This is a genomic window from Campylobacter concisus, assembly GCF_003049065.1.
Lineage (GTDB): Bacteria > Campylobacterota > Campylobacteria > Campylobacterales > Campylobacteraceae > Campylobacter_A > Campylobacter_A concisus_BE.
Genome location: NZ_PISC01000006.1, coordinates 57,672 through 115,201 on the forward strand (window position 1 = coordinate 57,672; position 57,530 = coordinate 115,201).

A 57,530-nucleotide genomic window follows, 5' to 3' on the forward strand; every position below is an offset into this window, starting at 1 on the left:
TGTCTCTATGTATGCTGGCTCAAACGACGCTTTGGTTCAGTGGTGGTACGGCCACAACGCAGTTGCATTCGTCTTTACAGTGGCGATCATCGCTCAAATTTATTATTTCTTACCAAAAGAGAGCGGTCAGCCGATATTTTCATATAAACTATCTCTATTTTCATTTTGGGGTCTGATGTTTATCTACCTTTGGGCTGGCGGACACCACCTCATTTACTCTGCTACGCCTGATTGGATGCAGACTATGGGTTCAGTCTTTTCTATTGTTTTGATCCTGCCTTCATGGGGTTCAGCGATAAACATCCTTCTTACGATGAAGGGCGAGTGGGCGCAGCTTAGAGAGAGTCCGCTTATTAAATTTATGGTTCTAGCTTCGACATTTTATATGTTTTCGACACTTGAAGGCCCGATACTTTCTATCAAGTCTGTAAATGCCCTAGCGCACTTTACTGACTGGGTACCAGGACACGTTCACGACGGCGCTCTTGGATGGGTTGGCTTTATGATCATGGCGGCACTTTATCACATGACACCGCGCGTGTTTAAGCGTGAAATTTACTCAAAGTCGCTAATGGAAGCTCAGTTTTGGATACAAACAACAGGTATCGTCTTATACTTTGCATCTATGTGGATCGCTGGTATCACACAAGGCATGATGTGGAGAGCGACTGATAGCTATGGAAATTTACTCTACTCGTTTATAGATACGGTAGTTGTGCTTATCCCATACTACTATATAAGGGCTATTGGCGGACTTCTTTATCTAGTTGGCTTCTTGATGTTTGCTTATAACATCTACAAATCAACTTCTGCTAAAGCTATCTTAGCAGAGCCAAAAAGCGCTTCGCCTATGGGTGGCGGAGCAAAAGCTAGCGCGGAGGTGATGTGATGTTTGCTTGGTTAGAAAAAAATCCATTCTTTTTTGCAGTTTGCGTCTTTATAGTCATAGCTTACGCTGGCATAGTTGAAATTTTACCAGACTTTGCAAACAGAGCTAGACCGCTTGAGGGCACAAAGCCTTACACTGTTTTAGAGCTAGCTGGTAAAAACATCTATATGCAAAATGGCTGCAACACCTGCCACTCTCAAATGATCCGTCCGTTTAAGGCTGAGACTGATAGATACGGCATGTACTCGCTAAGCGGCGAATTTGCCTATGATCGTCCGCATCTTTGGGGCTCAAAAAGAACAGGTCCAGATCTTATGCGTGTGGGCAACTATAGAACGACTGACTGGCATGAAAATCACATGCTAAATCCAGCCTCAGTAGTGCCAGGCTCGATCATGCCAGCATATCCATTTTTATTTAAGAAAAATGCTGACATAGAGACTGCCTACGCTGAAGCGCTAACGGTTAAAAAGGTCTTTAACACGCCTTATGACGAAAAAGATATGCCAGCTCTTGGCACGCTAGAGCAGACAAATGCTAACGTCAAGGCTGAGGCTGCAGCTATCGTTGAAAATATGAAAGATGAGCAGGTAAAAAGTGCTTTTGCAAAAGGTGAAATTCGCCAGATCGTAGCACTGATCGCTTATCTAAATAGCCTAAAGTAGGAGCGTAAGATGGAGAACATTAGAGAGTTTCAAGCTTATGGCTATTTTTTCTTGACAGCATTTTTGGCGATCACTTTGTATGCTTACTTTTTTCATCTTTATAAGAGCGAAAAAACTGGCAGAAGAAACTACGAAAAGTACTCAAAACTAGCGCTTAACGATGAGATCGGTGGCGAAATTTTAGAGCGTAAGGCTACAAAGGAGAGCGTATGCAATGGCTAAATTTAGAAGATAATGTAAATTTACTAGCTCTTATAGGAGCGGCTCTAATCATCGTGCTTACCATCGTTGTAGCTGGCAGGTACGTGGGGCAGATGAAGGTTAAAAAAGATGAGAGCGTTGAGCTTAGCGAGCACAACTGGGACGGCATAGGAGAATACAAAAACCCTGTCCCACTTGGCTGGGCGGTTGTTTTTTTGCTAGCGCTAGTTTGGGCGATCTGGTACTATTTGCTAGGCTACCCACTAAATTCTTACTCACAAATCGGCGAGTATAACAAAGAGGTTAAAGAGGCAAACGCTAAATTTGAAAAAGAGTATGCAAACCCAAGCAAAGAGACGCTTCACGCTATGGGCGAGAGCATCTATCTCGTGCAGTGCTCAGCATGTCACGGCATCACAGGCGATGGCATAGGCGGCAAGGCTGCAAATTTACAAATTTGGGGCAGCGAAAAAGGTATAGTCGAGACTATACTAAATGGCTCAAAAGGGCTTGATTATCCAATGGGTGAGATGCCAGCAGGCTTAGCTGACGCTGATGGCGCAAAGGCGATCGCAGCATACGTAGCTAAAGAGATAAGCGCGATAAAAAGCACTAAAAATGAAAATTTAGTAGCAACTGGCAAAGAGCTTTATGCTGCATGTGCGTCGTGCCACGGCGAAGATGGCAAGGGCATGGATGGCATGTCGGTTGATCTTAGCAAGTATGGCTCGGCTAGTTTTGTAGCTGACGTGCTAAATCGCGGCAAAAAAGGAGCGATCGGCACTATGCCTAAATTTAATGATGGCAGGCTAAATGAGATCCAGCAAAGCGCAGTTGGCGAGTACGTCATATCGCTATCAAAGGGCGAATAATGGAAAATAAAAATAGAAACATCTTTGCCTTAAATGGCATTAGCGGGTTTTTAATAGCGGTGGTGCTTTTGCTCTCTATCCTAGCGGTGCTTACATACGTTGGCATCGGCTTGCAAAAAGAGGTCGCAACTAAGCCTTACTCACTAAAAGATGCAGCTAGCATCGAGATGAAGAGCGTAGATAACGCTAAACACGTCATTGTAAAGGAGTAGCGATGCTAGGCATAATAGAAAAAGCCATTATCCTGCTAATAGTCGTCGCAGGCGCCATTTGTGCCTGGTCAGTACTTACGCCAAATCACCTATTTGTAGGCTGAGTTTGAAGAAATTTGCACTCATTTTTATCATTTTGCTCTGGCAAAATTTGGCTTGGGGTGCAAATTTTGTTATCAATGATGATGGAATTTTAAGCCAAAAAGTGAGCCAAAAACTAAATGAGATCGGCAGTGAGCTTTATCAAAAAAGCGGCATAAATTTAGTAGTTGGTGTGTATAAAGATGGCGAGCTGGACACGCTTTTTAAAGAGCAAAATTTAAGCTCGCCTTTTGTCTTCTTAGCGCTCATAAAAGATAAACAAAAGGTTGAAATTTTTAGCGATACAAACACTTCAAAGCTCTTTAATAAAGAGCAAATTCTAAGTGTAAATCCAGAATCAGGCACCATTATCCCCATTTTAGTCTCAAAAAACGGCAAAGATGTCTATAACGCCGCTATCTTAAACGGCTACGCTGATATCGCCGAGCAGATCGCAGAGAGCCTAAATTTAAAGCTAGAAAGTGGCATCGGTAGCTCAAACAAAACGACTTTAAATTTCTTGCGAATTTTTATCTACGGCTTGATAGCATTTTTTGTGCTCATCATCTTTTATAAAAAGGTAAAAAATGGCTAAAAAGAGCTTTTGGCCTTATGGTATCGTGCTTAGTATAGTTGCTATCATCTTGGCTTGTGCCGCAACCATCGTTGTTGCGATCAACAACCCAGTCGAGATGGATAGCGCTTATATGCAAAGTCATCAAAGCGTCGATGAAAATATCACATTTATAAAAGAGAGCGAGGCGAGATTTGATGAGAAATTTGACCTTAAATTTGAGCCAGAATTTAAAGGCCTGCAGGGTAAGTTTAAATTTCTCCTAACGCCAAAAAATGGCGAAATTTCAAGCCTTAGCTATGAAATTTTACTAACCCGCCCACAAACAAATAAAGACAACAAAACATTAAGCGCCTCATGGCAAGAAAACGAGCTTGTAAGCGAGAGTGTTGGACTAAAAGAGGGCAGGTGGCAGCTACTTTTAAGGCTAAGCGACAAGCAAGATACGAGATATTATAAATTTGATTTTAACGCTACAAAGTAAGTTAAATTTGCATCCAAAAGTTTTTAGCCAAGGTCAAAACCAAATAAATTTACCCGTAAATTTTACTTTCTAGCCAGCCAAAACTCCAGCTCAAACCTCTTTAAAGCCAAAATTTAAGCCCAAACGCTTGCTAGTCGTGACGTACTCTTTAAATTTATAGATTAGAGGCTACCAACTTTTAGTATCGATCTTTTCATCTTTTAACAAATTTTCATCCACAAAGATGCCAACTATCTTGCAAGTGACTATACAAAACCACTCCTTTATCTCACACTTTTCTACGATCGTTTCTATCTGTATCTTGCACTCTTTTATGCGCACGCTTTAGTTTTTGGCGCTAAATTTAAGCAATATAAACCCGACGGCGCCCGAAACTACCGAACCTAGCAAGATAGCGAGCTTGTCGGTGTAGGCAAAGGCGTCCGTGTCGTTGTAGGCTAGGCCGTTAACGAAAAGGCTCATCGTAAATCCTACGCCGCAAAGCACCGCGATGCCGTAAAGCTGGATGAAATTTGACCCTTCTGGCAGCTTAGCTAGTTTAAATTTGATCGCCAAAAAGCTAAAAGAAAATACCCCGACTTGCTTGCCGACGAAAAGCCCCAGCGCCGTGCCTAGCGCGACCGGAGACAAAATCTCGTCCAGTCCGACGCCTCGCAGTGAGATGCCTGCGTTTACGAAGGCAAATATCGGCAGCACGCCAAACGCCACCCAGCCGTGCAGGTCGTGCTCGATGCTTTTTAGCATAGATTTGCCCGGCTCGTCTTTAAAGCTAAGCGGTATGAAAAAGGCCGCCACCACGCCGGCAAGCGTGGCGTGAACGCCTGATTTTAGCACCGCTACCCACATCACCGCGCCTACGATTAGATAGGCCGCCTTGCTCTTTACGCCGAGTCTGTTTAGCACGAAAAGCGCGGCTAGACAAACGCTCGCGACCGCAAGCATTTGGGCGCTAAGCTCGCTCGTGTAAAATAGCGCGATAATCACGATCGCGCAAAGGTCGTCGACGATCGCTAGCGTCATGAGGAAAATTTTTAAACTAGTCGGTACGCGAGGCCCAAGTAGGCTCAAAATCCCCAGAGCAAACGCGATATCCGTCGCCGTCGGTATCGCCCAGCCGCCAAGCGCGAAGGAGTCGTGCTTCGTAAAAAGATAGAAGATAACCGCGGGCACTATCAGGCCGCCTGCCGCGCCGATCGCTGGCAGCGCGATTTGCGACGGATTTTTTAGCTCGCCCTCCAGCACCTCACGCTTTAGCTCAAGTCCGATGAGAAAGAAAAATACCGCCATCAACCCGTCGTTCACCCACAAGATCAGAGGTTTGCTTAGTCCGTATTCGCCGAAGCTCATGGTAAATTTGGTATTTAAAAATTCGTTGTAAAAATCGCTCAAAAACGTATTTTGACACAGTAGCGCCGCGACCGTAGCGATCATCAGCAAAATCCCGCCGCTGGCTTCGTGTTTTAAAAACTCTTTTATTCCGCCCATTTTGCTTCCTTTTTATAAATTTTGGCGATTATAGCGTATTTTTACGCTCGCATAAAATTCGGGCGAATTTGGCTATAATCAAGTCAAATTTAAAGGTAAATTTAGTAGACGAGTCGCTAAAATTTACCATGCCGCGCTTGCGGGAGCGGGACGCTTGCGCATGGTTTTTATAGATTAAGGAGCGAAAATGAATGAAATTTTAGATATATGTAAGCGTGCAAAGGCTGTTTGCGGCGAGCTTTTGAGACTTGATAGCAGGGCTAAATTTGCATCCAAAAGTTTTTAGCCAAGGTCAAAATCAAATTTAAATTTTTACTTTCTAGCCAGCCAAAACTCCAGCTCAAACCTCTTTAAAATCAAAATTTAAGCCCAAACGCTTGCTAGTCGTGACGTACTCTTTAAATTTATAGATTAGAGGCGACCAACTTTTAGTATCGATCTTTTCATCTTTTAACAAATTTTCATCCACAAAGATGCCAACTATCTTGCAAGTGACTATGCAAAACCACTCTTTTATCTCGCACTTTTCTACGATCGTTTCTATCTGTATCTTGCACTCTTTTATACGCACGCTTTTTACCTTTACGCCTGGCTCTTTGTGTAAATTTGCTACCTTAAATTTATCACTTTCATAGCTGTATCCAAGGGCTCTTTTCTCCTCTGGCACGTCCTTGTCGCCTGTTAGTTTTTCTATCTTTTTTATAGCTTCAAGCAAGCTCTCGTCACATAAATTTAGCGTGATATCTGAGCCATTTTGGATATTTTTATAGCCTTTGTTATCAACTCCGATGCCAAGCACCACACTATCTCCTAGCGTCCAAGACGATGAAAGCACAGTGATATCATCTCGCCCTTTTTGATCTTGTGTGGTGGCAAGCAAAACTGGAAAGCCGTAGTAAAAGCCAGATCTGTTTAACTCTTTATGCATTTTTGCTCCTTTTTGAAATTGTAGCCCTCAGCACTTTAAGGCTTAAATTTTTAATGAATTTAGAAAAATTTTCAAAGCTTAGCTTAAGTGAGAAAAAGCGCTCTTTTATCAGCTTTTGGCTATCATTTTTTAAAAATTTAAGAGAGAAAAATGCGCAATCTAAATCAACTTTTCGTCTTTACAAACTCGCGTAAGATCAGGGAATTTAACGCTGGTTTTAACGACGAGCTAATCCCAAAAAGTCTAAGCATCGCTGAGTTTTATAAAAAGGCCGTTTTTGTAAATGGCCGCTTTGAGTGCGATAGCACCTACGCTTTAGTGCTTATGAACAGAGCCTGTGCCAGCGTCAAAGAGGCAAACTCGGTGCTTAAAATCCCAACTGAGTTTTTTGAGTTTTTGAAAAACAACGACTATCTTTTTTCATTTTTTAAAGAGCTTGCCATCAGTAAAAAGAGTATCGCAGATATTAAATTTAACGATATTTACGCTGATTTTGAAGAGCATTTAAGCATCCTTGAGGCGGTTTTAAAAGAGTATGAGAGCTTGCTTGATAAAGAAGATCTTTATGATGATATAACCCTACCAAAAATTTACTCGATAAATGAAGCTTACATAAGAAGTTTTAGTGAAATTTCACTGCATATCGATGGCATTTTAAGCGAGTTTGAGTGGGAAATTTTAGAAAAAATCTCAAAACTAACAACGCTAAAGATCATCTTTCAAACTAGCGTTTTTAATAAAAAACTAATAGAAAAGATAAGGCAAATTTCAGCCATTAATGAGTTTGAAAACTATAAAAAATATGAGCTAAATTTAAACACAAACGAGCTAACTTGCCTAGAAAATATCACAAAATTTGAGCCAGTTTTAGTAAGAAATTTCGCCACAAGAAGCTTGCAGTGCGCATACGCTATGGCAAAGGCGAGCCAGTTTGTGCGTGAGGGCATAAAGCCTGAAAATATCGCTGTCATCTTGCCAGATGAAGGCTTTAGCGAGATTTTAAGGCTTCATGATAGCGCTAAAATTTTTAACTACGCCATGGGTGAGAGCTTTAAAAATACAAAATTTTACGAAGCGCTTTACTACATCACAAGAGCGATCAATGAAGAGGCAAGCCCAGTTTTTGATCAAAGTAAGTGTGAGAGCTACGAGGAGCTTGGATTTATTTTAAGCGAATTTGGCGTGAGCGAGCAGCTTTTTGAGAAATTTAGGGCTAGTTATTTTGAGGTGTGTGAATTTAGCAAATTTAAAGAGCTAATAGATGAGCTTTTGGTGCTTGAAAATGAGCCAAGGTGCGAAGAGAAGCTCGCACTTGAGCTTTTTAGGATGGAGAATTTATGCAGGTATTTTAGCTTTAGTCTAAAGCAGCTAAGTGAGATTTTCTTGCTAAATATCTCGCGCCTAAGCATCGACGACGTGGGCGGTGGAAAGATCAGCGTCATGGGCATGCTAGAGAGCCGTGGGATGAAATTTGATGGCGTTATCATAGTTGATTTTAACGATAACTTCATCCCAGCAAGAAGCGCAAACGAGATGTTTTTAAACTCAAAAGTGAGGCAAAAAGCGGGGCTTATAAGCTACATTGAGCGCGAGAATTTGCAGAGATTTTACTACGAAAGCCTCATAAATAACGCCAAAAAAGTGGCGATAAGCTGCTGCGTAAATGAGGAGAGCATACCTTCAAGATTTTTAAAAAATTTCAAAACGATAAAAGATGAAAAATTTAGCGATGAGGCCTATTTAAAGCTATTTTTAAAAGGGGACGCGAGCTTAAATTTAAGTGACGATGAGGTTATTTTAGAGCATGATTTCTTCGCAAACCCACTCTCTTTTTCGACGCTAAATTTATTTCTAACCTGTCCAAGAAAATACTACTACACAAAGATAGCTCACATAGATGCGCCAAAAGGTGTAGCAAAAGAGCTTGGCACAAAGCAAGGAAATAGCGTTCATAGCGCACTTTTTGAATACTATACGAGTGAGTTTTATAAGCAAAATAACACCTTTGATCTAGCCGTTTTTAAAGAGATATTAGTAAAGCAAAATCTTACGCCACTTGAGTTTGAAATTTGGACGCATAAATTTAAAGAGTATGAAATTTATGAAAACGAGCGTTTAAGGGCTGGTTTTAGGGTGCTTGAGTGCGAAAAAGAAGTGCAAAGCGAGTTTTGTGGCGTGCAGATAAAGGGATTTATCGATAGGATCGATGCAGACGCAAACGGCGATGTGCTTATACTTGATTACAAAACGGGCGAGGCAAATGTAAATTCGCTCCAGCTTGCCTTTTATGAAGCACTTTACGGCGGAGAGGTGCGAAGTGCCTACTATGCCCTAAAAAACGAGCCTAGCTTAGTTAGCTCAAAAAAAAGCGTAGAGGATTTAAGCGGCGAGATAGAAAAGCTAAAAGCCATAAACAAAACCAAGATAAATTTTGAAAGAAAGAGCGGTGCTTGCGCATTTTGCGAATACGTCACACTTTGTAGGAGAGAGTTATGAAAAATTTTTTAGCCCTAAAAGCAAGCGCTGGAAGCGGTAAGACCTTTGCGCTGAGCGTTCGCTACATCGCTTTGGTGCTTCGAGGCGAAAATATAAACGAGATCGTCGCTCTAACTTTTACAAAAAAGGCAGCAAACGAGATGAAAGAGCGCATAATCGCTACTTTTTTGGACTTGCAAAACAAAAAAGGCGAGCTTGAAGCGGTGTGCGAGGAGCTTGGTATAAGCCAAGATGAGGCGGTAAAAAGGCGAGATGAGCGCCTTGGCGTCTTTTTGCAAAGTGAGCTAAAAATTTATACATTTGATGCGTTTTTCTCTGGAATTTTGAAGAAATTTAGCCAAAATTTAGGCATTAGCCCTGATTACAGCGTGCAAGATAGCCTGCAAGATCTGGCGTGGAAAAAATTTGTAAAAGAGGCTAGTAAGGATAAAAAGCTTCTTAGTGAGCTAGCCTTAATGATGATCATTTCAAGCCAAAAAGAGACTAGCTTTTCGCAGACTTTGGCGAAATTTTATGAGAGTTTTGGCGGCGAGCTAAAAGATAGTGGCGCAAGCTATCCAGATGATAGCAAGGTAAGGGCGGCGCAAAGGGCGATAAATGAGTATATAGCCTTGCAAAATGGCGCTAGCGATGTAGCTAAAAAGACATTTAGTGAGCAGAATTTATTTGAGCTATTTAAGAGTAAGGTTTTTGCGCGTGAGAGCCTAAACTACCGCACTTTTAGCAAAATTTACACTCCTGAGCTTGATAGGCTCTTTTTTGAGCTAAAAGAGGCAGCGAAAAACTACATTTTAGAGATCGAAAAGTATAGGCTAAGTGGCTTTAGCAAGCTATTAAAGCTTTATAAGGCGTCAAATTTAGAGCTAAACAAAGAGATAAATGCGCTAAGTTTTGCTGATATAAACAAGCTGGTTTTTAAGCTTTTGGTGCAAAGCTTAGACAAAGAGGCGCTTTACTTTAGGCTCGATGGCAGGATAAATCACCTCTTAGTCGATGAGTTTCAAGATACAAACGTGATCCAGTATGAGATCATCTTGCCATTAATCGCTGAAATCGTCTCTGGATACGGACAAAACGGACTTGGAAGCTTCTTTTACGTGGGCGACACGAAGCAGAGCATCTATAAATTTAGGGGTGGCAAAAAGGAGCTTTTTGACAAGCTTGGAGATGATTTTACTCAGATAGATATAGAAAATTTGCCAAGCAACTACCGCAGTTTAAAGGCTTTGGTGAAATTTAATAATGCCGTTTTTGAAGAAATTTATCATAGATATGGGCTTAGTTTTGAGCCACAAGAGCCAGCTAAAAAAGATGAGACGCTAAGCTACGAGGTAAGTGGCGAGTGCGAGTATTTTGAAGTAGAAAAAGATGACTACGGCTACTTGCGTGTGCTAAGTAATGAAGATATCGCAGGTGCGGTCGTTTCGCAGGCAAGTGAGCTTTTAAAAGCTGGTGTAAATGCAAGCGATATAACCGTGCTTTGCTGGAAAAATAGCGACATTAGTCTCATCTCAGAAGTGCTTAGTAGCGTAGGGATAAAAAGCGTCAATGAAGGCACTTTGGAGCTAAAAAGAACGCCACTTGTCGCTGCGATCATCGAGTATGCGAAATTTTGCCTCTTTAAAGAAGAAATTTATGAAAAAAATGTAAAAGCACTAGTAAATGCAAACGTAAAAAAGCTAAATATAAAGCCAGAAGTGAGCGCGACAAATAGCCTATTTTACCTAGCTAAAAATTTAGGCATAAGCATGGCAGACGTTGATATTTTAAGGCTATTTGAGCTAAGCGTGGGGTATAAAAATTTAAGTGATTTTATATTTAACCTTGAAAGCTTTAGCTCTAAAATCAGCCCAAAAAGTAGCGACGGCGTGAGAGTGATGACCGTGCATAAGTCGAAGGGGCTTGAGTTTGCTCACGTCATAGTTTGCGACATGATGGGCAAGGGCAGGGGCGATGACTCAAATTTCATCACCGAATACAGCGAAAAGGGCGAGTGGATCGTAAAGAGTAAAATTTCAGGTAGAGAAAATTTTGATAGCGACTATGCAAGCGTTTTAGAGCAGATGAAAGAGCTTGAAAAGCAAGAAAATATCAATAAAATTTATGTCGCTTTCACAAGGGCAACAAAGTCGCTCATCATAATCAAGCAAGCCGTCCCAAGCGGAAATAGCCCAAGCTTTTTTTCATTTTACACAAGAAGCGACAAGAGCGAGGCAAATGACTATCTTGATCTAAAAGAGTTTAGTTTTGGCAAAATTTTGCCTAGTAAAACTGAGCAAAAAGAACTAAAAAAAGATGAAAAAATGCCTGAAATTTTAAAGATAGAGAGGCAAGAGGTTGAGGCGAAAGAGCAAAAGACGAGTGGTAAAAACTTAAGTGCAATATATTTTGGTCTGGCGTTTCACTATCTGCTTGAGATGAGCGAGAAATTTGATGAAATTTCACTAGAAAAAGCTAAAAATTTGATGCTAAATAAATTTCATAAATTTTTGCCACTTGAAGCACTTGAAGATGTCTTTGTTAGGGCAAAAATGCTTATAAGTGAGCCAAAATTTATAGAGTGCATAAAAGACAAAAAAATTTATAAAGAGCAGCCATTTAAAGTGAAAAATGAGCTAAAGCAGATGGATCTTTTTTGCTTTAATGAGCGTGAAATTTGTGTGATTGATTATAAAACGACAGATAAAAATATAGAAGAGAACAAAAAGCAGGTAAAAGAGTATAAAGATGCGCTTGCTAAATTTTATGAAAAACATAGTATAATCGCCGTCATCTTCTATGCTCTTAAAGGCAAAATTTCATATATTGAAGTTTAAACGCTACTTAATTTAAGCTTTGTCAAAGCATTCTTTAAATACAATCACAACTCAAAAATTAACTTGGCAAAGGTAAGAAAATGACAAAAATAACAAAGCCAAACGAAGTTAAGCGAGACTGGATCGTAGTTGATGCAGCTGGTAAGCGCTTTGGTAGATTGCTAACTGAGGTAGCAACTATACTTCGTGGCAAAAACAAACCATGCTTCACGCCAAACGTAGATTGTGGCGACTATGTTATCATCATAAATGCTTCTAAAGTAGAATTTACTGGTAATAACAAAGCTGAAGATAAACTTTATCACAGACACTCAGGATATTTTGGCAGCGTAAAGAGCGATAAATTTGGCGATTTGATAGCAAATAAGCCAGAAAAACTATTTAAATTAGCTGTTCGTGGCATGCTTCCAAAGACAAAACTTGGAAGAGAGATGATAAAAAAACTAAAAGTTTATGCTGGCAGTGAGCATCCTCATACGGCACAAATAGCTAAAAAAGAAGGAAAATAATTATGGCAAAAGTTTATGCAACTGGTAAAAGAAAAACTGCCGTAGCAAAGGTTTGGATAAAGTCTGGAAGCGGTAAAATCGTAGTAAATGGTATGGATCTTAACACTTGGCTTGGCGGTCACGAGGCTATCAAGCTTAAAGTTATTCAACCACTTTTAGTAACAAAACAAGAGAGTTTAATAGACGTAGTAGCTACAACTTTAGGTGGCGGTTATTCAGCACAAGCTGAGGCTTTAAGACACGGCATTTCACGTGCTTTAGCTGATATGGATGCTGATTTTAGAGCGGCACTTAAACCAAAAGGCTTGCTAACTAGAGATTCTCGTGTTGTTGAACGTAAGAAATTTGGTAGAAGAAAGGCTAGAAGAAGCCCACAATTCTCTAAACGTTAATGGTTTTTTGCAAGTGCTTTTGCATTTGCAAAATTTAGGTTATGTAAATTGTCAGATTTACATTAAGAATTTGGTTATAATTTAAAGTTGATTTATTTTTATTTAGGTAAAATTATAGTCAACATTAAAAATCCCTATTTGAAAGGAATTCTATTATGAAAAAGATTGCTTTAGCTATGGTTGCCGCAACAGCGGTTTTTGCGTCTAACGCAGCATACAACTATGAGATCACTCCAACTATCGGTGGTGTTCATCCAGAAGGAAATCTACGTGTAAAAGACCACAACTTTGTTGGTATTAGAGCGGCTAGAAACCTTGAAGATTTCTTCTTTGATCAAGTTGAGCTTGGTGTTGATTACTCTCAAAAACTAAAAGAGAGAACAGGTAACGTTGTAAGAGAGGGTAGAGCTCTTAGATACCACGCCAACCTTGTAAAAAATATCGTTGACTTTGGACCAGTTAGCCTATATGGTTTAATCGGTGCTGGTTATGAAGATGTTCCAGCTATTTTTGTTAAAAATGAAGATGGCGGCTTTGGTCAATATGGTCTTGGTTTAAGATACCAAGTAACAGATAGATTTGCTCTTAAAGCAGAGGCAAGAGATGCTATCAAATTTGAGCATGCTGATCACAACCTATTCTATTCACTAGGCTTTGGCATCGGTCTTGATTCAAAAGCAGCTCCAGTTGTAGCAGCAGCTCCAGCAGCTCCAACAACAGCTCCAGCTCCAGTTCTTGATGATGACAATGATGGCGTGCCAAATGATATCGATCAATGCCCTAACACTCCAGCTGGTGTAGTTGTTGACGAAAGAGGATGCGAGAAAGTTATCGTTCTTAGAGATTTAGATGTTAACTTCGCATTTGATAGCTACAAAGTTGGACCAAAATATGCAGCTGAGATCAAAAAAGTTGCTGACTTTATGGGCGAACACCCAGATTATAAAGTTGTACTTGCTGGTCACACTGATAGCGTAGGTGCAGAAGCTTACAACCAAAAACTATCTGAAAAAAGAGCAAAAGCAGTGGCTGAGGTTCTTGCTGGTTACGGCGTAGAAAAAGCTAAAATTTCTACAGTTGGTTACGGCGAACTTAAACCAATCGCTACAAACAAAACTAAAGAAGGTCGCGCTCAAAACAGACGTGTTGAAGCTACTTTCAATAAATAATTTTATTATTTAAAATTACTTCTTTAGGGCTTGGCTTCGGCTGAGCCCTTTTTTATTTCTGCGGAGAATTTCATGAAAAAAACTATACTTTTTGACTTAGATGGCACACTTATAGACTCTACTTCTGCTATTTTAAAAGGTTTTGATACGGCATTTTTAGCTCACGACAAGAAAGAGCCTGATCATGATGCGCTAAAATCTCTAGTAGGATATCCGCTTGAAATAATGTTTGAAAAACTTGGTGCCAAGAAGAATTTAATAGGTGAATATGTAAAAGAGTATAAAGCTTGCTACGAGAAGATCTATTTAGATGAGACTGTGCTTTTAGCGTATGCTATGGATGCTTTAAAAGAAGCTCGCACGTTTGCTGATGTTGGTGTTGTTACGACAAAGACATCAAAATTTTCTATCATTTTACTTGAACATTTGGGCGTTATGAAATTTATAAAAACGGTTGTCGGACGAGATGATGTAGTAAATCCAAAACCAGATCCAGAACCTATAAATTTAGCTTTAAAGAGACTAGAAAAAGAAAAAGATAATGCCTTTATGATTGGCGATACTATCATGGATCTAAAGGCTGCTAAAGCTGCTCTTATAACGGGCGTTGGCCTTACATGCGGATATGGTAAAGAGTCCGATTTAAGGCAGTTTAGCGAGCATATATTTGCAAATCCACATGAGGCTGTTGGTTTTATAAAAGAAGCTTGATAGTTAAATTTTATTAAAACTTCTGAGTCTGATACCATTTAAACGTAAATTTATTCATAAATTTTTGTTTTAACTTATTATAAAATGCTTTGATGGACCAAAAATAATTTTCTAATTTCATATCAAAATGTCTGCTGCTATTTTATTAATCTAGATAATTCTTGCTTTTAGTAAATTCTGCATTTGATTTGTTGTTTTAGATAAATTTGCTAGCAAAATATGCCAACTAATATGCTCGTATTAGAATTTATTAGTTAGAGACTTTGTTGGTCTCAAAAAAAGCCAGAATTTATAGACATAGCACTTAATCGAAGCTGGCGTGGAGGCTGAGTTTGTCTATAAGATAAGCGAGGGCAGACCAAACGTTGAAGATAGACTTAAAAATGGCGATATAGCACTTGTTATAAATACAAGCGATACTAAATCAAGCGTGGATGATGGCAAAAAGATCCGCCAAAATGTGCTTAGATTTAAGATCCCATACTTTACAACTATCCGCGCAGCACTTGCAGCTGCCAAGTCGCTAAGCACAGTTCAAACTGGCAAAGCACTTGAGGTAAAAAGCTTGCAAGAGTATCTAAGCGAGAGATAGTAATTTTAGTGGCAGTTTTATCTGTCACTCTAAATTTCACTTCTATTTAATTAACTATTTTTTAAAGCGCTAGCTACCTTTAAAGCACTTACAAATGCAAAATGCAAGTTATATCCTCCAAGCATGCCAGTGATATCTAAAACTTCACCTATAAAATAAAGTCCTTTTACGCTTTTACACTCTAAATTTTCATCTAAAAAATTAGTCTTTACACCACCTTTTGTAACTTCAGCCCTTTCAAAGCCAAATGTCCCAGCTGGGGCAAATTCGTAAGCAAAAAGTCTTTTTATGATGCTCTTTTCATCATCACTAAATTCATAATAAGCTCTATCTTTTAAACCAAAATTTCTTAAAAACTCCAGCACAAATCTCTTTGGCAAAGGCAAAACTGAGCTAAGCTGCTTTTTACCATTTACTAAATTTTTCTCACTAAATTTGGGCAAAAAATTTATGCAAATTCGACCCTTTTGCCAAAAGAGTGAGGCGTTTAGTATAGCTGGACCGCTTATGCCTCTATGTGTAAAAAGCAGATCGCCACTAAATTTATAGCTCTCGTTTTTGGTATTTATCACTACATCCGCGCTTAGACTAACGCCGCTAAGCTCTTTAAACCAAAACTCATCTTTTTGCACGCTAAAGCCAACAAGGGCAGGGGTGGTAGGTGAGAGCTCAAGGTCAAATTCGCTAGCTATTTTATATCCAACATCGTTTGCACCAAGGGCTTTGTAGCTTAGTCCGCCACTTGCGATGACTAAATTTTTGGCTCTAAATTTCTCATCTCTCGTTGAAATTTCAAAAATTTCATTTACTTTTTTGGCGCCAAGAACCTCTTTGTTATAAAAAATCTCTGCATTTTGCCTTTTTAAAAGCAGGCTCAAAACGCTCTTTGCACCGCTATCACAGAAAAATTGATTTTGCTTTTGCTCGCTAAATTTAAGCTCACTAAAAAATTTCAAAACCTGATCAGGGCTTAGTGCCTTTAAAATTTGCTCTATAAATTTCTGCTCGCCAAGGTAGTTTTTAGCGCTTACGAAGCGGTTTGTGATGTTGCATCTGCCGCCCCCGCTTGCCAAGATCTTTTTGCCAGCACTGCTGTTTTTTTCTAAAATGGCAACCTTTTTGCCCTTTAAATTTGCCCCTAAAAAGAGCCCGCTAGCGCCAGCACCAACGATGATGACGTCGTAGATCAAAACTTCAAGCTCTCTTTTAAGGCCGCCTCGCTTGTTAGGCGAGAGTCAAATTTGATCACTTGATTTTTCTCGTTTTTGTAATAATCCACCACGCCTTTTTGGCTATTTAGAAGCTCTAAATTTAAGCTCGCTTCTGGGCTTAGGTAGATATTTTTAAAAATTCTTGGGTCATTTAGGCTAAATAGCAAAACAAGCCAGATCACGCAAAGCACCACGCAGACGATGGCAAGCACTTTAAAGTTAAAGGTGTGCATGATGTATCCGCCAAACGCGCCCCCAACGAAGCTTCCAAAGTAGCCAAATGAGTTAAAGATGCCAAGAGCGGTGCCTTTTTGTGAGGATTTTACAAATTTGGTCGCGGTTGATTGCATGATTGGCTCGTGGAGGTTGAAACCTATAAAAAATATCGCGATGCCAACCACAAAGATAAATTTCGTAAAGCTAAGGGCAAAAATGGCGTAGGTTAGGGCAAAAAGCAGCGTGCCAGCTATTAAGATGACCTTGCTAAGCCCCTTGCCATCGCCCAAAGCGCCAGCTAGCCCCATAGCTAAAAAGCCAAGCACGGCACCAAGCGTATAGACCTTGTAAAGCTCGCTGCTCTCATAGCCATACTCTTTTACCAAAACGATCGGGATCACTAAAAATGCGATACTTGTGAGCATCTTTTGCATGAAAGAGGTGAAATTTATGATCATGTAGTCTTTTTGTAAAAAGAGCTTGCTAAATGGCACCTTCTCGGCCTTTGCGCTCACTTTTATCTCTTTTGGCACGACGGTGTAGAGTAGCACGACGCAAAGCAAGCTAAGTGCGGCGCTTAGATAAAATAGGCTTGAAAGCCCGTAGTCCTTAGCAAGAAGCGGTCCAAGCACCATCGAAAGCGTGAAGCTAAGTCCTATAAAAGCGCCCATTATCGCCATGGCTTTTGAGCGGTTTTCTTCAGCTACAAAGTCGCTTATCATCGCTGTTGCAACCGCTCCCACAGCTCCCACACCTTGTAAAAATCTACCAAAAAGCATCGTGTAAATTTCACTTGCCAGTGCGCAGACGATAGAGCCAGCCACAAAGATCAAAAGACCGATGGTTAGGGCTTTTTTGCGGCCGATCTTATCTGAGAGAGCGCCAAAAGGCACTTGAAATATCATCTGTGAGATCGCATAGACGCCTACTATTAGCCCCACTAAAAATTCATTTGCTCCGCGTAAATTTAGCGCATAGAGGCTAAGCACCGGTAGGACTATGAAAAGACCAAAAAATCTGCTAGCTACGATAAAAGATAGTGGCAAAACGCTTTTTAACATAAATTTTCCCTTATTTTTAAAAGGACTAAGTTTATCATTTTAACACTAATTTAAATTTAAAAATTTAATCTACTTTTTTGTAAAATACGCCCAAAAATCAAGGAGTTTTGCGATGAAAATCGTGCTTGCGACATCAAATTTAGACAAAGTAAAAGAGATAAAAGAGTTTTTAAAAGGCTATGAAATTTACGCACTAAGCGAGATTGTAAAGCCATTTGAGATCGTTGAAGATGGCAGCACTTTTCAAGCAAATGCACTCATAAAGTCAAAAGCTGTTTTTGCAAAGCTTAAAGAGCAAGGGCTTGATAGCGAGTTTATCGCGCTTAGTGATGATAGCGGCATCAGCGTTGATGCGCTTGGTGGCGAGCCAGGGATCTACTCAGCTCGCTACTTTGACCTTGATGAAAATGGCAAAGTGTGCGGCAAAAACGCAAATGACGCAAACAACAGAGCAAAGCTAATTGGCAAGTTAAAGGCACTAAATTTAAAGAGCTCACCAGCTCACTACACCGCCTGTATCGCTATTAGTTCAAAATTTGGCGACTACACGACGCATGGCTTTATGTATGGTGAGGCGATAGATGAGGAGCGCGGCACAAACGGCTTTGGCTACGACGCACTCTTTATCCCAGATGGCTTTACAAAGACGCTTGGCGAGCTAGATAACGAGACAAAGCTTAAAATTTCTCACCGCTCAAAGGGGCTAGAGCTTGCAAATTTCGCGCTAAAGAGTCTAAAGAAAAACTACAAATAAGCTATTTTTATGAAGAAAATTTTACTTTTTATATTTCTTGCTTTTGGCATTTTGGCGGCGAGCGAGTATAGGGCGCTTGAAGATAAAAGTATAGTTTATAAAGATGAAAATGGCAATGGAAAGATCGACTACATAGCACTTTTTAAGGCAACGGACGAGCTATTTATCTATGCAAGAGCATATCCTTTGAAATTTAAAGATGAGCAGCAAAAGCAGGTGGCGTTTAGTGATCTTTTAAAGGTTGAGAAAATTTTTGACTTTATGGAGGAAGAGGGCTTTGCTAAGAGCTTAGGCGGGCAAGAAGGTGAGTATTTTAAAATTTGCCAAGCCAGGATCCACGTGATGAAGCATAACTTTGACGTGCATGGCGAGGCTAAGAAGGCCGATAAAATTTACGGCGAGCTTATAAATTTGATGCCAAATAATGGGGAAATTTATGCTGAATTTGCTGATTTTTTAGCAAATTCTAACCGCTTAGACCTAGCAGAGCAAAACTATGATAAAGCTATAAATTTAGGCGTGAAAAGGGCAAATTTAGGCCTTGCGCTAGTAAAGCTTGCTAGGATGGATCAAAAAGGCGCGCTGCCACACTTAGAAGAGTATCTAAAAAGCTACGCAGATGATGAGTTTGCCAAGATGCTAGCAAGCTCTATAAAAGAGGGCACGCTAAAGGTAGAGCCCTAGTTAAGCTCCTTTAGCCCTTTGCTGGCTCGCTCCAAAAGATCCAGTGCGCGCGGGTTTTGCTCCTTGCCTTTTAAAATTTCAAGCACCTTTTTGTAGTTTTTGGCAGCTTCGTCCTTTTGCTCAAGCTTTGCTAGGTCGTTAGCAAGCTCTACTAAAAGCTCTGATCGCACAAGCTCGTTACTACTTAACTCTGGCGTGATGTCAAGTAAATTTAACGCTAAAATGTGGTTTTCGTAGGCTTTTGCAAAGTCATTTTTCATGTAGTAGGTGCTGCCGATGGACTTTATGCAAAGCAGCTCGTCACGCATCGGCGTATTTGAGTTGGTGTCATAAATTTTTTGAGCTTCATAAAAGCTAGCAAGCGCCTCGTCGTATTTGCCTAGCATCTTTTCTGCTGCGCCTATGTTTTGATAAGAGCGAGCTAGTAGCAGCTTGTCGCTAACGTTTGCCGCGAGCTCTAGGGCTCTTTTGGAAAGCTCTAACGCCTTTTGAGGCTTTTTATTTACCATGCAAATGCTGGCGCCATTTATTAGCGAAGTGATCGCCTGCTCGGTGTTGCCCTCTTTTAAGCAGACATCAGTCGCTTGCTCGGCTAAATTTATGGCTCTCTCCAAAATTCTATCACTTTTATAAAACTCATTTACGCTTTCTTGCACTAGCTCGTCGCAGCTACTTGCAAAGAGGCAAATAGGCGCTAAAAATGGCAAAATTTTCTTCATCTTTTCTCCTTTAAAATTTGGCTCATTTTACCTTTTGAAGCTAGAAATTTATATTAACTTTGCTAAAATCACTAAAATTTTAAGGAGCCAAAATGTCAAATATCTTAATCATCGGAGCAGGTGGCGTTAGCCAAGTCGCAACCGTAAAATGTGCGATGAACTCGGACGTTTTTACAAATATCACCCTAGCAAGCCGCACAAAAAGCAAGTGCGACGCGATCGCTAAATTTATAAAAGATCGCCTTGGCGTGCAGATAAACACCGCGCAGATCGACGCTGACGACACAGCGGCCGTAGTGGAGCTCATCAAACAAACAAAGGCTGATCTGCTTCTAAACGTCGCGCTGCCGTATCAAGACCTAACCCTTATGGACGCTTGCGTAAAGGCTGGCATACCTTACATCGACACCGCAAACTACGAGCACCCAGACACTGCAAAATTTGAGTATAAGCTTCAGTGGGCGAAGGATGGCGACTTCAAAAACGCTGGCACCATGGCGCTTCTTGGCTCTGGCTTTGACCCAGGCGTGACAAATGTATTTTGTGCCTATGCACAGCAAAATTTATTTGACGAGATCCACGAGATCGACATCCTAGACTGCAATGCTGGCGATCACGGATATCCATTTGCGACAAATTTCAACCCAGAGATAAATTTACGCGAAGTTAGCGCAAATGGCCGCTACTGGGAGGCTGGCAAGTGGATCGAAACAAAGCCGATGCAGATCATGTTTAAGTGGGACTACCCAAAAGTAGGCGTCAAAGATAGCTATCTGCTCTATCACGAGGAGCTAGAAAGCTTAGTAAAAAACATTAAAGGACTAAAGAGAATCCGCTTTTTTATGACCTTTGGACAAAGCTACCTAACCCACATGAAGTGCCTAGAAAACGTGGGAATGCTTCGCATAGACGAGGTCGAGCATAACGGTATGAAAATCGTGCCGATCCAGTTTTTAAAGACGCTTCTACCTGACCCTGCAAGCCTTGGCCCTCGAACAAAAGGCAAAACAAACATCGGCTGCGTGATACGCGGGCTAAAAGATGGTAAAGAGCGCCAAGTCTATATCTACAATGTCTGCGACCACGAGGTTTGCTACGCCGAGACAGGCGCGCAGGCTGTTAGCTACACCACAGGCGTGCCAGCTATGATCGGCTCACTAATGGTCGCAAAGGGCATCTGGAGCAGCAAAGGTGTCTTTAACATGGAAAATTTCGACGCAAAACCTTTCATGGACGAGCTAAATAAGCAGGGATTGCCGTGGGAGGTAATCGAAATGAAACCAGGAGAGAGATACGAAGTTTAAATTTCTGGACTTGTTGGGCTTGTCTTTTTCTACTTATACTTCGTTGGTTTTAAATTTTGCTCGGTCATTACCCACTCGGTAACTCCCATCACAAAATTTAAAACCGCCTCGTCTAAGCGAAAAATACCTCGCCTAAATTTGTTAAATTTAAGCATTTGAAGGGCTGTATGTCTAGTCTTAGGATGAAAATTCCCTTCACTTCTGCTAGCAGTTGCGACCTTTGGGGATGCAAAGCCCAAAATCCATCTCACAACACTTCGCTAGAGTTCTATTAAATTTTTATTTTGCTCGGTCATTACCTACTTGGTAACTCCTATCGCAAAATTTAAAACCGCCTCGTCTAAGCGAAAAATACCTCGCCTAAATTTGTTAAATTTAAGCATTTGAAGGGCTGTATGTCTAGTCTTGGGATGAAAATTCCTTCGCCTCTGCTAGCAGTTGCGACCTTTGGGGATGCAAAGTCCAAAATTCATCTCACGATACTTCGCCTGAGTTTTATTAAATTTTATTTCGCTCGGTCATTACCAGATTGGCAGCTCTTGCCTAAAAATTTAAAACCATATCGTCTAGATAAAAGTCACTTCGCCTAATTTTTGCCTTTAAATTTAAACCTCTTCGCCAAACAAAACCTTGATAAATTTACCTCACTCCACCAAAGCAAATTTTCTAAATTTACGCCCAAAACTTGTTTTGGGCGCTTGAAGCTACCAATTTGTAAATTTATGCTATAGTCACGAAATCTTAACCACAGCTAACAAAAAAGGGGAAATCTTACAATCAACAAAAACATCTATCTGGTTTTTAGTCATCCTAAGCGGTCTTATGGCCTGCACATCGCTATCCACGGACGTCTATCTGCCTGCCATGCCTACGATGGAGCGACAGCTTCATGGCGATGCGGAGCTAACGATCACTGGCTTTTTGATCGGTTTTGCTATCGCACAGCTCATTTGGGGACCCATTAGCGACAGGATAGGGCGAAAACTCCCGCTATTTATCGGTATGGCGCTCTTTGTCGTTGGCTCCATCGGATGTGCCATGTCACAAAGCATGAGCGAAGTGATAATCTGGCGTATCTTTCAAGCCACAGGCGCGTGCGTGGGACCTATGCTTAGCCGTGCGATGATCAGCGATGTTTTTGAAAATAGCGAAGCTGCAAAGATGCTTTCAAACTTAGTCATCATCATGGCTGCAGCTCCTATCATAGGACCGCTGCTTGGTGGCGCATTACTAGAGATTGGCTCATGGCACTGGATATTTTGGCTAATGGCAGCTGCAAGTGCTTTTTTGTTTATCCTTATCTTCTTCTTGCCAGAGACGTTGCCACAGCAGAAGCGCTCAAAAGAGCCGATGATAAACTCGTTTAAGAGCTATTTTGTGCTTATAAAAGATGCTAAATTTATGAAATACACTCTAAGCGTTACCTTCTTTTACATCGCGGCATACGCCTTTATCACGGGATCGTCATTTGTTTATATAGATTATTTTGGCATACCGAACAAGTACTATGGATTTTTGTTTGGCGTAAATATACTTGGTGTGGCGGCGCTTAGTTTTTTAAACAAGAGCTTGGTTAATAAATTTAGCCTAAATTCGCTTCTTATCACCTCAAGCACAGTCGCTTTTGTCGCTGCGGCTTTGCTTTTAGCGCTTACATTTTTTGGTATCGCCGGAGTTTGGGGCATTATCATACCTATGTTTTTCGTCTTTAGCATGAACGGTATCATCGCCTCTTGCTCAAACGCAGCCGCTCTTAACCAAGTACCTCAAGAGATGAAAGGCAGAGCAAATGCTCTCATTGGCTCACTGCAATATGGAAGCGGTATCGTCTCATCAGCCATGCTAGCACTCTTTACGACCACGACGCCACTTATCATGTCAGCCATCATCTTTGTCTTTATATTTTTGTGCTGGCTTGCTGCCTATCTGAACAAATAAACTCTCAAAAGGGCTTAAATGCCCTTTAAATTTAAAGCTATTTCACCTATAATAAAGCCAAAATTTAAAAGGAAATTTCGGTGCTAACGATAGAAAATTTATATATTTTGGTAGCAGCTCTTGCGCTTGTTTGCGTGGTGTTGGCGGCTTTTTTGATAAGTTCAAATTTGCAAAAGACAAAGCAAAGAGAAGCTTTAGAAAATTTACAAGATGAGCTAAAAGATAGCGAGCGACTAAATATCGAGCAAAGAGCAAAGCTTGAAGCAAATAGTGACAAGATAAATGAGCTAGCTAAAAATTTAGACGAGTATAAAATTTCGCTCAGACAAAAAGATGAAAAAGAGGACAAGCTGGAGCGCGAGCTAAGGCGCCTAAACGAGGAGTTTGGCAGCCAGACAAAGATGGCTGAGATGGCAAAGTCGCTATCTTTAAATTTACAAAACGAACTTGGCGCAAAAGAGGATGAGCTAAAAAGATCAAACGAGAGTGAAAACGAGCTAAAACGCGCTATCGTCGCACTAAAAAGCGAGATCGAGGCCAAAGAAAATATACTAAAATCGCAAGAAGAGAATTTAAAAAAGGTAAAAAACGAGCTAAATTTAGAGTTTGCAAACCTTGCAAATAAGATATTTGAAGAAAAAAGCGCAAATTTCTCAAAAAACAGCAAAGAGTCGCTTGAGCTCTTACTAACGCCACTTGGGGAGAAGATAGTAAGCTTTGAAAAGAGAGTAAATGACGCCCACAGCGACTCGCAAAAGAGCGCAGGCGAGCTTAGTGCGCAGCTAAAAGAGGTGGTCGAGCTTGGCAAAAATATGTCAAAAGAGGCAAACTCACTAAGCACGGCGCTAAAAGGCAGCAACAAGGTCCTTGGCAACTGGGGCGAGATGCAGCTTGAGCGAACACTGGAAGCTGCTGGGCTAGAAAAGGGCACGCACTACACTACGCAAGAGAGTTTTGACGTGAGTGGCAAAAAGCTCATACCTGACTTTGTCATAAATTTCCCAGACGACAAACAGATGATAATAGACAGCAAAGTCTCACTCCATGCCTACGAAAAGGCAGTCGCTGCGGCTGACCCGGCACAGAGCAAGCTAGCCCTTAGCGAGCACATCGCCTCAATAAAAAAGCACATCGACGAGCTAGCTAAAAAAGACTACTCATCGCTTGTGAAAAGTCCTGATTTTGTGCTGATGTTTGTGCCAGTTGAGCCGGCATTTTTGGAGGCTTTGAAATTTGATCCAAATTTATTTAACTACGGCTATGAGAAAAAAGTGGTGCTAGTCTCGCACACGACGCTCATGCCGCTACTTCGCGTGGTGGCAAATTTATGGCGCATGGAGCATGGCAACAAAGAGGCAAAAGAGATCTTAAAGAGTGCAAATGAAATTTATGAGAAATTCTGCACCGTCGCTGAGAAGCTAAATAGGCTTGGAAACTCGGTGAGATCGGTAAATGATAACTTCAATGAGGTCGTTAAAAGCGTGAGCGGTCAAGGTGGGCTTGATAGCAGGCTGGAGAAATTTAAAAAGATCGCTCTAAATCCCAAAGATACGCAGATAAAAGAGCTTGAAGCAAGACCTAGAGAGATCTTGCTAGCTAGCTCTAAAGAGTAAATTTAGAAATTTAGAGCAAAAGTTTTTTAGCAGGCGCTAAAGAGCCTTTAAATTTAGTGATGCATATGCATATTAGTTGAGTTATCATCACTCATATTTTGCATCATCATATTCATATGCATCTCACCCATATTTTGCATCATCTTGTGGTGATCGTGCATTGGCATATCTGCTGGCATGTTCATTGGCATATTCATCTGCATATCCATCGCACCATTTTCAGCCTTATAGCCTGTTATGGTAGGATCAACCATGCCAAATATCATAGCGACGTGTGCGACGACCAAGGTAAATATGAGTAGGTAAAAGTGAAGCTTTAGCTTTGCCTTTTCGCTTGCGTTTTTGTAGATCAAATTTAGCTCTAAAAGTGCGATGCCAAGAAGTGGGATGACGCCGATGAGATATGAGTAGATAGCGATGATATCGGCATATCCGCGCCATTTTATACTTGGATAAATTTTTGCTAAAAAGTAGATTACAAGAGCTGTAAAATAGACCCCAAGCACTATGCCAACAAATTTGCTAACAGCCTTAAAGCCAGCGTTTTTGCCGCTATCCATGTGATACATCGTGAAAAACTCCATCGCCACTAAAAGCTCCGCAAGCCCCATAGGTATCACCATGTAGAGGATTAGATTGTAAGGTTGATCGAGCGATAAAAGCTCCATGTAGTGTGTCATTACCATTGTAAATCCTTTGTAAAAATTTAAAGAAATTTACTACCAAAGGGCTAAGATAGTTAAAAAATATCAAGAATAGTTGCGGGATTTAAGCGGATGTTAAATTTACTCCTAGCTGGGCTAAGAGTAAATTTAAGCTAGTCTTTAAACTCGTGTGAGATGACTGGAGAGAATTCCTCCCAGTGAAGCTTGGTTTTAATAGTTGGCATCTTGCTTTGAAATGGCTCTTTTTTAAGTGCTGCCATAGCGACGCTATCGCCTTGTGGCTTAGCTGGTGCTTCTACGTTCAAGACGGCTCTTTCAAGCTCGATGAAGTCTTTTAAGATGAGCGCATAGGAGCGGAAGAAATTTGCATTTTTATGAGCTAAAAGTAGCGAGCCAAACTCATCTACAAATAAATTTAAAGTCTCGCTAAAGAGCTTGTCGCTGATATTTTTTTCGCCGTTAAATTCGTCATTTAAAAACGTCGCCATCGCTAAAAATATAAAGCCAACATAGTCCTCGCTGTCTTTGCAAAGCTCCTTATCGCGCCTATATGGGCTAAGGTTTAGGCAGTGTATCACTCTAAGTCTAGCAGCGCCGTTATCTCTGCCCTCTTCATAAAATGAGGCGCTTAAAGGGATATTTGTAAAGCCAAAAAGAACGTCATTTTGCTCATTTACAAGCTCTTTAAAGCTAAATTCTTCTAAATTTGCAAATGCCTCTGCGCTTTGCTCGCTCAAAGGATTTTGCGCTAGGTAGCTTAGCTGCTCTCTCCACCTTGCAAATTTCTCATCGCTCGTGTGAAAAAATAGCGGATAAGCTAAAAATTCGTAAAAATATGCCCTTGCTTTTGTGATGTTCTTATCCATTTAGCAGATCCTCTCTCATTGCGTTTAGTTGGGCTTGCACCATGATCTTTGCCTTGCAGTCGGCACAGCAGTAAAGTGATTTGATCTTGGCTCTGTCGTTGCCAAAACGTGGCTGCATGATCGCTGCGATCTTCTCGACTGCCTTTTTAGTCGCAAACTCTTTTCCGCACTCCACGCAAGCAAATAGCTCATCATGCGCAAGCTCGCTATAAACGAAAAACTCAGGCTTAAGGGCGATCTTGCCGACCTCAAGTGAGATGGTATTTTTCTCAGCGCAGCTTAGCTCGCAGTAGCCACAGGCGGTGCAAACGCTTGGGTTAAATAAAATCGAATTTGTCTTCTTATCAGCCACCAAGGCGCTTACGTTACAAGCGCCAACACAGCTAAGGCAGAGCGTGCAAGTTTCAGCGTTTATCGCAACCTCGCCATATCTTATCATCTCGCCGCTTTTTACGACGCCAAGATCGTTCTCACCCACGATAAACTCAAGTCTTTTGGCAAAAATTTCTCTCTTTGGTAGCGCGTATTCGTTGATTGAGTGCTGAGAGCCAGCTATTAGTTTTGCTTTTTTAAGCGCGATTTCAAGCTCAGCCTTGTCTTTTGCATGATAAACCGCAGTCTCTTTAAATTTAAGCTCATAAATTTGATTTAATATGCTAATAGCGTCCTTTTCGCCCTTGCCAAGGCTCTTGCTATATAAAATCACACTCGCGCCACTTTCTTGAAGAAGCGTCAAAAAGTGCGTTTGGCTTAGCATATGTGGGGCTAGGATGACAAAAGGTAGGACATTTTGCGGTAGGCTCACGTTAAGCTCTTCTAAATTTATCTCTTCAGACACGATGAGAGCGATCTTATCTTTGTAAAGCTTAGCGATAGTGGCAAATGAGCTTTGTGGCATGAGCGTCGAGTCTAGCGAGCCGCTAGGGCAGACGCTGATGCAGTTTCCGCAGTTTGTGCAGTCTATCGCTGAAAAGACCAGGTGCTTTGTCTCGTCCTCTTTTAGGATGGCAACCGTTGGGCAAACCTCGGCGCAACGACCGCAAATTTCAGTCCTGCGCTCGTGATACTGGCAGATTGATGAGTCGTATTGAGTAAAGCTTTTGTATCTAAATTTTGGGCTTTTTGCATTTAAAATTTCAAGCACTTTTTCATCTTTTAGCCCTGAAATTTCATAGCAGCCGCTTTGCTTTAGCATATAGTCCCTTGCGTTTTCAACCAAGAAAAAGTCGCAATCAACCTCAAATTCATCATTTGCTCTAAGCACCAAAACGCTTAGCTCGCCAGCTGCGCCATATATAAATTTAACCTCAAAGTGCGTGAGCTCGATCACTTTGTAGCCATTTTCTTTTAGTAAATTTCCTAGCTCTTCGCGGCCTGAGTTGCTTACTATGACAACATTTTTGCCGACCTCTTTTTCGTAATCCACATCCTTTGCCATATCAAAGGCGCTCGCTCTTGCCTCGTAGAGTAAAAGTGTGTTTTTGGCTTTTTCTAAGACGCTTGCGGTGGTATTTTTAAGGTAGAAATTTATCTCAGGTGCGATGATGTTTGCTTTTAGTTTTGGAGAGTTTGAGACTAGATAGTCGCCATTTTCGTTGTTGATCTCTATCTGCTCATTTAGCATCAAAGCATCGTCAAAATCGTTATAAAAGCCAAATTCTTTCATTGTTTCTCCTATTATCAAAAACGGGCTTATTCTAATATTAATGGGATTAATAGACTCTGAAATTTATATGCTCTTTTTTTGCTCTAAGTTTTAATTTATAATATTTTTATGTTAAAATCACGCCTTGGTAAAACTAACTTACTAGGAGCGCAAATTGAACGATTTAAGAAATATCCCACAAGTTGATAAGATCATAAAAAACGAAGCATTTTCGGGGCTTGATACGAGTTTAGTCACTATGCTTGCAAGGCAAATTTTAGATGAAGTTAGAGCTAAAATTTTAAATGAAAATGCAAGCTTTAGCGGCGAAGAGATAATAAATTTGATCCTAGATGAGTACTATAAATTTAATGAAGCAAGCCTTCAAAGAGTGCTAAATTTAACCGGTGTGACCATACATACAAACCTCGCTAGAAGCGTTATCGATAAAGAAATTTTAAAGCGGGCAACGCCTGTTATCACAGGATACTCAAACCTCGAATATAACCTAAAAACAGGCAGCCGTGGCAACAGATATGACTATGTTGGCTCGCTAATAGCAAGGGCTTTTGGCTTTGAGGACGCCATTGTTGTAAATAACAACGCAAGCGCTGTATTTTTGGTGCTAAACACCTTTGCAAAGGGCAGAGAAGTGGTCGTTAGTAGAGGCGAGCTAGTCGAGATCGGCGGCAGTTTTAGAGTGCCAGAGGTGATGGCAAATGCAGGATGTATCTTAAAAGAGGTCGGCACTACAAACAAAACTAGGCTAAGAGACTACGAAGAGGCGATCAGCGAAGAGACGGCTATGCTTGTAAAGGTTCATCGCTCAAATTTTGACATCGTTGGCTTTAGCGAAGAGACCACAGCAAATGAGCTAAGCGAGCTAGCAAGCAGGCAAAATTTGATAGATTATTTTGATCTTGGCAGTGGATTTTACGGAAATTTGCCATTTAACTTAGACAAAAACGAGCCAGATCTAAAAAATTTAAAAGATGTTTCGCTAGTTAGTTTTAGCGGCGACAAGCTGCTCGGCGCGGTGCAGTGTGGCATCATTGTCGGCAAAAAAGAGCTCATCGCAAAGCTTAGAAAAAACCAGCTTTTAAGGATGCTTCGCGTCGATAAGGTGATCATCTCGCTTTTGGCTGAGAGCATGAAAGCTTATCTAAACAAAGAATTTGAGCTAATCACAACGCAAAAACAGCTTCACAAAAGCGTAAAAGAGCTTGAAGGCTTAGCAAATTTTATAAATAAAAGCCTAAAAACTCCGCTTGAGATAGTGCGAACTTCTACCTTTGTAGGAGGTGGTGCGATGCCAAATAAAAAGCTGCCAAGCGTGGCTTTGGCATTTGGTGGTGACGCAAATTTAAACGAGCTAAAATTTAGGCAAAAAAAGGTGATCGGACGCATAGAAAACGATAAATTTATGCTAGATCTTAGATCGCTTCTTGATGATGACGTAGAGACGCTAATAAAAATAATAAATGAAACGGAAGAAAAATGAGTTTAATAATAGGAACAGCAGGGCATATCGACCACGGAAAAACCGCGCTTATAAAGGAGTTAAACGGCTTTGAGGGAGATAATCTCGAAGAGGAGAAAAAGCGTGGCATAACGATCGATCTAAGCTTTTCAAATTTAAGCAAAAATGATGAGAATATCGCGTTTATCGACGTGCCAGGGCATGAAAATCTCATAAAAACGATGATAAGTGGCGCATATGGCTTTGATGCGTGCTTGTTTGTGGTGGCAGCAAATGACGGGCTCATGCCCCAAAGCTTGGAACACCTTGAAATTTTAAATCTTCTTGGCGTGAAATCTGTGATCGTGGCGCTTACAAAGTGTGATCTAGTAGATGACGCCACCATAAATTTAAGAAAACAAGAGATAAGAGATGAAATTTCTAAATTTAAAAACCTGCAAATTTTAGAAATTTTCGCCGTTAGTATAAAGGATAAGGCGAGCATCGATGAGCTTAGAAACTACCTCTTTACGCTAAGGGCAAAAAAGCGCGATGAGGAGGGCGTTTTTAGATACTACATCGATAGGGTTTTTAGCCTAAAAGGTATCGGAAATGTCGTAACTGGCACCGTTATAGAGGGAAGCGTTAGTAAAAACGAGAAGCTTTTTAACTACGACGCTGGCAAAGAGGTGCTAGTAAGAAGCGTGCAAAGCCACGATAAATTCGTTGATAGCGCTGGAGTTAGCAGCCGCGTGGCGCTTAATCTAACTGGCATAGAGCTTAGCGAGCTAAAAAAGGGTCAGCTACTTAGTAAAAAGGGCTTTTTTAGAGGATTTAGAGAGGTTGATGCGGTCGTAACTGTTAAGAATTTGATACATTCACAAAGCGTAACCTTTTGCGTGGGCGCTAAAAACGTCCCTGCAAAGGTGCTAATCCTTAGCCAAAAGGATGATAGCTACTTCGTGAGCTTTAAATTTCAAAGCGATATGTTTTTAAAATTTGACGAGGCCTTTGTGCTTATCTCAGATGCGCGCGTGATAGGCGGTGGTAGGGTGCTAAACCCTGTGCTTGAGCCACTAAAAAAGGCTGGCAAAATTCTCTTTTTAGCCTCGCTTTTAAAGCATGATTTTGTTGAAGCTTTTTCTATCTTAAAAGAAGCTCACAAAAATGGCTTTGGCATCATCTCTTCTTATCAAAGATTTGGTCTAAATCACGAAGAAGCCATAAACGTGGCTAAAAAAGTCTCAAACGTCTTTGTCGATGAAAAGGCTTTAAATATCTACGATCTAAGCGCGGTTGAGCGGATAAAATCAGCCATTAAATTTATGATAGAAAAGAATGAATTTGCTGTATTTTCAGCTCAAAGTATCAGCCTGAAACTTGCTTGGGCTAGCCAAAATTTAGCCCAAAAAGCGCTTGACGAGCTTGAAAGTGCAAATTTGATCGCCAAAGATAGCGGTGTCTATACCAAAAAAGGCGTTGATCTTAGCAAGCTAAAAGTAAGGCTTGAAGAGAAAATTTATGAAATTTTAGAAAGTGGTAAGCTAGCCCCAACAGCGCCATATAATATATATGATGATTTAGAGATCGATAGGGTTAGTGGCGACAATGCTCTTAAAAAGCTAACCGCAATGGGCAGGGTCATAAGGCTAGAGCATAACCTTTTCATCACTAGAAATTCACTAAAAATGGCACTTGATAAACTAAGAGAGATCATAAAAAATCAAGGCTTTGTAAATGTCACAAACGCCAAGGATGCGCTAAATTTAAGTAGAAAATATATCATCGCCTACCTTGAGCAGCTCGATCTTGAGAGTGACATAATGAAGCAGGGAAATGATAGGGTTTTTCGCAGTTAGTATTCATTTACAAAAAGCAAATATAATCCGCCAAATTTTTAAAAAGGATAAAAATGAAAAAAGTGATCTTAGCCTCAATCATCGCGGCAACTAGCCTAATGGCAGCAAGCGATAAGCAAATAGAGGACTTCTACTCTCAAATGGTTGATAGTAGCGTAAAAGTAAAGGTAGCTGATCGTCACAAAGTGGCAGGCGACATCGAAGCTGTCGTGGTAAAACTAAGCAAAGATGGCAACTCACAAGATGAGATCGTTTTTACAAAAGGTGACTTCATCTTCCCAGACGTGATCGATCTAAAAGAGCAAAAATCATACCTCGCTGAAGTGAAAAAAGAGGTCATCGCAAAGGGAATTTCTAAAATTTATAAAGATGAAGACAAGGCAAACATCATCGTTCTTGGTAGCGACCCTAAAAAGCCAACTATCATAATGTTTTCAGACCCTGAGTGCCCATACTGCAGAGCTGAGCTAGCAAAGATCGAGACAACGCTAAAAGATAGCAACGTAGAGATCGTCCTAACTCCAGTCCATGACATCTCATCACTTCAAAAAAGCTCACTAATCTACAAAGATGCAAAAGCTGCTAAGAGTGACAGTGATAAGGTTAAAATTTTAAGAAAATACTACGCTGAAGACTACAATGTAGATGATAAGAGCGTTAGTAAAGAAGATGTCGCAAAGATCGACAATCTGCGCAAAAAATACTTTGCAGCTGGCGTTAGATCGGTGCCATTTATCGTAAATAAAAGCGATCTAAAATAACATTTTCTAGGGAGCTCTCCCTAGAATTTCTACTACAAATAAATTTTATAAATTTAAAGTATATTTAACTATATTTTTAATAAATACTTAACATTCTTAATTAAACTTTTATATTTACTTTGCTTAACTTAGAAATATGCTAAATTTACATAGTTTAACTTTAGGGTCACGAAAGCCCTAAACTAGGCTATTTGCATATTCATAGAATTTAAAATATGCAAATTTAAAAGATCAATGAACCAAATTTCTCAAAAATTTTTGAGGCATAAGGAGAAAAAATGCAAGGATCAAGAAGAGATTTTCTCAAAAAATCTCTAAAAGTCGGTGCTGCCGGCGGAGTACTCGCAGTCTCAGCCGTAGCAAAAGTGACTAGTGATGACTTGGCTCCTGATGACAATGGCGTTGTCGTAGGCAAGTCAAACAAAAAAGAGGTGCTTTATAAAAAAAGCAAAAATTGGGAAACCTACTATAAAATCGCATACTAAGGGAGAAAACCATGAGTGATGCACGTATAGGAAGACGTTCATTTTTGAAGCTAGCCGCACTAGGTGCTGGCACCACAATGGCTTTTGGACAAAATGATACGATAAGACACGCTAGTGCAGAGGAGTTAAAAGATCCTTTCCCTGGCTCAAAAAAGGTTAGAACTATTTGTTCTATATGCTCAGCAGGCTGTGGCATCGAGGCTGAGGTACAAGATGGTGTTTGGGTTCGTCAAGATATGGCGATGTTTCACCCGATATCTCAAGGCTCACACTGCTCAAAAGGTATCGATCAGATCGATCTTACACACAGCAAACAACGCATCAAATATCCTATGAAAAAGGTTGATGGCAAATGGCAGAGAATTTCATGGGATCAAGCTGTAAATGAGATCGGCGATAAGATGCTTCAGATCCGCAAAGAAGATGGTCCTGATAGCGTTATATTCTTAGGTTCTGCGAAATTTAACAACGAACAAGCATATTACTTTAGAAAATTTGCTGCGTTTTGGGGCACAAACAGCAACGACCACGTAGCAAGAATTTGACATAGCGCAACAGTCGCCGGTGTGGCGAATACTTGGGGTTATGGCGCGATGACAAACCACTTTGGAGATATGGCTGCAAATTCGAAATGTATATTTATAATAGGTGCAAACCCAGCTGTGGCAAACCCAGTTGGCGGCATGAAGCACACTTTGCAAGCAAAAGATAGAAACAACGCAAAAGTGATCGTAGCTGATCCAAACTTTACAAAATCAGCTGCACATGCTGATCTATACCTAAGACAAAGATCAGGCACTGATATAGCACTTGTTTATGGTCTTATCCACATCATCTTAAAAAATGGCTGGGAAGATAAAGAATTTATAAAAAATAGAACTTATGGTATCGACGAGATAGCAAAAGAGGCTGAGCACTGGACACCAGAGGTCACATCTGACGTTACAGGCGTGCCAGTTGATAAGCTAATGGAAGCTGCAAATATCCTAGCTCACACAAAACCAGGCACTGTGATCTGGGCACTTGGCATCACTCAGCACTCAGTTGGTAGCTCAAATACGAGAATTTTACCTATCCTTCAACTAATCCTAGGCAACATGGGCAAACCAGGCGGCGGCTGTAACATCATCCGTGGTCACGACAACGTTCAAGGTTCAACCGATATGTGTAACCTCTCAGATAGCTTGCCGATGTATTATGGACTAACTGACGCGGCTTGGAAGTACTACTGCCAAGGCTGGGGCGTTGATTATGACGAGTTTATAAAACGCTTTGCAGTTTCAACTAAAGAGCCAAAACAAGGCGGCACACCAGTTAAAAACACTGTTTTTGAAGAGTATTATTACCACGATCCTAAAAATCCAGAGGATAGAAACTGGAGAAATGAAAAAGGCTGGTCACTTTCAAAATGGTGGCAAGGCGTCTTAAAAGAGGAAAATACCTTTAGTAGTGGCGCATTAAGGGTTCTTTGGGTTCAAGGAACTGGTCTAACATCTATGGCGCACCTAGCTAAAATCCAAGAAGCAGCTTCAAAACTAGATATGATCGTAGTTGCTGAGCCATTTGTAAATGAAATTTCTATCCTTTCAGATAGAAAAGATGGCGTTTATATCTTGCCAGTGGCAACTGCCTTTGAAAACGAAGGTCACTTAAACGCTACAAACCGCTCAGGTCAGTGGAGAACAAAAGTCGTTGATCCACTTTATGAGAGCAAGGGTGATCACGAAGTTATGTTTGCATTTGCTAAGAAATTTGGCTTTTATGATGAATACGTAAAAGGCATGAAGATGGCTGTCGTAGATAGAGAGCTAAAACAAGTTAAAGATGACTTTGTATGGCCAGATGATGCGACAAACGAGATAGCAAGGGTTGGAAATTCTATAGGTTATGGTGGCAGAACTGCTGAGATGTTTAGACGTCACCAAGCAAACTGGGATAAATTTGACCCAGATACACTAATAGGTCTAGGCGGCGAAGTAAAAGGCGAGTACTACGGCAAGCCATGGCCAGCATGGGATGAAAAACACCCTGGCACACCGATACTTTACGATATGAGTAAGCCTTATGCAGAGGGTGGCTCTGGCTTTAGAAACCGTTTTGGCTTAGAGCATAACGGCGTTAGCCAGCTAGCTAGCGAAGAGGCAACATTAGTTGGCTCAGCTATAAAAGGTGGCTACCCACAAATCACAAGAGATAATATAGAAAAAGTCCTAGGCATCACTCTAACTGAAGAAGAGAAAGCTAAGATAGGACCAAGCTGGAGCATGGACTACAGCGGTATCATCTTAGAAAAATGCCGTGAAAAAGGCGTAGTGCCGTATGGTAACGCAAGGGCTAGGGCTATCGTTTGGGAATTTCTTGATCCTATCCCAAAACATAGAGAGCCTATCCACTCACCACGCTGGGATCTTGTCCAAAAGTATCCGACATTTGATGATCAAGCTAGAAATTTCCGTGTTTCTACTAAATTTAAGTCAGAGCAACAAGCAAAAGACTGGTCAAAAGAGTTTCCTATCGTATTTAGCACGCAACGCGTCGTAAATTTAAGTGGTGCGGGAATGATCGAAAGAACAAGTAAATACCTCTCAGCCATCACACCTGAGATGTTTGCTAACGTCCATCCTGAGCTTGCTTTAAAATACGGCATAAAAGATCGCGATATGATGTGGATCCACAGCCCACAAGGCACGAAGATCAAAGTAAGATGCTACCACAGCTATATGGTAACTCCAGATAGAATTTGTATGCCTTACAACTTCGCTGGCGTTATGCAAGGTGTCGATCTCTCAGCTCGCTACCCAGAGGGCACTAAGCCTTATGTTATCGGCGAGAGCTTTAACACAGTTACTAACTACGGATTTGACCCTGTTACTCAAATTTCAGAATTTAACGCAGGTCTTTGCCGCATAGAAAGAGCTGAGGAGAATACCTTTAAAACATCGTTTTATCACGAGTATGGCGAGAGAGACGCCTTAGGTAAAGAGTAAGGAGAGAAAAATGGCAAGAATGAAATTTTTTGTAGATACTAATAGATGTATCAGCTGCTTTGGATGTCAAGTCGCTTGCTCTTCTGCTCACGAGCTTCCAGTGGGAATTTATAGAAGAAAGGTCATCACTCTTCACGATGGTATCGAGGGTAAAGAGGTATCAACCACTATCGCGTGCCAGCACTGCACCGACGCACCTTGCGAGCAAGTTTGTCCGGTTGATTGCTTCTACATTAGAGCTGATGGTATCGTGCTTCATGATAAACACAAGTGCATAGGCTGTGGATACTGCTTATATGCTTGTCCATTTGGTGCACCGCAGTTCCCTAAAGACGGGGCATTTGGCGTAAAAGGCGTAATGGATAAATGCACTATGTGCGCAGGCGGTCCAGAGCCAACTAACTCACACGAGGAGAGAGAGCTTTACGGTCAAAACAGAATGGCTGAGGGCAAAGTTCCTATGTGTGCGGCTATCTGTTCTACAAACGCGCTTTTAGTTGGCGACGCTGCTGAGGTTTCAAATGTATATCGCAAACGCGTTATGCTAAGAAATACTGGACTAAACGTATAACACTAAGGAGGGCGCTTGCTCTCCTTTTAAATTTATAAAATTTAAATTATCTTTATGATTTTTATAATCTAAAATTTCATCAATAATTTTTCTTATCTATTGAAATTAGCAAAAATATATAACTTTTTTATCTCGATATGAAATTTTACTCTGATCCTCTAAAGCCCTAAATTTACGTAAAGTTGATTATTAGATTGTAAAAAATATTATTTATGCTTTCAATTTACATTCTTTTATGATAATCGTTTTTATTTTAATCAAAGTAAAGTCTTGGTAATATCTCGCTTTAAAATAATCTCACAGGTGGTTTAATTAATGAATAAATTTTTTAAATTTATGCTTATCATGCTACTGCCTATCTGGCTTGTGGCAAAAAATGACGACTACACACAAGTCGCAGCTCAGATAAAAGAGTCATTACAAAAAGTAATAACAGAGTACAGAGCTGGCAACGTCGAGCAAGCAGTTAGCGATACTCAAAATGCTTATTTTGGTCTGTTTGAAGATGTCGAAGCTGGCATCAGAATAAATTTAGGTCAGAAAAAAGCTTACTCTATGGAGAAGCAGTTTGGCGAGATCAGAAAGGCGATAAAAGCTGGCGAAGCACCAGATGATGTGCAAAAAAGAATAGATCAGATAAATAGCGAAATCGCTGAAGTTTTGCCAGTTATTTTAAATGGACATAAGCTTGTTGGTGAGTACTCAGACACTCCAGCACAAGCTGCTGCAAGTGGCTATGACACTTCTAAATTTATCCCTGAGTGGAAGGTGGCATTTGAAAATTTATCAGCAACTCTTGATAAAGCTATAGCAAGCTACGAGGGCGACAAACAAGATGATGCTAAAAATTCTATCCAAGATGCTAAATTTAATGATTATAGAAACACTCAACTTGAAATCGCCGTTCGCCAATATATAGAAAATGGCAAAAGCATAGATGCTGACATCCAAAGAAAGATGGGTGAAGCGATCAGTGGCATCGCAAATGGCATAACAAAAGATGATTTTAAAACAAAACTAGAAGAGATCAAAAAACTAGCTTATGATGCCGTTGCAAAACTCCCAGCTGAAACAGTAAAACTAGCAAAAGTTGATATGAGTAGCGCAGCATCTAGCGATAGCAGCGAAGATAGCGGCACAGACTACACTCAAACTGTTAAAAACATAAATGACAAAATTCAAGCAGCCATCGCGCTTTACAAAGGCGGCAATAGCGCTAAAGCTATGGGCGATATCCAAGATATCTACTTTGATGAGTTTGAAGGTAGCGGCATGGAGAACAAAGTAGGTGCGATAGATGTAAATTTAAAAACAGCTATCGAAGCTACATTTGGTAACCTTGTAGCCCTTATGAAATCAGGCGCAGACGAAAAAACACTTGAAGAGAGTGCAAGCAAGATGTCATCTCAGCTAGCAGCTGCACTTGAGAAAACTAGCGGTTCAAGCTCACCTTGGACGCTATTTATCTGGGCTCTAACTATCATCTTAAGAGAGGGTTTTGAAGCTCTTATCATCGTTGCAGCTGTCGTTGCATATCTTGTAAAAACTGGCAATGCAAAATCTATGGGCAAGGTCGTATATAGCTCAGTTGGCGTGGCTGTCATCTTAAGCTTTGTCATGGCTTGGATAATGAACGTCATCTTTGGCGAGGCAGCAGGTCAAAAAAGAGAGCTTATGGAAGGCATCACGATGCTTGTTGCAGTGGGACTTCTATTTTATGTTGGCTTCTGGCTTCTTTCAAATGCTGGCGCTAAAAAATGGAACGACTACATCAAATCTCACTTATCTGAGTCTATCTCAAGTGGCTCAAGCACGATGCTTTGGTGGACTGTATTTTTAGCGGTATTTAGAGAGGGCGCTGAGACAGTGCTATTTTATCAAGCGCTTATCTTTGACGCAAAAGACTCAGCTGGCTACTCAATGATCGCAGCTGGCTTTGTTGTAGGTCTTATCGTTCTTTTAATAGTCTATTTCTTATTTAAAATTTTCGCTATTAAAATTCCTATTAAGCCATTTTTTATATTTACATCAGCTATCATCTTTTACATGTCGATCGTCTTTGTTGGCAAGGGTGTTGGCGAGCTAGTTGAGGGCAAAATTTTCATCCCAACTATCATAAAAGGACTAAATTTCCCTGACTGGATGAGAGACTGGCTAGGACTTATGCCATATTACGAGAGTTTAATACCTCAAATCATTATGGTGCTTGCCCTAATTATAGGCATCGTTATCATGAAATCAAAACAAAATAAAAACTAATCTTATTAAAAGGAGAGGAAATGAATAAAATTCTTAGTTCAGCTCTAGCACTTAGCCTAGCAGCTGGTTTTGCACTTGCTGGAGAACACCCAATCGGCGAGCCTGTAGAGGCTAATGGCATGGAGATAGCTGCAGTTTATCTTGAGCCAATCGACATGGAGCCAAAAGGCGTTGATCTAGCTCCAAGCTTGGCTGACCTTCACTTAGAGGCTGACATCCACGCTATAAAAGGCAACAAAAACGGCTTTGGCGAAGGCGAGTGGATCCCATACCTAAAAATCAACTATGAGCTAAAAAACCTTGATAATGGTAAAACTAAAAAAGGTACATTTATGCCAATGGTTGCAAGCGATGGCCCACACTACGGTGCTAACGTAAAAATGGATACAGGTGTTGGTAACTATGAGCTTAAATTCCACATCGACAATCCAGAAAAACAAGGCTTTGGTCGCCACGCTGACAAAGAGACTGGTGTTGGTAAATGGTTTGAGCCTTTCACAACAACTTATAAATTTCAATGGACAGGTGGTCCTGTTAAATAGTCACTTTGGGGCGTTTTCGCCCCTTTTTAAAAATTCTCATAGGGTTTAGTTATGTCAATTTACTTCTATCAGGTCTTTTTAGCCCTCCTTGGATTTACGCTTTTTGCTGCCTTAAATAACAATGGCAAAAGTTTAAAAACGATCTTTTTACCATCATTTCTTGGCGTTGTTGCTGGTGTGCTTATCTTTAAAGCTGCTCGTCATGCGCTTGTTGATGACCAGTTTAAAATTTTTATTGATTCAGTGACGCTGGTTTTTCTACTAATTAGCATTTTATGGATATTTTTCGAGCTTAAGATAGCAAAAATCGTAACATTTTTTATTTTAGGCATCGGCTTTGGCTTTGGCTATAGCTCAAGTAGCGCATTGTTCCCGCTATTTGGCGGCGAGCTGCTTGACACGCTTTCAGTCGTTAGCTTCTTTTTGATGATCTTTGCGATGATCTTGATGCTGTTTTTATTTTTCTTCATTTCAAATTTAAAGGCAAGCATCCCATCATCAATAGCTAAAATTTTAGCTCTTATCACATTAATATTTTTACTAGTTGATAGAAGCTCGCAAACTGCACTCGAGCTTTTACGTGCAGGCGCTTTAAAGATAAGTAGCGAGCTAAATTCTCAAATTTTATCTATCAGTGCAAAAGGCATCTACGTCACAGAATTTAGTGCCTATTTTTATATAGTTGTGATCCTACTTTTATGCATCATCGCGCTTTGCTTTATGCCAAAAAGTATCGATAAAAACGCATTTGGCTCTATCAAATACCGCTTTACAAAAGCCATTAGAGAAAATGTCTTTGACAATGCAAAATTTGCATTTTGCAGCGTTTTAATAGCGCTTGGCTTCTCGCTTTATTATGACCTTTACGCATCTCGCCCACCTCAAATTTCAGAGCCAGTCTTGGTTGAGCCAGTGGGAGATAAATTTATATTTGATGTTGATATGTTAAAAGATAACGAACTTCACAGATTTGCCTACATCACAGATGAGGGCAAGCAGATAAGATTTTTCTTGCTAAACCGCTTTAGCGACCGCCCATCTCCTGTCATCGTCTTTGACTCGTGCATGATATGCGGCGATATGGGCTACATAAAAAGAGGTAATGACCTTATTTGTATCTCTTGTAATGTTAGAATTTTCTTGCCGTCAGTTGGCAAAGAGGGCGGTTGTAACCCGATCCCTATGGCATTTACCTTCGATGGTAAAAATATCATAGTTGATTATAAAACGATCGTCGCAGGGGCAAACTACTTTAGTAAGGTCGTCGAAAAGATGGTGCTTGACCCAGTTAGTCGCAAAAAGGTGAGCAATCTTGATTCAAGATCATATTTATACTACGGACGCACATATTTCTTTGAGAGCAACGAAACTCAGGCGAAATTTGAAGCAAATCCAGAAAAATATGTAGAAACAAATGGAACGTTAAAATGAAAAATATGCAACTAAGAATGATAAAAAGCTCGATCACTGGCTCAAAGGTGCAAAAGACGATGGCGTTTATCACCATCTTGCTAGCTGCTCTTTTGATAGCTTGCATGCTAAATATCACGCTAAAAATCGGCGATCAAGTGGCAAGCGAGCTTAGAGGATATGGCTCAAATATCGTCGTTTTGCCACGCGGTGAGAGCCTAAGCATCGAGATCGAGGGTAAAAATTTCACCCCACTAAAATCACAAAATTTACTCCCAGAAGCTGATATCTACAAGATAAAAGAGATCTTTTGGAGAAATAACATCGTTGCTTTTGCACCGTTTTTAGAGACAAAGGTAAAAGACGCTAAGGGCGATGAGTTTAGCTTTGAGGGGACATATTTTGATAAAAATATCGGACTAAAAGATGAGCCAGAATTTAGCACAGGCGTTAAGAGCTTGTATGGATTTTGGGGTGTTGAGGGCGCTTGGCCAAAAGATGAGAGCATGGATGAAATTTTAGTAGGAGATGAGCTTGCAAAGTCTAAAAATTTAAAAGTTGGCGACAAGCTTAGCCTTGTAGGCAAAAACGGCACAAAAGAGGTTAGCGTGGTTGGCATCTTAAAAGGGGCAAGCGATGAGGCACATAAGCTAATAGGCTCGCTCAAACTTGCTGGCGATCTCTCAGGGCATCCTGGCTCATACACAAAAGCTGAGGTCTCAGCCATGACGATCCCAGAAAACGACCTATCGCTAAAAGCAAGAAGAAATTTAGACAACCTTGATAGCGCAGAGTACGACAAATGGTACTGCTCGGCCTACGCTGGCTCGATAGCATTTCAGATAGAAGAAAATTTACCAAACGTTAGCGCAAAAGCCAGTCTTCAAGTAAGCGATGCTGAGAGTAATATCGTAAAGAAAATTCAAAGCCTAATGGGTATCGTTAGTATCATCGCCCTTGTGGTTTCAGCCATTGGCATAACATCGCTAATGACAAGCGAAATTTACCGCCGTAAAAAAGAGATCGGCCTTTTAAAAGCCATAGGCGCAAGTAACTTTGAAATTTACGCACTTTTTGCTAGCGAGAGCCTTGTGGTTGCCTTTTTTGCGGGCATCACGGGAGCATTTTTAGGATACGCGCTAAGCTACGTGATGTCTTACATCATCTTCTCTCACGGCATAGGCATAGCATGGATCGTGCTGCCAATTAGCGTGGCATTTGCCTTGCTTATCTCAGTCGTTGGCTCGCTAATGCCAATGAGAAACGTCATAAATTTACTACCTGCGGAGGTGCTATATGACCGCAAATAGCAAATTCTTTTACAATCTAATCTATAAAAGCCTAAAAAATGGCTCATCAAGGGTTATGGTCATCGTGATCTCTATCTTACTTGGAGCGTGCGTGTGTGCGGCATTTGTCAATGTCTATCTGGACATCGACTCAAAGGTCTCACGCGAGCTAAAAACTTATGGTGCAAATATGATCTTTGCTCCAAAAGATATGGCGACAAGCGATGATATGAGCGAAAAAACCTATAATGAAATGATCGCTAAAGTGCCAAAAGATAAGCTTCTTGGCGAGAGCGGATATCTCTTTGCTCAGGCAAATATTGGTCCAACTAATGCCATCGTCATGGGGACAAAATTTAGCAATCTAAAAAAAGTTAAGCCGTTTTTAGATGTTAGAGATGGAGGGATGATAAATGTCGATTTTGACGATAAAAACGTGCTAATAGGCGTTGATCTTGCTCGTCAAGCTGGCTTTAAAGCAGGCGATGATATAGAAATTCGTGCCATTGGTTCAAATGAGAGCATAAATGTAAAGATAAAAGGCGTAGTGGCAAGTGGCGACAAAGAGGACGCTCTTTTGATCACGTCGCTATCTTTAGCTCAAAAAATTTCAAACAAAGTTGGCAAGATAAACTATGCTGAAGCTGTTGTGCTTGGAAATTTTGACGAGATAACATCACTTGCAAAAACTATAAGCAACGATGAAATAGTCGCAAAACCAGTGGCGAAGGTCTCAAAGTCTGAGGGCTATATCTTGGAAAAGATCAAACTTCTAATGGCGCTTGTCAGCCTTGTCATCTTGCTTATCACTTCAATGTGCGTAAATACAACGCTTAGTGCTATCTTGCTCTCTCGATCACGTGAGATCGCACTTCTTAGAGCCATAGGCGCAAGCAAAAAAGACGTGCTAAGGCTATTTGGCTTTGAAACATTTGTGACAGCGCTCATCTCAGCGTTAGTTGGAGCGTTTTTAGGTTATCTACTAGCTCAAATTTTAGGTTATGCGATATTTGATTCTAGTATTGATTTTAGAATTTTAAGCATCCCAGTAGCTGTGGTCATATCACTTCTTTTTGCAGCGATCGCAGCGTTTTACCCGATTAAGCGGGCACTTAATAACAAAATGGCAGATACACTAAGAGGAGAATGATATGCAAAATGCACTAGAACTTAAAAATATTTGTAAAATTTTTGGCGATGTAAAAGCACTTGATGATATAAGTTTTGAGGTTAAAAAGGGCGAGTGGGTCAGCGTCATGGGACCAAGCGGTAGTGGTAAGAGTACTCTTGTAAATATCCTTTCTCTAATGGATACTCCAAGTAGTGGCGTATATATGCTTGGTGGCGATGATGCGAGCAACCTAAATGCCGATGATACGCTTAAATTTAGACGTGAAAAGATCGGACTTGTCTTTCAGCAGTTTCACCTAGTACCATATCTTAGCGCTCTTGAAAACGTGATGATAGCGCAGTATTATCACAGCTCAGTTGATGAAGAGGATGCTAAAAAAGCCCTTGAGGCAGTTGGCCTCTCTCACAGGCTAACGCATAGACCAAGTCAGCTAAGTGGTGGCGAGCAACAACGCCTTTGTATCGCGCGCTCGCTCATAAACGACCCTGAAATTTTAATAGCAGATGAGCCAACTGGTAACCTTGACGAGGCAAATGAGAGGATCATACTTGATCTATTTTGCAAGCTAAGAAAAGAGGGCAAAACGATACTTTTAGTTACACACAATCCAGATCTAGGCGAGTATGGCGATAAGATCGTCTATTTAAGACACGGCAAGCTAGAGAAGATCCGCACTATCGAAAATCCAAAGGTGCCAAATGCGATATAAAATTTTACTTTTATGTCTAGTCTCAGCCCTAGTTTTGGGCTGCGTCAAGCAGTATGAGAAGCACCACATCACTCTAAATGACTCAAGTGGCATCGATACGCAGTTTTTCCCTACCGAAAAGCGCCTAAAGATCGGCGACAAGCCATATATGCTATTTTTCTTTGGCACGGACTGTGGCGTGTGCAAGGCTGCGATCCCTGATCTAAACGCGCTTGAAAAAGAGTATGGCAAAGAGGTTCAATTTATCGGCATTTTAGGACCTAGCAAAGGCTTTGATAAGGATATCGAAATCTTAAAAGAACACAACATCACCTTTAAAACTACAAGCGACAAGGTCTCAGTGGATTACTTCAGCAAGGCAGTTGGTGGCGTTATGGGCGTGCCAGTTATCTATTTTTTTGATAAAGATGGTAAGATGCGATCAAAATTTATCGGTCTTACACCAAAAAGTGTGCTTGAAGGTGCTATAAGATCGCTCTTATAGGAGTGAAGATGAGAAATTTCTTTTTATTTGTTCTAGCGGTGTTTTTTGTAGGATGTGCTAGCAACACGCCAAATATCTCGGTAAAAACGAGCGATCCGATATTTTTTACGCTTGGTGAAGCAAACAAAAGCGTATATGTAAATTTTAAAAATAGCGCAACTGGACAAGATGTAAATGCTGAAATTTTAAGCGAATTTGCAAAGGCTGGCTTTAGAAATGAGCCAAATATCAAAAATGCCGACTTCATCATCCTTGGCGACGTGCAAAGTTTTTCTAGGACAACCAAAAGAGATCCTAGATTTTCAATGGGCATGGGATATGGATTTGGCAGACCAAGTTTTGGCTTTGGCTACTCGATGTTTTTCCCATTTGGTTATGATGATTATGATGACGACTTTAGCACAAACAGCTATGCTTACTACATGCAAGTAAGCGTGCTAGTGCGCCCAAAAGATGGCGGTGAGAAAGCGACAAATATCTCGCTCATGCAAGCTGGCAATGTCTATTCGCCAAGCTACATTTGGCCATTTTTCAAAGAGCGCCTAGCAAAACAGATCGTTAGCTTTTTCTATAACGTCTCACAAAGGTAGAGAAATTTAGCGAAATTTAAAAGGAGTTAAGATGCTAGTTGATGGAAGCTACGAAATTTTATCTTGTGATGATGTGGAGCTTGGCATCAAAAGAAGCTCTGCTTTATCTTTTTATGCCTGTTATGACGATGTTAAAGAGACAAAAGCTCTTTTAGTTATCATCTCTGGTTTTGGAGAGGACTCTGACTCTGGCTATAGAACCCATCTAATGCGAAGCATGGTAGAGTCTTATGATGTGGCATGCATTAGTGTGGATTATCACTGTATAGGCAACCGCCCACAGCTTGGGGCAAAATTTGGGCTTGATGATATAGACCGCGCGATACTAATAAGAGAATTGGCAAAGATCGGTATAACTTTACCTATTGATTTAAAAATAGTTGATAACTATGATAAAACCTGCGTTTTACTTAAAAGTCTTAACGAGGAGATCACTATTAGAAAAGAGAGCGGGGTCTTGCCAGATGATTTTATTTTAGATATCAGTATGACTATGCTGCCGACAAAAAACGAATACCAAAATTTTGGCGTTATGCAAGCAATGGACGTGCTAAATGCCGTGCTTTATACAAAAAAATATATAAATAGTGCCAAATTTGAGCATCTACCAGTGATAATGGTAGGCAGCTCACATGGTGGATACTTGGCACATATGTGCGCTAAGATAGCTCCTTGGCTAGTTGATGCGGTGATAGATAATAGCTCTTACGCTATATTTTTATGGAAACTTATTGGTTTTGGAAAGGAGATTGATTTTACTAGGTTTTTTGGCTGTGGCACTGGAAATTTATATGAAAATTTAAATCTTTACTTCTGCGATAAAACTTATTGGACTCTTAATGATAAATCACCATATTATTTTAGTGATGCAAGAGAAGAGATAAGAAATATCCTAAATTTAGATCATTTAACTGTTCAAAGCAGCTATAAAAAGCCAATTTACGTGAGCTATCACTGCATTTATGATAAAGAAGTAGCCCCCGCAAAGGATAAAACCAAGCTTTATGAGACTCTTAAGAAGCTAAAATTTGACGCAACTTTGCATATGACAAAAGATGAGAGCGAGGTTGATGGTAAATTTATAAAATCTCTAACTCACGGCATGGGGATGTCTTATAAACTGCTTTTGCAAAGAGAGCTTCCTGGCGTTATGAAGAAAATTTTGTCTAAAAAAGATAAAAAAGATGAGATTAATGAAAAATGCATAGAGTATAAGTGTGGTGATTTGCTTTATAAATTTAGTGAAGTCTCAGACCAGATAAGGTTTGAAGTTACCAATATTTAAATTTTTAGAGCCATTTTATCTAAAGCTAGGCTTTTAAAGACCTAGCTTTAAATTTTCTAGTTATCTATCATAAAATCATAAAATTCGTTGTTATATCCGACGTTTCCTATCTTGCTATATTGTATAAGAGCTGCTTTTATGTTATCGATTTGCTGATACATAAAGCCAAGGGCAGCTCTGTTTTCAACAGCTCTTGGATCATTTAGCTTTGTAAGCTCCAAAAGTGCGATAGCATTTGTTATTTTATTCGCTCCAGTGGCTGCTACACTTGCTAAAAAGAGCGTCCCAGCATCATTTATCTTAAACTCGTCTATGACCTCATTATAAAGCTTATAGCTCTCATCAAAGTCGTTTGTAAAGATATCCACGTAGGCTAGAGTTTGGATCAAATTTATATTTTTTGGAGCCTCTTTTAGCTGGGCTCTTAGCTTGTCACGCTCCCTTGTTAGCAGGCCTGAGATCTGAAGTAGTTTGATGTATTGCTTTTTGATGATATCAGCGCCGTGGTAGAAGGCATTTGAGTCGAGATTTTTATCGATGAAGTAAATTTGTATCGCTTTTGCATACTCTTTGACGTTTTGATCTTTGTTTTTAGAGATGAAATTTAAGATATTTGCGATGATATCGTTTGGCAAAATTTTAACCAGCTCATCAGCCCTTTTTGACATTACCTCGTCGTTGTTTGAAATTTTAGCGGTGATGATATCAAAGGCTAAATTTAACGTCGTAGGCTCTTTTGGCTCTTCAAGCCACCTTATCATCGCACTTTGGTTGCCGCTAATTAGGCTTAAAAGCGAGGCGTATAAATTTACAGGTTTTAGGCTCTTGTCGTTTTCTAAATTTTCTCCGATCTCTTCAACTAGTTTTGGATTTAAATTTCTATTTATATCCATGCAGATCGCGCCAAAAATGCCAGAGAGGTGGTTATTTACATCCTGATGGTAGCTTGCTATAAAATGCTTTGCAGCAAGGCTAAAATTTCCAAGCTGAGCGTAGCTAAGAGCTAGGTTATACTGCAAGATCGAGTGGTTTGGATAGGCTTTGGCTAGCTCTTCAAAGTCCTTGTTTGCCTCTTTTAAGCGGTAGTTAAGTGCCTTTGCGATGGCTTCGCTAAGTTTGGCATTGACCTTTGAGGCGGCGGCACTTTGGCTAAGGTAGTCATTTGCCGCTGAGGTGTCATCTAAAAAGACGCTAACCCCGCCTTTTCTTATCTGCTCTATGCTCTGTTTCGCGTCAAAAACCTTATACGGCGCAAAATAAAATAGCGTCTCATAGCGTCTTGTTCTATCAAAAAACATATCGTCGCTAAAGTGCGCCTGAGCTAGGCTAACGTCAAAAAGATCTGGCTTTAGGATGGTCTTTATCTTGTAAATTTTACTTGGCATCGAGGCGTTGTAGTCATAAACGTCTTTGATAAATGCCGCCGCGTCACCATAATCAGCAGTTTTTAGATCGATTAGCGCCTCAGTCATCTTGATAAGATCAATATTTGGCGTATTTTTAGAAGCCTTTGTTAGATAGTCCCTTGCCTTGTCGTATTTGCCAAGCCTTGCGTAGAGCTGCGCTAGCGTAAAGTCAGCCTTAAATGCCTTTTGCCCCTCAAGCTTAGCTATGGCTCTCTCATCATCTCCAAGAAGCGATAAAATTTTAGCGCTCAAGTAAGCATACTCGCCCTTATAGTCCTCTGTGCTAGGATGCGAGAGTGCTTGTAGCGCCTCGTAGTAATTACCCTTGTAATAATTAACCAGCGCATAGTAGTAGCTGTAAAGTGGCGAGCTGTTTTCATACTGCAAAAAGGAGTCCGCAAGCCCTATGTAGTAGTTGAAATTTTTGGTGTTATTTAGCTCGAGCGAGCAAACAGCGGCGTTTATAGCGCTCACTGCGGTGTTTTCGCGGTCGGTTATCGCTTTGTTAAACGATATGATCGCCTCATCGCATTTTTCTTGTTTCATCTGCGAAACGCCGAGGTTGTAGTTTGAAAGCGACTGGTTATAAACAGCTATGTTTTCATAAATTTTTAACGCTTCAAATTTGTTGCCACGCTCATAAAGCTGGTTGGCCTTGTTTATCATCTCATCGATCTTTGAAGCGCCAAAATTTTGCGTTTGGTAGTTGTTTTCTATATTTTTTACGATAGCTGTAGTATCTATCTCCTCTTTTTTATCTTTTTTTAGCAAGACGATTAACAAAACAACTATCAAGATGACAAGCACCAAAGCAGCTGCGCCGATGATGATAAAGAGCTTTTTCTTGCTCTTTTTTACTGGTATTGGCTCTGGGATGCTCTCATCTTGTAGCACGCCATCACTTGCGATGCTCTCAAGCGAGACGATCTCTTCAGGTGCCTCTGTCTTTGCCTCTTCAGGCGCTTGCTCTGCTTGCTCGCCAGGTGGTTTTAGAACTACAACCTCGTCATCAGCCACTACATATACCTTTTAAGAACTTCTGGAATTTCGATAGTGCCATCAGCTTTTTGGTAGTTTTCCATTATCGCTATTAGCGTCCTGCCAACTGCCAGACTTGAGCCATTTAGGGTATTTACAAGCATATTTTTCTTGCCATCTTTAAAGCGAATTTTCGCTCTTCTTGCTTGAAAATCACGAGTATTAGAGATAGAGCTTATCTCGCGGTATTTACCCTGACCTGGTAGCCAAACCTCAAGATCTACCGTCTTTGCCGCGCTAAAGCCTAGATCGCCGCTGCAAAGAAGCATGTGGCGGTGAGGCAAACCAAGGCTAGTTAGCATGTCGCTAGCGCAAGATATCATCTCAGCAAGCACGCCCTCGCTTTGATCAGGCTTTGTGATGCTTACAAGCTCTACTTTTTCAAACTGGTGCTGGCGGATCATGCCTCTAGTGTCACGTCCTGCTGAGCCTGCCTCTTGGCGGAAGCATGCTGAGTAGCAAGTCATCTTTATAGGTAGCTGCTCTGCTTCAATGATCGTGTCATTGTATAAATTTGTCACAGGCACTTCGCTAGTTGGGATGAGGTAGAGATCCTCGTCGCGCACTTTGTAAAGATCCTCTTCAAATTTAGGCAGCTGACCGGTACCAAAAAGTGTGTTTGAGCTTACCAGATAAGGGACATTTACAAGCTCAAAGCCTCGCGCGCTGTTAAAGTCGATCATATAGTTTATAAGCGCTCTACTAAGCCTTGCTCCTATGCCACGAAGCACGGTAAAGCGCGATCCTGAGAGCTTTGCACCCCTTTCAAAGTCAAGCCAGCCAAGGCTCTCGCCTAGCTCCCAGTGCTCCTTTGGCTTAAAGTCAAATTTAGTTGGCTCAAGCACCGTTTTTATGCAGACATTATCGTCCTCGTCCTTGCCAAATGGCACATCATCGTCGGTGATATTTGGCACGCTAAATGAAATTTGCTCAAGCTTTTCTTCATATTGTTTAACGATCTCATCGGCGTCAGCAAGGGCAGCTTTGTTTAAATTTAGCTCACTTTTAAGCTCACTCACATCTTCGCCAGCTCTTGCTTTTACGCCAAGCTCTTTGCTCTTTGCGTTTTGGATCGCTTGGAAATTTTCAAGTGCTTTGCGCTTTTGCTTTAGCTCGTTAAAAGTTTGCAAAAGCTCATCTAGCAAGCTAGCTTTAACGTTTTTGCCCTCTAGTTTTTTTACGAATTCATCGTAGTTTGTCTCAAGTAGTTTTAAATTTATCATTATCCTCTCCTTATTCTATCCTTAAACCATAAACATAACTTTTGCAAGCAATACGATCGCCACCGCAAGCGTAAGTGCGATAGGGTGGATGTTGCCAAGTGGGCTAGGGCGCTTAAATATAAATTTGCAGCTTAAATTTACTATCACCGCAGCCACGATCACCATCGCTAAGCAAAATTTGATCATAAAAGCGATCTGTAAATTTGTCTCAAAGTAGCCTCCAGCCTTGCTGCCTACCCAGTTACTCATCATCATGCCACCAGTTAAAACTAAAAGTAGCACGCAAATAGGCATGATCTTAACAGCTACTGAGCCGATGGCTTGTTTTGCCTTTTGAGCAAGCTCTGGTGGCATCTTTTTGCTCGCCACTCTTAATATAATCACATCAAAAAATAGATAACCAACAAAGATAATCGCGCAAAAAAGGTGAATTATCTGCGCGTAGGGGTATAAATTTTGCATATTTTTCCTTATCTGTAAATTCCAACCGCTTCACGCACTTTTTTTATCGTTGTGTGAGCCACATTTTGAGCCTTTTTAGCACCTAGATCTAAAATTTTAGCCACCTCGTCAGGGTTGTTTTGATAGTGCTCAAATTTCTCTCTTGCATCTTTAAAATAGTCCCAAACAAGCTCGTTTAGATAGGCTTTAAAGTGTCCGTGACCCTCGCCGCCTCGCTCATATCTAGCCTGCAAGTCGCGCTGGCCGTTCTCGTCTAAGAAAAGCTTTGCGATATTATAGACATTGCAGTTTTGCCACTGCTTTGGCTCTTCAAGTGGCGTGCCATCAGTCACGATGCTTGAAATTTGCTTTTTAAGCGTCTTGGCGTCCGCGAAGATATCGATAGTGTTGCCGTAGCTTTTGCTCATCTTTTCGCCGTTTGTGCCAGGCACGGTAGCGACGTTTTCATCGATCTTTGCCTCAGGCAGAGTGAAAATCTCGCCATGTTCGTTGTTAAATTTGATCGCAATATCACGCGCGATCTCTACGTGCTGGATCTGGTCTTTGCCCACAGGCACGACCTGCGCGTTATAAAGCAAGATATCAGCCGCCATCAAAACCGGATAGCTAAAGAGTCCGTGGTGCGAGCTAATGCCCTTTGCGACCTTGTCTTTGTAACTGTGCGCGCGCTCAAGTAGGCCCATAGGCGTGTGCTGGCTTAGCACCCAGTAAAGCTCAAGCACGTCTTTTACGTCACTTTGCACCCAGAAAATGCTCTTGTTTGGGTCGATCCCAAGCGCCAAAAATGCACACGCAGCGTCAAAGGTGTTTTGTTTTAGCGCTTTGCCGTCGCTAAGGCTGGTCATCGCGTGGTAGTTTGCTATAAACATAAACATCTCGTTTTTTTCTTGCATATCAACCATCTGCTTTATCGAGGCAAAATAGTTGCCAAGGTGTAGTTTGCCGGAGGGTTGGAGGCCGGTTAATACTCTCATCTTATCCTTTCAAATTTTGGCTTCGTTTTTTTGAGCGCCTTTAAATGAGTTTGTAAATTTTAATCATCGACAGGCTAAATGCCTAGTCTTGATTAAAATTTGACTGCACAACATTTAAATTCATCTCAAAACACTTCGCCAAAATGCTTTTTTAAATTTTAACATCACGTTAGACTTTATGCGTCTAGCTTGGTCTTAAAATTTAGCTTGACAGGCTAAATGCCTAGTTTTGATTAAAATTTAACTGCAAAACATTTGTCGCTTTAGCGTTGCGAACAAGTGAAGCAAAAAATCATCTCACGATACTTCGCCAAAATGCTTTTTAAATTTTAACATCACGTTAGACTTTATGTGTCTAGCTTGATCTTAAAATTTATCTCGCAGGTTAAATGCCTAGTCTTGATAAAATTTGACTGCACAACATTTGTCACTTTAGCACTCTATCAAAGTGAAGCAAAATTTATCTCAAAATTTCGCCAAAATTTCTCACTATAAAACATTAAATTTAGCTCAAACATCACAAATTCCAACACCACGCCAGATAGCCATCTAGCCTGATCTTGAAATTTTTATCGTTGCAAGCAGCCCACGCCACTTTTCAACTAAACTTTTAAAAGTATCCTTATCTCTTTTACGATCTGCTTTGGGGTTTTGCCCTCGACTTCAACGATATAATCAGCCTTTTTCTCATAAAGCTTCTCACGCTCTAAATGCAGTGCCTCAGCCTTTTTTAGGTCGCTTAAAAGTGGGCGTTTGGCGAGTTTTTTCTCGCTATTTTTGCTATTTTTTAGCCTTTGCATGATCGCATCAAAGCTTGCTTTTAGATAGATCACGGTGCCTATTTTGTTTAAATTTTTAACCTTTGCAAAGCCCCCACCTGTCGAGATGATCGCATTTTTGACATTTGTGGCTAGAAATTTGGCAAGATCTTTTTCAAGCTGCCTAAAATGCTCTTCGCCAAATTCATCAAAGATAGCTTTTATCTTCATATTTTGTGAGCTTTCTAGCAAGTCGTCACAGTCAAGGTTCATCGTCTTTAGCGCCTTGCTTAGCGCCCTTGCAGTTGTGCCCTTGCCAACGCCCATAAACCCTATCAAAACGATATTATTGTTCTTTGTCTTCATCACTCTCTCCACGTTTTTTAGGGATTAGCACGATAGGCACGCCAGCTAGACTAAAGCTCTCTCTAAGCTTGTTTGTCAGGTAGCGTTTGTAGCTAAAGTGCAGGCATTTTGGGCGGTTCATTATGAGCGCTATCATGATAGGTGCGGTTTTAAACTGCACTGCGTAGTAAATTTTTACGACCCTGCCCTTATCTCGTGGCAGTGGGTGCGCTTTGGTCGCTTCGCCGATCACTTCATTTAGCTTTGAAGTTTGGATTTTTTGGGTGTAGTTTTTGTAAATTTCAACTATGAGCGGGTAAATTTTATGCACTCTTTTGCCACCAAGTGCCGAAACGCTGATGATCGGAGCGTATGCGAGAAATTTAAACCTATCTTTTATCTCTTTGCAAAGCTCGTCAAATTCTTCGCTGCTTTTGTCCCATTTGTTTAGCACGATGATGACGCCAAGCTCAAATTTCGAGGCGATGCCAGCGATACGCTCATCAAGCTCGGTTAGTGGCTCAGAGCTATCAAGCACAAGTAGCGCCACGTCTGTCTCTTCTAAAATTTTCTCAGTTCTATTTAGCGCGTATCTCTCGATGCCCTCGATCTTGCCACGCTTTCTGATACCAGCAGTATCGACAAACTCAAAAACTCTGCCATCATGCTCATAAATTTCATTGACTGGGTCGATCGTAGTGCCTGCTACGTCGCTAACGACGGCGCGGCTCTCTTTTACAAGGGCATTTAGTAGTGAGCTTTTGCCGACATTTACACGGCCTATGATGCCAACTCTTATATTTTTGCTCTCATAGTCTATCTCGTCGCTTAGCTCGCCCTCGTCGTTATAGTTTTCTAAAAAATCATCAAAATCATCGCTCGTATCGGCCTTTATCTGCACTTTCGCTTCTAAGTGTTTTGCTAGCCAGATGCTAAGCTCATCGACGCCGGTGTTGTGGCTTACTGAAATTCCAAATGAGTTTTTTGCGCCAAAACTTACAAATTCCCACTCTCTTTGCTCGTCTTTTTTGCTGTCGATTTTGTTGATGACTAGAGCGATTGGTAAATTTAGCTTGCTAAGCTCGTAAAAAATGGCTCTATCCTCGTCATCTGGCATCATTTTGCCATCGACCATGTATAGGATAACGTCTGAGTTTTTAGCCTCTGCCAAGGTCTTTGCTTTTACGTTTTTAAAAAGCTCGCTGCTATCATCAAGCCCGCCGCTGTCGATTAATATACACTCTTTGCCCTCAACTTCGATCTTAGCTTTATTTGTATCTCTTGTAGTGCCGCTAACGTCGCTTGTTATGGCGATGCGTCTTCTTGCTAAGCGGTTAAAAAGTGAGCTTTTGCCGACATTTGGCTTGCCTACTAATATTACTTTTTGCAAATTTTGTCCTTTTTATGATGGCTGATTATACAAATTTTTCTCTTATATAAAGTATAAAATTACGCTTAAAAGCGCCGAAATAAAAGAAAAAATCAACCAAAATTTAAGCCATTTTTTATTAAAATGAGTGCTTTAAATTTAGAGGTTTTGCGATGTTAAAAAGATTTTATATTTCACATCTTGGCATTTTTTATATGCTCTTTGCTTGCTTTATGTTTGCCGTGACTGGCGCATTTGCAAAGTATCTGAGCAAAGATATGCCTTCTATCGAAGTTGTTTTTTTTAGAAATTTGATCGGACTTTTCATCGTCATCTACGCCATCTATAAATTCCCATTTAAACAAACTGGCGGGCACTTTTTCCTGCTGATGTTTCGCGGCTTTGTGGGCACGGTGGCGCTTTTTGCCTTTTTTTATAACGTCGCACACGTAAATTTAGCCACAGCCTTTACATTTCAAAAGACAAATCCAATCTTCACAGCCATTCTCGCAGCTATCGTGTTTAAGGAGCGGTTAAGCTCGCTTGGCTGGTTTGCTGTCTTTTTGGGATTTGGCGGAATTTTGCTTGTTATCCAGCCAAATTTAGGTATCAATAAAACCGATATCATCGGCATTTGGAGCGGCCTTGGAGCGGCTATTGCCTACACGAGTGTCAAGGAGCTAAACAAGAGCTACGGCACAAATGTCATCGTGCTAAGCTTCATGCTTTGGGGCTCATTTTTGCCGCTTATTTGCATGGGGATGGCTGAGTTTTTTACTTATGAGCCTTTGGATTTTTTATTTTCTAAATTTGCTATGCCAAGCTGGCACAACGTCGTTTTTATCTTGCTAATGGGGCTTAGTGGCTACTATTTTCAGGCGTTTATGACAAAGGCATTTGCGGTTGGCAAAAAAGCTGGCGTGATCGCTGCGGTTAGCTACGCAGACGTCATTTTTACGCTTATAATTGGCTATTTTATGGGCGATGCGTTGCCAAATCACCTAGCGCTCGCAGGTATCGTGCTTGTCGTGGTGAGTGGAATTTTGGTTGTTAAAGAAAAATAAAGGAGAAAAGATGATCTTAATCGCTGGACCTTGCGTGATAGAGAGCAAGGAGCTTGTTTTTGAAGTGGCAAAAAGGCTAGTTAAATTTAATGAAAATCCAAAGCTTGATTTTTACTTTAAGTCTAGCTTTGACAAGGCAAATCGCACGAGTATTAGCTCATTTCGTGGCCCTGGACTAGAGAAGGGTTGTGAAATTTTAGCTGAGGTGAAAAAAGAATTTGGCTTTAAAATTTTAACCGATATCCATGAGAGCTATCAAGCTCAGCCTGTTGGCGAAGTGGCTGATGTGCTGCAAATTCCTGCATTTTTGTGTCGTCAGACTGACCTTCTAGTAGCGGCTGCAAAGACAAAAGCGGTCGTAAATATCAAAAAAGGGCAGTTTTTAGCAGCTTCAGCGATGAAACACTCTGTTAAAAAGGTGCTTGAGACAAGAGGAGTTAGCGGCGATGGATACGAGGTTGCAAAGGCAAATGGCGTCTGGCTAACGGAGCGTGGAAGCACCTTTGGATATGGAAATTTAGTCGTTGATATGAGAAATTTGGTGATGATGAGAGAATTTGCGCCAGTCATTTTTGACGCGACCCACAGCGTGCAGATGCCAAGCGCACTTGGCGAAAAAAGCGGCGGCGACGCTAGGTTTGTGCCTTATCTTGCGAGAGCAGCAGCTAGCGTTGGGGTGGATGGATTTTTCTATGAGACGCACATAAACCCTTGCGAAGCGCTTTGCGACGGACCAAATATGCTAAATTTAGACGAGCTTGAAAAGGTCGTAAATGACACGCTAAAGATAGAGGAAATTTTAAATTTTTAAACTAAGGAGAGAGGGATGAAAAGGATTTTAGCGCTACTTTTGGGAGTGCTGTTTTTAGTAGGTTGTGGCTCATCTCAGCCAAAGGTGCCACTTGCTGGCAAGTATAAATTTGAGGGCATTAGCTACACTCATGTGCAGCGCCACGAACCGACAAAATTTCTCTATCAAAGTCCAAAAATGATCGAGAAAAAGTATAACAAACAAATTTTGGGGGCGCTTACAAAAGAAAATTTGCTTGATCCAAATTCTAGCGACGAGCTAAAGATAAAGATAACTCACCGCAGAGAATTTATAGGCGAGGCGACCTTTGCTAAAAGCGACAGGATGGGCAATATCTACCTTACTTACGAGGTAGAAGTCGTTAGAAATGGCGAAGTTTTGAGGCATTATAGCTCTAGCGAGCTAAGGTTTAACCCTGGGGTCTTTGGAAATTTAAAGGGGCTGGTTGGACAAAATAACGATGATAGCCTTGAAAATAAGGCGATTAGCGCAAATGTAAAAGAGATCGTTGATACCATAAAAGGCATGAAGTAAATTTATGTCAAATAGAGGCTTTTTATGGATATTTCTAGGTGCGGTGGCTGAGTGTGGCTGGGCATATGGGCTAAAGCACGCGTCAAATTTAAGTGAATTTTTGCTTACGACACTGCTAGTGAGCATAAGTTTTGTCTCGTTTATGAAGGCTTTAAAGTATCTGCCTGTAAGTATCTCTTATGCAGTATTTGTGGGCTTTGGGACGGTTTTTATCGTCATAGCTGAGATCGTTAGTGACTACTTGGCAAGCGGGATCATGCCAAATTTCATTAGGCTATTTTTCATAGCGACGCTCATCTTAGGCGTGCTTGGGCTAAAAGGGATGAAAGAATGATCCACTTTTTAGCGCTTTTACTAGCTGGATGTTGTGAGGTCTCTGGTGTCTTTTTTATCACGAAATTTTCAAAAAGCACAGGCGTAAAAAAGTGGGCAAATTTCATCCTTTTGCTTGGAAATTTTGCCCTTTCTTTAACGCTACTTAGCTATGCGATGCAAACTATCGCTATGTCGGTGGCGTATGCGATCTGGACAGGCATCGGAGCGATCGGAGCAGTCGTGGTAGGCGTAGTTTTTGAAGGTGAGAAGATAAATTTTAAAAAAGCCTTGTTTTTAGCGCTCATCATCTTTAGCGTCATCATGCTAAAGATAGTTTGACGAAGGGTCTATTTTTAAACAAGCTTTTGCTAAACTTGCATAAAAAATAAAGGAGAAAAGATGAAAATAATCGAGGGAAATTTAGCCCTAAAAGGCAACGAAAAGATAGCGATCATAAACGCAAGGTTTAACCACATTATCACAGACCGCTTGGTAGAGGGCGCAAAAGATGCATTTTTACGTCACGGCGGCGACGAGAAAAATTTAACTTTAGTGCTAGTCCCTGGCGCATTTGAGATACCTATGGCGCTTGAAAAGGTGCTTGCAAGCGGTAAATTTGACGCGGTTTGCTGCGTGGGAGCGGTGATAAGAGGCGCAACGCCACACTTTGACTATGTAAGCGCTGAGACCACCAAAGGCATCGCAAACGTGACGCTAAAATACGCAAAACCAGTCACATTTGGCGTGCTAACGGTAGATAACATCGAGCAAGCGATAGAGCGAGCTGGCAGCAAGGCTGGAAACAAGGGCTTTGAAGCGATGACGGGCGTTATAGAGATGCTAAATTTATACAAAAAGCTAGGAGAGTAAAATGGCCACACGTCATCAAGTGAGACAAGCCATCGTTTCGCTACTTTACTCAAACGAGATAAACCCCGTAACTGCGGAGTTTGAAGAGGAATTTTTAGAAGAGAAAAAGATAAGAAATGAGCGCAAAAACGAGGCGCAACAGACCTTTAAAGAGGTGCTTGCAAATAAAGAAAAACTAGATGAAATTTTAAAACCACACCTAAAAGATGGCGACTTTAGCAAGGTTGGCGCAACTGAGCTTGCTATCCTTAGACTTGGGCTTTATGAGATGAAATTTAGCCAGACTGATAAAGCTGTCATCATAAACGAGGCGATCGAGCTTGCAAAGGAGCTTGGAAGTGATCAGGCACCAAAATTTATAAACGGTGTGCTAGATAAGATAAAGGGCGATCTATGAGGCTCTGCGTCGCTCTTGATATGGCGAGCAAGGATGAAAATTTAGCCCTCGTGCGTGAGCTAAAAGGGCTTGACCTTTGGCTGAAAGTGGGGCTTAGAAGCTATCTTAGAGACGGAGCTAAATTTATAGAGGAGCTAAAAGGGGCAGGGGATTTTAAAATCTTTCTTGATCTAAAGCTCTATGATATCCCAAACACGATGGCAGACGCCGCTGAGGTCGTCTCAAAGATAGGCGTGGATATGATAAATTTGCACGCTAGTGCTGGCGAGCGAGCGATGAAGACCGTGATGGAGCGTCTTAATGCGCTGCAAAATCGCCCTTTAGTGCTTGCTGTATCAGCACTTACTAGCTTTAGCGAGAGCGAATTTGAAGCGGTTTATAACGATACTA

General features: G+C 40.9%; 57 protein-coding genes and 2 pseudogenes (2 of these 59 cut by a window edge). 43 read left to right on the top strand and 16 right to left on the bottom strand.

Annotated features, from left to right (window positions below; genetic code table 11):
- The 7 genes from ccoN to CVS81_RS06355 form a co-directional block, all read left to right on the top strand.
- Positions 1-889: the 3' portion of a cytochrome-c oxidase, cbb3-type subunit I gene (gene ccoN / locus CVS81_RS06325; RefSeq protein WP_021084787.1), read on the top strand. The gene continues 602 nt to the left of window position 1, outside the view; the window shows 889 of its 1,491 coding nt (coding positions 603-1,491); its start codon lies off the left edge, out of view; its stop codon occupies positions 887-889.
- Complete coding sequence (gene ccoO, locus CVS81_RS06330; RefSeq protein ID WP_021086480.1) at positions 889-1,554, top strand: cytochrome-c oxidase, cbb3-type subunit II; 666 nt, start codon at positions 889-891, stop codon at positions 1,552-1,554. The genes ccoN and ccoO overlap by 1 nt, the downstream gene beginning before the upstream one ends.
- Before the next feature lie 9 nt (positions 1,555-1,563).
- Positions 1,564-1,776 carry a cytochrome c oxidase, cbb3-type, CcoQ subunit gene (locus CVS81_RS06335; RefSeq protein ID WP_002939259.1) on the top strand — a complete coding sequence of 71 codons (213 nt, stop codon included), beginning with the start codon at positions 1,564-1,566 and terminating at the stop codon, positions 1,774-1,776.
- A complete protein-coding gene (locus CVS81_RS06340) occupies positions 1,764-2,627 on the top strand; it encodes a cbb3-type cytochrome c oxidase N-terminal domain-containing protein (protein ID WP_009294847.1) in 864 nt (287 codons plus the stop codon). Before CVS81_RS06335 ends, CVS81_RS06340 begins: the two co-directional genes overlap by 13 nt.
- Positions 2,627-2,839 carry a DUF4006 family protein gene (locus CVS81_RS06345; protein ID WP_021084770.1) on the top strand — a complete coding sequence of 71 codons (213 nt, stop codon included), beginning with the start codon at positions 2,627-2,629 and terminating at the stop codon, positions 2,837-2,839. The genes CVS81_RS06340 and CVS81_RS06345 overlap by 1 nt, the downstream gene beginning before the upstream one ends.
- 106 nt (positions 2,840-2,945) lie before the next feature.
- Positions 2,946-3,515 carry a hypothetical protein gene (locus CVS81_RS06350; RefSeq protein WP_107965440.1) on the top strand — a complete coding sequence of 190 codons (570 nt, stop codon included), beginning with the start codon at positions 2,946-2,948 and terminating at the stop codon, positions 3,513-3,515.
- Entirely contained in the window at positions 3,508-3,978 is a 471-nt protein-coding gene (locus CVS81_RS06355) for a FixH family protein (RefSeq protein WP_107965441.1), read from the top strand. Before CVS81_RS06350 ends, CVS81_RS06355 begins: the two co-directional genes overlap by 8 nt.
- 168 nt (positions 3,979-4,146) lie before the next feature.
- Here the strand turns inward: CVS81_RS06355 and CVS81_RS09785 are convergent, their stop codons facing one another.
- The 3 genes from CVS81_RS09785 to CVS81_RS06370 all read right to left on the bottom strand — a co-directional run bounded on the left by CVS81_RS09785 (position 4,147) and on the right by CVS81_RS06370 (position 6,391).
- The gene (locus CVS81_RS09785; protein WP_159070971.1) at positions 4,147-4,299 is read right to left on the bottom strand and encodes a hypothetical protein; all 153 of its coding nucleotides are present in this window, start codon (positions 4,297-4,299) and stop codon (positions 4,147-4,149) included.
- A 3-nt stretch (positions 4,300-4,302) separates the two neighbouring features.
- Complete coding sequence (nhaA, locus tag CVS81_RS06360; protein WP_107965442.1) at positions 4,303-5,463, bottom strand: Na+/H+ antiporter NhaA; 1,161 nt, start codon at positions 5,461-5,463, stop codon at positions 4,303-4,305.
- Positions 5,464-5,803: 340 nt separating this feature from the next.
- Positions 5,804-6,391 (bottom strand): flavin reductase, encoded by a 588-nt coding sequence (locus CVS81_RS06370; protein ID WP_107965443.1) that lies wholly within the window; start codon positions 6,389-6,391, stop codon positions 5,804-5,806.
- Between the two features lie 150 nt (positions 6,392-6,541).
- Between CVS81_RS06370 and CVS81_RS06375 the strand changes: the two genes are divergently transcribed.
- The 7 genes and pseudogenes from CVS81_RS06375 to CVS81_RS06405 all read left to right on the top strand — a co-directional run.
- Positions 6,542-8,887, top strand: coding sequence for a PD-(D/E)XK nuclease family protein (locus CVS81_RS06375; RefSeq protein ID WP_107965444.1), 2,346 nt, complete (start codon positions 6,542-6,544; stop codon positions 8,885-8,887).
- Positions 8,884-11,703, top strand: a complete 2,820-nt coding sequence (locus tag CVS81_RS06380; RefSeq protein ID WP_107965445.1) for a RecB-like helicase — start codon at positions 8,884-8,886, stop codon at positions 11,701-11,703. Before CVS81_RS06375 ends, CVS81_RS06380 begins: the two co-directional genes overlap by 4 nt.
- An 80-nt stretch (positions 11,704-11,783) precedes the next feature.
- Positions 11,784-12,212 (top strand): 50S ribosomal protein L13, encoded by a 429-nt coding sequence (rplM, locus tag CVS81_RS06385; protein WP_107965446.1) that lies wholly within the window; start codon positions 11,784-11,786, stop codon positions 12,210-12,212.
- 2 nt (positions 12,213-12,214) lie between these two features.
- A complete protein-coding gene (rpsI, locus tag CVS81_RS06390) occupies positions 12,215-12,604 on the top strand; it encodes a 30S ribosomal protein S9 (protein WP_002939337.1) in 390 nt (129 codons plus the stop codon).
- Between the two features lie 155 nt (positions 12,605-12,759).
- Entirely contained in the window at positions 12,760-13,773 is a 1,014-nt protein-coding gene (locus CVS81_RS06395; protein WP_107965447.1) for an OmpA family protein, read from the top strand.
- A 72-nt stretch (positions 13,774-13,845) separates the two neighbouring features.
- Complete coding sequence (locus CVS81_RS06400; protein WP_107965448.1) at positions 13,846-14,484, top strand: HAD family hydrolase; 639 nt, start codon at positions 13,846-13,848, stop codon at positions 14,482-14,484.
- A 304-nt stretch (positions 14,485-14,788) separates the two neighbouring features.
- Positions 14,789-15,076 (top strand): annotated as a pseudogene (locus CVS81_RS06405) (hypothetical protein); the annotation flags it as partial.
- 50 nt (positions 15,077-15,126) lie between these two features.
- Here the strand turns inward: CVS81_RS06405 and CVS81_RS06410 are convergent.
- Both CVS81_RS06410 and CVS81_RS06415 read right to left on the bottom strand, forming a co-directional pair.
- The gene (locus tag CVS81_RS06410; RefSeq protein ID WP_107965449.1) at positions 15,127-16,266 is read right to left on the bottom strand and encodes an NAD(P)/FAD-dependent oxidoreductase; all 1,140 of its coding nucleotides are present in this window, start codon (positions 16,264-16,266) and stop codon (positions 15,127-15,129) included.
- On the bottom strand, positions 16,263-17,564 hold the full coding sequence (locus CVS81_RS06415; RefSeq protein WP_107965450.1) for an MFS transporter: 1,302 nt from the start codon (positions 17,562-17,564) through the stop codon (positions 16,263-16,265). Before CVS81_RS06415 ends, CVS81_RS06410 begins: the two co-directional genes overlap by 4 nt.
- A 112-nt stretch (positions 17,565-17,676) precedes the next feature.
- On the opposite strand from CVS81_RS06415, the gene CVS81_RS06420 reads away from it, so the two are divergent.
- On the top strand, positions 17,677-18,318 hold the full coding sequence (locus tag CVS81_RS06420) for a non-canonical purine NTP pyrophosphatase (protein WP_107965451.1): 642 nt from the start codon (positions 17,677-17,679) through the stop codon (positions 18,316-18,318).
- A 9-nt stretch (positions 18,319-18,327) separates the two neighbouring features.
- Positions 18,328-19,002, top strand: coding sequence for a hypothetical protein (locus CVS81_RS06425; RefSeq protein WP_107965452.1), 675 nt, complete (start codon positions 18,328-18,330; stop codon positions 19,000-19,002).
- Here CVS81_RS06425 and CVS81_RS06430 read toward each other — a convergent pair.
- Positions 18,999-19,721: a tetratricopeptide repeat protein gene (locus CVS81_RS06430; protein WP_107965453.1), complete on the bottom strand. Its 723-nt coding sequence runs from the start codon at positions 19,719-19,721 to the stop codon at positions 18,999-19,001. The genes CVS81_RS06425 and CVS81_RS06430 overlap by 4 nt on opposite strands.
- 92 nt (positions 19,722-19,813) lie before the next feature.
- On the opposite strand from CVS81_RS06430, the gene CVS81_RS06435 reads away from it, so the two are divergent.
- Positions 19,814-21,025, top strand: a complete 1,212-nt coding sequence (locus CVS81_RS06435) for a saccharopine dehydrogenase family protein (protein ID WP_107965454.1) — start codon at positions 19,814-19,816, stop codon at positions 21,023-21,025.
- Between the two features lie 29 nt (positions 21,026-21,054).
- On the opposite strand, the gene CVS81_RS06440 is transcribed toward CVS81_RS06435, so the two are convergent.
- Positions 21,055-21,276, bottom strand: coding sequence for a hypothetical protein (locus CVS81_RS06440; protein ID WP_159070972.1), 222 nt, complete (start codon positions 21,274-21,276; stop codon positions 21,055-21,057).
- 541 nt (positions 21,277-21,817) lie between these two features.
- On the opposite strand from CVS81_RS06440, the gene CVS81_RS06450 reads away from it, so the two are divergent.
- Together CVS81_RS06450 and rmuC are read left to right on the top strand one after the other, a co-directional pair.
- Entirely contained in the window at positions 21,818-22,963 is a 1,146-nt protein-coding gene (locus tag CVS81_RS06450) for a multidrug effflux MFS transporter (protein WP_265094471.1), read from the top strand.
- Between the two features lie 80 nt (positions 22,964-23,043).
- Positions 23,044-24,576: a DNA recombination protein RmuC gene (gene rmuC, locus CVS81_RS06455; RefSeq protein ID WP_107965458.1), complete on the top strand. Its 1,533-nt coding sequence runs from the start codon at positions 23,044-23,046 to the stop codon at positions 24,574-24,576.
- A gap of 53 nt (positions 24,577-24,629) precedes the next feature.
- Here rmuC and CVS81_RS06460 read toward each other — a convergent pair whose 3' ends face one another.
- The 3 genes from CVS81_RS06460 to CVS81_RS06470 all read right to left on the bottom strand — a co-directional run bounded on the left by CVS81_RS06460 (position 24,630) and on the right by CVS81_RS06470 (position 27,773).
- Positions 24,630-25,262, bottom strand: a complete 633-nt coding sequence (locus CVS81_RS06460) for a DUF6803 family protein (protein ID WP_107965459.1) — start codon at positions 25,260-25,262, stop codon at positions 24,630-24,632.
- A 131-nt stretch (positions 25,263-25,393) separates the two neighbouring features.
- Complete coding sequence (locus CVS81_RS06465) at positions 25,394-26,107, bottom strand: molecular chaperone (protein WP_103615214.1); 714 nt, start codon at positions 26,105-26,107, stop codon at positions 25,394-25,396.
- On the bottom strand, positions 26,100-27,773 hold the full coding sequence (locus CVS81_RS06470; RefSeq protein WP_107965460.1) for a 4Fe-4S dicluster domain-containing protein: 1,674 nt from the start codon (positions 27,771-27,773) through the stop codon (positions 26,100-26,102). Before CVS81_RS06470 ends, CVS81_RS06465 begins: the two co-directional genes overlap by 8 nt.
- Positions 27,774-27,927: 154 nt before the next feature.
- On the opposite strand from CVS81_RS06470, the gene selA reads away from it, so the two are divergent.
- The 16 genes and pseudogenes from selA to CVS81_RS06550 all read left to right on the top strand — a co-directional run bounded on the left by selA (position 27,928) and on the right by CVS81_RS06550 (position 45,574).
- Complete coding sequence (gene selA / locus CVS81_RS06475) at positions 27,928-29,253, top strand: L-seryl-tRNA(Sec) selenium transferase (RefSeq protein ID WP_107965461.1); 1,326 nt, start codon at positions 27,928-27,930, stop codon at positions 29,251-29,253.
- The gene (gene selB / locus CVS81_RS06480; protein WP_107965462.1) at positions 29,250-31,070 is read left to right on the top strand and encodes a selenocysteine-specific translation elongation factor; all 1,821 of its coding nucleotides are present in this window, start codon (positions 29,250-29,252) and stop codon (positions 31,068-31,070) included. Before selA ends, selB begins: the two co-directional genes overlap by 4 nt.
- Positions 31,071-31,123: 53 nt before the next feature.
- Positions 31,124-31,831, top strand: coding sequence for a thioredoxin domain-containing protein (locus CVS81_RS06485; protein WP_004317675.1), 708 nt, complete (start codon positions 31,124-31,126; stop codon positions 31,829-31,831).
- Between the two features lie 278 nt (positions 31,832-32,109).
- Complete coding sequence (locus CVS81_RS06490; protein ID WP_009294906.1) at positions 32,110-32,316, top strand: twin-arginine translocation signal domain-containing protein; 207 nt, start codon at positions 32,110-32,112, stop codon at positions 32,314-32,316.
- 77 nt (positions 32,317-32,393) lie between these two features.
- Positions 32,394-32,588: pseudogene (locus CVS81_RS10210) on the top strand (hypothetical protein); the annotation flags it as partial.
- Positions 32,589-32,648: 60 nt separating this feature from the next.
- Positions 32,649-35,303, top strand: a complete 2,655-nt coding sequence (locus CVS81_RS06500) for a formate dehydrogenase subunit alpha (RefSeq protein WP_234399538.1) — start codon at positions 32,649-32,651, stop codon at positions 35,301-35,303.
- A 10-nt stretch (positions 35,304-35,313) separates the two neighbouring features.
- Positions 35,314-35,874, top strand: a complete 561-nt coding sequence (gene fdh3B, locus CVS81_RS06505) for a formate dehydrogenase FDH3 subunit beta (protein ID WP_021084543.1) — start codon at positions 35,314-35,316, stop codon at positions 35,872-35,874.
- A 315-nt stretch (positions 35,875-36,189) separates the two neighbouring features.
- Entirely contained in the window at positions 36,190-38,133 is a 1,944-nt protein-coding gene (locus CVS81_RS06510) for an FTR1 family iron permease (RefSeq protein WP_107965465.1), read from the top strand.
- 20 nt (positions 38,134-38,153) lie between these two features.
- Positions 38,154-38,675, top strand: a complete 522-nt coding sequence (locus tag CVS81_RS06515; protein WP_004317727.1) for an iron transporter — start codon at positions 38,154-38,156, stop codon at positions 38,673-38,675.
- Positions 38,676-38,726: 51 nt separating this feature from the next.
- Complete coding sequence (locus CVS81_RS06520) at positions 38,727-40,106, top strand: Fe-S-containing protein (RefSeq protein ID WP_107965466.1); 1,380 nt, start codon at positions 38,727-38,729, stop codon at positions 40,104-40,106.
- Entirely contained in the window at positions 40,103-41,395 is a 1,293-nt protein-coding gene (locus tag CVS81_RS06525; protein WP_107965467.1) for an ABC transporter permease, read from the top strand. The genes CVS81_RS06520 and CVS81_RS06525 overlap by 4 nt, the downstream gene beginning before the upstream one ends.
- The gene (locus tag CVS81_RS06530) at positions 41,382-42,524 is read left to right on the top strand and encodes an ABC transporter permease (RefSeq protein WP_107916362.1); all 1,143 of its coding nucleotides are present in this window, start codon (positions 41,382-41,384) and stop codon (positions 42,522-42,524) included. The genes CVS81_RS06525 and CVS81_RS06530 overlap by 14 nt, the downstream gene beginning before the upstream one ends.
- Before the next feature lies 1 nt (position 42,525).
- Complete coding sequence (locus tag CVS81_RS06535) at positions 42,526-43,215, top strand: ABC transporter ATP-binding protein (protein WP_004317741.1); 690 nt, start codon at positions 42,526-42,528, stop codon at positions 43,213-43,215.
- Entirely contained in the window at positions 43,205-43,699 is a 495-nt protein-coding gene (locus CVS81_RS06540) for a TlpA family protein disulfide reductase (protein WP_009294896.1), read from the top strand. The genes CVS81_RS06535 and CVS81_RS06540 overlap by 11 nt, the downstream gene beginning before the upstream one ends.
- Positions 43,700-43,707: 8 nt before the next feature.
- Positions 43,708-44,289, top strand: a complete 582-nt coding sequence (locus tag CVS81_RS06545) for a hypothetical protein (RefSeq protein WP_107965468.1) — start codon at positions 43,708-43,710, stop codon at positions 44,287-44,289.
- Between the two features lie 31 nt (positions 44,290-44,320).
- Positions 44,321-45,574 carry a DUF2920 family protein gene (locus tag CVS81_RS06550; RefSeq protein WP_107965469.1) on the top strand — a complete coding sequence of 418 codons (1,254 nt, stop codon included), beginning with the start codon at positions 44,321-44,323 and terminating at the stop codon, positions 45,572-45,574.
- 56 nt (positions 45,575-45,630) lie between these two features.
- Here CVS81_RS06550 and CVS81_RS06555 read toward each other — a convergent pair whose 3' ends face one another.
- The 6 genes from CVS81_RS06555 to der all read right to left on the bottom strand — a co-directional run bounded on the left by CVS81_RS06555 (position 45,631) and on the right by der (position 53,170).
- Entirely contained in the window at positions 45,631-47,997 is a 2,367-nt protein-coding gene (locus CVS81_RS06555; RefSeq protein WP_107965470.1) for a tetratricopeptide repeat protein, read from the bottom strand.
- Positions 47,997-49,241 carry a serine--tRNA ligase gene (gene serS, locus CVS81_RS06560; protein WP_107965471.1) on the bottom strand — a complete coding sequence of 415 codons (1,245 nt, stop codon included), beginning with the start codon at positions 49,239-49,241 and terminating at the stop codon, positions 47,997-47,999. Before serS ends, CVS81_RS06555 begins: the two co-directional genes overlap by 1 nt.
- A 21-nt stretch (positions 49,242-49,262) precedes the next feature.
- The gene (locus tag CVS81_RS06565) at positions 49,263-49,703 is read right to left on the bottom strand and encodes a copper resistance protein CopD (RefSeq protein WP_107965472.1); all 441 of its coding nucleotides are present in this window, start codon (positions 49,701-49,703) and stop codon (positions 49,263-49,265) included.
- An 8-nt stretch (positions 49,704-49,711) separates the two neighbouring features.
- On the bottom strand, positions 49,712-50,677 hold the full coding sequence (gene trpS, locus CVS81_RS06570) for a tryptophan--tRNA ligase (protein WP_107965473.1): 966 nt from the start codon (positions 50,675-50,677) through the stop codon (positions 49,712-49,714).
- 602 nt (positions 50,678-51,279) lie between these two features.
- Entirely contained in the window at positions 51,280-51,801 is a 522-nt protein-coding gene (locus CVS81_RS06575; protein WP_021090653.1) for a shikimate kinase, read from the bottom strand.
- Positions 51,782-53,170, bottom strand: a complete 1,389-nt coding sequence (gene der / locus CVS81_RS06580; RefSeq protein ID WP_107965474.1) for a ribosome biogenesis GTPase Der — start codon at positions 53,168-53,170, stop codon at positions 51,782-51,784. The genes CVS81_RS06575 and der overlap by 20 nt, the downstream gene beginning before the upstream one ends.
- A gap of 152 nt (positions 53,171-53,322) precedes the next feature.
- Between der and CVS81_RS06585 the strand changes: the two genes are divergently transcribed.
- The 8 genes in view from CVS81_RS06585 to pyrF are tightly spaced (at most 60 nt apart) and all read left to right on the top strand, a layout consistent with a single transcriptional unit that may run on beyond the window.
- A complete protein-coding gene (locus tag CVS81_RS06585; protein WP_021084553.1) occupies positions 53,323-54,213 on the top strand; it encodes a DMT family transporter in 891 nt (296 codons plus the stop codon).
- A gap of 10 nt (positions 54,214-54,223) precedes the next feature.
- The gene (kdsA, locus tag CVS81_RS06590; RefSeq protein WP_004317708.1) at positions 54,224-55,024 is read left to right on the top strand and encodes a 3-deoxy-8-phosphooctulonate synthase; all 801 of its coding nucleotides are present in this window, start codon (positions 54,224-54,226) and stop codon (positions 55,022-55,024) included.
- Positions 55,025-55,039: 15 nt separating this feature from the next.
- Positions 55,040-55,558, top strand: coding sequence for a hypothetical protein (locus CVS81_RS06595; protein ID WP_107965475.1), 519 nt, complete (start codon positions 55,040-55,042; stop codon positions 55,556-55,558).
- A gap of 4 nt (positions 55,559-55,562) precedes the next feature.
- Positions 55,563-55,892: a DMT family transporter gene (locus CVS81_RS06600; protein WP_107965476.1), complete on the top strand. Its 330-nt coding sequence runs from the start codon at positions 55,563-55,565 to the stop codon at positions 55,890-55,892.
- On the top strand, positions 55,889-56,212 hold the full coding sequence (locus CVS81_RS06605; RefSeq protein WP_004317710.1) for a DMT family transporter: 324 nt from the start codon (positions 55,889-55,891) through the stop codon (positions 56,210-56,212). The genes CVS81_RS06600 and CVS81_RS06605 overlap by 4 nt, the downstream gene beginning before the upstream one ends.
- A gap of 60 nt (positions 56,213-56,272) precedes the next feature.
- Entirely contained in the window at positions 56,273-56,743 is a 471-nt protein-coding gene (ribH, locus tag CVS81_RS06610; protein WP_021084559.1) for a 6,7-dimethyl-8-ribityllumazine synthase, read from the top strand.
- 1 nt (position 56,744) lies between these two features.
- Complete coding sequence (gene nusB, locus CVS81_RS06615; RefSeq protein WP_004317696.1) at positions 56,745-57,140, top strand: transcription antitermination factor NusB; 396 nt, start codon at positions 56,745-56,747, stop codon at positions 57,138-57,140.
- On the top strand, positions 57,137-57,530 hold the 5' portion of the coding sequence (pyrF, locus tag CVS81_RS06620) for an orotidine-5'-phosphate decarboxylase (protein ID WP_107965477.1). Its footprint extends 287 nt past the window's final position; 394 of the gene's 681 nt are visible here — the first part of the coding sequence; it begins with the start codon at positions 57,137-57,139; its stop codon lies off the right edge, out of view. Before nusB ends, pyrF begins: the two co-directional genes overlap by 4 nt.

Coding starts and splice junctions, on each gene's coding strand:
- CVS81_RS06340 (WP_009294847.1), top strand. CDS start 1,764: ATGCAATGGCTAAATTTAGAAGATAATGTAAATTTACTAGCTCTTATA.
- CVS81_RS06375 (WP_107965444.1), top strand. CDS start 6,542: ATGCGCAATCTAAATCAACTTTTCGTCTTTACAAACTCGCGTAAGATC.
- CVS81_RS06470 (WP_107965460.1), bottom strand. CDS start 27,773: ATGAAAGAATTTGGCTTTTATAACGATTTTGACGATGCTTTGATGCTA.
- CVS81_RS06540 (WP_009294896.1), top strand. CDS start 43,205: ATGCGATATAAAATTTTACTTTTATGTCTAGTCTCAGCCCTAGTTTTG.
- kdsA (WP_004317708.1), top strand. CDS start 54,224: ATGATCTTAATCGCTGGACCTTGCGTGATAGAGAGCAAGGAGCTTGTT.
- ribH (WP_021084559.1), top strand. CDS start 56,273: ATGAAAATAATCGAGGGAAATTTAGCCCTAAAAGGCAACGAAAAGATA.
- CVS81_RS06345 (WP_021084770.1), top strand. CDS start 2,627: ATGGAAAATAAAAATAGAAACATCTTTGCCTTAAATGGCATTAGCGGG.
- CVS81_RS06430 (WP_107965453.1), bottom strand. CDS start 19,721: ATGAAGAAAATTTTGCCATTTTTAGCGCCTATTTGCCTCTTTGCAAGT.
- CVS81_RS06425 (WP_107965452.1), top strand. CDS start 18,328: ATGAAGAAAATTTTACTTTTTATATTTCTTGCTTTTGGCATTTTGGCG.
- CVS81_RS06545 (WP_107965468.1), top strand. CDS start 43,708: ATGAGAAATTTCTTTTTATTTGTTCTAGCGGTGTTTTTTGTAGGATGT.
- CVS81_RS06485 (WP_004317675.1), top strand. CDS start 31,124: ATGAAAAAAGTGATCTTAGCCTCAATCATCGCGGCAACTAGCCTAATG.
- CVS81_RS06600 (WP_107965476.1), top strand. CDS start 55,563: ATGTCAAATAGAGGCTTTTTATGGATATTTCTAGGTGCGGTGGCTGAG.
- CVS81_RS06370 (WP_107965443.1), bottom strand. CDS start 6,391: ATGCATAAAGAGTTAAACAGATCTGGCTTTTACTACGGCTTTCCAGTT.
- CVS81_RS06595 (WP_107965475.1), top strand. CDS start 55,040: ATGAAAAGGATTTTAGCGCTACTTTTGGGAGTGCTGTTTTTAGTAGGT.
- CVS81_RS06420 (WP_107965451.1), top strand. CDS start 17,677: ATGAAAATCGTGCTTGCGACATCAAATTTAGACAAAGTAAAAGAGATA.
- CVS81_RS06565 (WP_107965472.1), bottom strand. CDS start 49,703: ATGCAAAATTTATACCCCTACGCGCAGATAATTCACCTTTTTTGCGCG.
- CVS81_RS06355 (WP_107965441.1), top strand. CDS start 3,508: ATGGCTAAAAAGAGCTTTTGGCCTTATGGTATCGTGCTTAGTATAGTT.
- CVS81_RS06335 (WP_002939259.1), top strand. CDS start 1,564: ATGGAGAACATTAGAGAGTTTCAAGCTTATGGCTATTTTTTCTTGACA.
- CVS81_RS06525 (WP_107965467.1), top strand. CDS start 40,103: ATGAAAAATATGCAACTAAGAATGATAAAAAGCTCGATCACTGGCTCA.
- CVS81_RS06550 (WP_107965469.1), top strand. CDS start 44,321: ATGCTAGTTGATGGAAGCTACGAAATTTTATCTTGTGATGATGTGGAG.
- serS (WP_107965471.1), bottom strand. CDS start 49,241: ATGATAAATTTAAAACTACTTGAGACAAACTACGATGAATTCGTAAAA.
- CVS81_RS06605 (WP_004317710.1), top strand. CDS start 55,889: ATGATCCACTTTTTAGCGCTTTTACTAGCTGGATGTTGTGAGGTCTCT.
- CVS81_RS06400 (WP_107965448.1), top strand. CDS start 13,846: ATGAAAAAAACTATACTTTTTGACTTAGATGGCACACTTATAGACTCT.
- CVS81_RS06415 (WP_107965450.1), bottom strand. CDS start 17,564: ATGTTAAAAAGCGTTTTGCCACTATCTTTTATCGTAGCTAGCAGATTT.
- fdh3B (WP_021084543.1), top strand. CDS start 35,314: ATGGCAAGAATGAAATTTTTTGTAGATACTAATAGATGTATCAGCTGC.
- selB (WP_107965462.1), top strand. CDS start 29,250: ATGAGTTTAATAATAGGAACAGCAGGGCATATCGACCACGGAAAAACC.
- ccoO (WP_021086480.1), top strand. CDS start 889: ATGTTTGCTTGGTTAGAAAAAAATCCATTCTTTTTTGCAGTTTGCGTC.
- nusB (WP_004317696.1), top strand. CDS start 56,745: ATGGCCACACGTCATCAAGTGAGACAAGCCATCGTTTCGCTACTTTAC.
- CVS81_RS06530 (WP_107916362.1), top strand. CDS start 41,382: ATGACCGCAAATAGCAAATTCTTTTACAATCTAATCTATAAAAGCCTA.
- CVS81_RS06395 (WP_107965447.1), top strand. CDS start 12,760: ATGAAAAAGATTGCTTTAGCTATGGTTGCCGCAACAGCGGTTTTTGCG.
- CVS81_RS06435 (WP_107965454.1), top strand. CDS start 19,814: ATGTCAAATATCTTAATCATCGGAGCAGGTGGCGTTAGCCAAGTCGCA.
- CVS81_RS06465 (WP_103615214.1), bottom strand. CDS start 26,107: ATGGATAAGAACATCACAAAAGCAAGGGCATATTTTTACGAATTTTTA.
- CVS81_RS06490 (WP_009294906.1), top strand. CDS start 32,110: ATGCAAGGATCAAGAAGAGATTTTCTCAAAAAATCTCTAAAAGTCGGT.
- CVS81_RS06380 (WP_107965445.1), top strand. CDS start 8,884: ATGAAAAATTTTTTAGCCCTAAAAGCAAGCGCTGGAAGCGGTAAGACC.
- rplM (WP_107965446.1), top strand. CDS start 11,784: ATGACAAAAATAACAAAGCCAAACGAAGTTAAGCGAGACTGGATCGTA.
- CVS81_RS06535 (WP_004317741.1), top strand. CDS start 42,526: ATGCAAAATGCACTAGAACTTAAAAATATTTGTAAAATTTTTGGCGAT.
- CVS81_RS06510 (WP_107965465.1), top strand. CDS start 36,190: ATGAATAAATTTTTTAAATTTATGCTTATCATGCTACTGCCTATCTGG.
- nhaA (WP_107965442.1), bottom strand. CDS start 5,463: ATGGGCGGAATAAAAGAGTTTTTAAAACACGAAGCCAGCGGCGGGATT.
- CVS81_RS06520 (WP_107965466.1), top strand. CDS start 38,727: ATGTCAATTTACTTCTATCAGGTCTTTTTAGCCCTCCTTGGATTTACG.
- CVS81_RS06575 (WP_021090653.1), bottom strand. CDS start 51,801: ATGAAGACAAAGAACAATAATATCGTTTTGATAGGGTTTATGGGCGTT.
- CVS81_RS06515 (WP_004317727.1), top strand. CDS start 38,154: ATGAATAAAATTCTTAGTTCAGCTCTAGCACTTAGCCTAGCAGCTGGT.
- rpsI (WP_002939337.1), top strand. CDS start 12,215: ATGGCAAAAGTTTATGCAACTGGTAAAAGAAAAACTGCCGTAGCAAAG.
- trpS (WP_107965473.1), bottom strand. CDS start 50,677: ATGAGAGTATTAACCGGCCTCCAACCCTCCGGCAAACTACACCTTGGC.
- CVS81_RS06460 (WP_107965459.1), bottom strand. CDS start 25,262: ATGGTAATGACACACTACATGGAGCTTTTATCGCTCGATCAACCTTAC.
- CVS81_RS06585 (WP_021084553.1), top strand. CDS start 53,323: ATGTTAAAAAGATTTTATATTTCACATCTTGGCATTTTTTATATGCTC.